The organism is Oerskovia rustica, assembly GCF_014836555.1.
Taxonomy (GTDB): domain Bacteria; phylum Actinomycetota; class Actinomycetes; order Actinomycetales; family Cellulomonadaceae; genus Oerskovia; species Oerskovia rustica.
The window spans coordinates 7,049-54,987 of sequence record NZ_JACSQQ010000026.1; the positions used below are offsets into that span (position 1 = coordinate 7,049).

45 protein-coding genes are annotated in these 47,939 nt (G+C 72.7%); 17 read left to right on the plus strand and 28 right to left on the minus strand.

What is annotated here, in order from left to right; genetic code table 11:
• Positions 1–69: 69 nt before the first annotated feature.
• Positions 70–741: a YigZ family protein gene (locus tag H9652_RS14415; RefSeq protein ID WP_191796866.1), complete on the minus strand. Its 672-nt coding sequence runs from the start codon at positions 739–741 to the stop codon at positions 70–72.
• Positions 742–856: 115 nt separating this feature from the next.
• Between H9652_RS14415 and H9652_RS14420 the strand changes: the two genes are divergently transcribed.
• A complete protein-coding gene (locus H9652_RS14420) occupies positions 857–1,531 on the plus strand; it encodes a site-specific integrase (protein ID WP_225228274.1) in 675 nt (224 codons plus the stop codon).
• Positions 1,532–1,556: 25 nt separating this feature from the next.
• Here the strand turns inward: H9652_RS14420 and H9652_RS14425 are convergent, their stop codons facing one another.
• The 7 genes from H9652_RS14425 to H9652_RS14455 form a co-directional block, all read right to left on the minus strand.
• Complete coding sequence (locus tag H9652_RS14425) at positions 1,557–2,009, minus strand: VOC family protein (protein ID WP_191796867.1); 453 nt, start codon at positions 2,007–2,009, stop codon at positions 1,557–1,559.
• A 228-nt stretch (positions 2,010–2,237) separates the two neighbouring features.
• Complete coding sequence (locus H9652_RS14430) at positions 2,238–2,795, minus strand: hypothetical protein (RefSeq protein ID WP_191796868.1); 558 nt, start codon at positions 2,793–2,795, stop codon at positions 2,238–2,240.
• Positions 2,792–4,129: a DUF58 domain-containing protein gene (locus tag H9652_RS14435; protein WP_191796869.1), complete on the minus strand. Its 1,338-nt coding sequence runs from the start codon at positions 4,127–4,129 to the stop codon at positions 2,792–2,794. The genes H9652_RS14430 and H9652_RS14435 overlap by 4 nt, the downstream gene beginning before the upstream one ends.
• Positions 4,126–5,115: an AAA family ATPase gene (locus H9652_RS14440; RefSeq protein WP_191796870.1), complete on the minus strand. Its 990-nt coding sequence runs from the start codon at positions 5,113–5,115 to the stop codon at positions 4,126–4,128. Before H9652_RS14440 ends, H9652_RS14435 begins: the two co-directional genes overlap by 4 nt.
• 71 nt (positions 5,116–5,186) lie before the next feature.
• Positions 5,187–5,726, minus strand: a complete 540-nt coding sequence (locus H9652_RS14445) for a hypothetical protein (RefSeq protein WP_191796871.1) — start codon at positions 5,724–5,726, stop codon at positions 5,187–5,189.
• Positions 5,723–6,487, minus strand: a complete 765-nt coding sequence (locus H9652_RS20125) for a DUF4129 domain-containing protein (RefSeq protein ID WP_191796872.1) — start codon at positions 6,485–6,487, stop codon at positions 5,723–5,725. The genes H9652_RS14445 and H9652_RS20125 overlap by 4 nt, the downstream gene beginning before the upstream one ends.
• Positions 6,484–7,656 (minus strand): DUF3866 family protein, encoded by a 1,173-nt coding sequence (locus H9652_RS14455; protein WP_191796873.1) that lies wholly within the window; start codon positions 7,654–7,656, stop codon positions 6,484–6,486. Before H9652_RS14455 ends, H9652_RS20125 begins: the two co-directional genes overlap by 4 nt.
• A 119-nt stretch (positions 7,657–7,775) precedes the next feature.
• Here H9652_RS14455 and H9652_RS14460 point away from each other — a divergent pair, with 119 nt between their 5' ends.
• The 9 genes from H9652_RS14460 (at position 7,776) to lnt (ending at position 19,020) form a co-directional block, all read left to right on the plus strand.
• Positions 7,776–8,750, plus strand: coding sequence for a helix-turn-helix transcriptional regulator (locus tag H9652_RS14460; RefSeq protein WP_225228276.1), 975 nt, complete (start codon positions 7,776–7,778; stop codon positions 8,748–8,750).
• Entirely contained in the window at positions 8,743–9,783 is a 1,041-nt protein-coding gene (locus tag H9652_RS14465) for a helix-turn-helix transcriptional regulator (protein WP_191796875.1), read from the plus strand. Before H9652_RS14460 ends, H9652_RS14465 begins: the two co-directional genes overlap by 8 nt.
• Before the next feature lie 10 nt (positions 9,784–9,793).
• Positions 9,794–10,120, plus strand: coding sequence for a hypothetical protein (locus H9652_RS14470; protein WP_191796876.1), 327 nt, complete (start codon positions 9,794–9,796; stop codon positions 10,118–10,120).
• Between the two features lie 46 nt (positions 10,121–10,166).
• Positions 10,167–10,364 carry a Sec-independent protein translocase subunit TatA gene (tatA, locus tag H9652_RS14475; RefSeq protein WP_036571710.1) on the plus strand — a complete coding sequence of 66 codons (198 nt, stop codon included), beginning with the start codon at positions 10,167–10,169 and terminating at the stop codon, positions 10,362–10,364.
• 3 nt (positions 10,365–10,367) lie between these two features.
• Positions 10,368–11,156 carry a twin-arginine translocase subunit TatC gene (gene tatC / locus H9652_RS14480; RefSeq protein ID WP_404822042.1) on the plus strand — a complete coding sequence of 263 codons (789 nt, stop codon included), beginning with the start codon at positions 10,368–10,370 and terminating at the stop codon, positions 11,154–11,156.
• A 79-nt stretch (positions 11,157–11,235) separates the two neighbouring features.
• Positions 11,236–12,225, plus strand: coding sequence for a diacylglycerol/lipid kinase family protein (locus tag H9652_RS14485; RefSeq protein WP_404822043.1), 990 nt, complete (start codon positions 11,236–11,238; stop codon positions 12,223–12,225).
• A 48-nt stretch (positions 12,226–12,273) separates the two neighbouring features.
• Complete coding sequence (locus H9652_RS14490; protein WP_191796878.1) at positions 12,274–15,309, plus strand: DEAD/DEAH box helicase; 3,036 nt, start codon at positions 12,274–12,276, stop codon at positions 15,307–15,309.
• Between the two features lie 75 nt (positions 15,310–15,384).
• Positions 15,385–17,049 (plus strand): amidohydrolase, encoded by a 1,665-nt coding sequence (locus H9652_RS14495; RefSeq protein ID WP_191796879.1) that lies wholly within the window; start codon positions 15,385–15,387, stop codon positions 17,047–17,049.
• 363 nt (positions 17,050–17,412) lie between these two features.
• On the plus strand, positions 17,413–19,020 hold the full coding sequence (lnt, locus tag H9652_RS14500) for an apolipoprotein N-acyltransferase (protein ID WP_191796880.1): 1,608 nt from the start codon (positions 17,413–17,415) through the stop codon (positions 19,018–19,020).
• A gap of 204 nt (positions 19,021–19,224) precedes the next feature.
• Here lnt and H9652_RS14505 read toward each other — a convergent pair whose 3' ends face one another.
• Positions 19,225–19,569 carry an RNA polymerase-binding protein RbpA gene (locus H9652_RS14505; protein WP_138824427.1) on the minus strand — a complete coding sequence of 115 codons (345 nt, stop codon included), beginning with the start codon at positions 19,567–19,569 and terminating at the stop codon, positions 19,225–19,227.
• Positions 19,570–19,997: 428 nt separating this feature from the next.
• Between H9652_RS14505 and H9652_RS14510 the strand changes: the two genes are divergently transcribed.
• Entirely contained in the window at positions 19,998–21,083 is a 1,086-nt protein-coding gene (locus tag H9652_RS14510; RefSeq protein WP_191796881.1) for a site-specific integrase, read from the plus strand.
• A gap of 377 nt (positions 21,084–21,460) precedes the next feature.
• Positions 21,461–21,727: a DUF1905 domain-containing protein gene (locus tag H9652_RS14515; RefSeq protein WP_191796882.1), complete on the plus strand. Its 267-nt coding sequence runs from the start codon at positions 21,461–21,463 to the stop codon at positions 21,725–21,727.
• A gap of 84 nt (positions 21,728–21,811) precedes the next feature.
• Here H9652_RS14515 and H9652_RS14520 read toward each other — a convergent pair whose 3' ends face one another.
• Entirely contained in the window at positions 21,812–22,750 is a 939-nt protein-coding gene (locus tag H9652_RS14520; protein WP_191796883.1) for a patatin-like phospholipase family protein, read from the minus strand.
• A 476-nt stretch (positions 22,751–23,226) separates the two neighbouring features.
• Here H9652_RS14520 and H9652_RS14525 point away from each other — a divergent pair, with 476 nt between their 5' ends.
• The 3 genes from H9652_RS14525 to H9652_RS14535 all read left to right on the plus strand — a co-directional run bounded on the left by H9652_RS14525 (position 23,227) and on the right by H9652_RS14535 (position 27,434).
• On the plus strand, positions 23,227–23,673 hold the full coding sequence (locus tag H9652_RS14525; RefSeq protein ID WP_191796884.1) for an iron chaperone: 447 nt from the start codon (positions 23,227–23,229) through the stop codon (positions 23,671–23,673).
• A gap of 1,280 nt (positions 23,674–24,953) precedes the next feature.
• Positions 24,954–26,099: a tyrosine-type recombinase/integrase gene (locus tag H9652_RS14530; RefSeq protein WP_191796885.1), complete on the plus strand. Its 1,146-nt coding sequence runs from the start codon at positions 24,954–24,956 to the stop codon at positions 26,097–26,099.
• A gap of 81 nt (positions 26,100–26,180) precedes the next feature.
• On the plus strand, positions 26,181–27,434 hold the full coding sequence (locus H9652_RS14535) for a phospholipase D-like domain-containing protein (RefSeq protein ID WP_318244187.1): 1,254 nt from the start codon (positions 26,181–26,183) through the stop codon (positions 27,432–27,434).
• Between the two features lie 17 nt (positions 27,435–27,451).
• Here the strand turns inward: H9652_RS14535 and H9652_RS14540 are convergent, their stop codons facing one another.
• Both H9652_RS14540 and H9652_RS14545 read right to left on the minus strand, forming a co-directional pair.
• Positions 27,452–28,291 carry an MBL fold metallo-hydrolase gene (locus tag H9652_RS14540; RefSeq protein WP_191796886.1) on the minus strand — a complete coding sequence of 280 codons (840 nt, stop codon included), beginning with the start codon at positions 28,289–28,291 and terminating at the stop codon, positions 27,452–27,454.
• A gap of 66 nt (positions 28,292–28,357) precedes the next feature.
• Positions 28,358–28,918, minus strand: coding sequence for a TetR family transcriptional regulator (locus H9652_RS14545; protein ID WP_191796887.1), 561 nt, complete (start codon positions 28,916–28,918; stop codon positions 28,358–28,360).
• A 140-nt stretch (positions 28,919–29,058) separates the two neighbouring features.
• On the opposite strand from H9652_RS14545, the gene H9652_RS14550 reads away from it, so the two are divergent.
• Positions 29,059–29,784 (plus strand): SDR family NAD(P)-dependent oxidoreductase, encoded by a 726-nt coding sequence (locus H9652_RS14550; RefSeq protein WP_191796888.1) that lies wholly within the window; start codon positions 29,059–29,061, stop codon positions 29,782–29,784.
• 100 nt (positions 29,785–29,884) lie between these two features.
• Here H9652_RS14550 and H9652_RS14555 read toward each other — a convergent pair whose 3' ends face one another.
• From H9652_RS14555 to H9652_RS14595, 9 genes are all read right to left on the minus strand, one after another.
• Positions 29,885–33,283, minus strand: a complete 3,399-nt coding sequence (locus H9652_RS14555; protein WP_191796904.1) for a pyruvate carboxylase — start codon at positions 33,281–33,283, stop codon at positions 29,885–29,887.
• 271 nt (positions 33,284–33,554) lie between these two features.
• The gene (locus H9652_RS14560; RefSeq protein ID WP_191796889.1) at positions 33,555–34,145 is read right to left on the minus strand and encodes a MerR family transcriptional regulator; all 591 of its coding nucleotides are present in this window, start codon (positions 34,143–34,145) and stop codon (positions 33,555–33,557) included.
• A 243-nt stretch (positions 34,146–34,388) separates the two neighbouring features.
• Entirely contained in the window at positions 34,389–34,907 is a 519-nt protein-coding gene (locus H9652_RS14565) for a bifunctional nuclease family protein (RefSeq protein ID WP_371415754.1), read from the minus strand.
• 107 nt (positions 34,908–35,014) lie between these two features.
• Positions 35,015–35,824, minus strand: coding sequence for a transcriptional regulator FtsR (gene ftsR, locus H9652_RS14570; protein WP_318244188.1), 810 nt, complete (start codon positions 35,822–35,824; stop codon positions 35,015–35,017).
• Complete coding sequence (locus tag H9652_RS14575) at positions 35,821–36,312, minus strand: FHA domain-containing protein (protein ID WP_191796890.1); 492 nt, start codon at positions 36,310–36,312, stop codon at positions 35,821–35,823. Before H9652_RS14575 ends, ftsR begins: the two co-directional genes overlap by 4 nt.
• A 183-nt stretch (positions 36,313–36,495) precedes the next feature.
• Positions 36,496–37,932 carry a DUF881 domain-containing protein gene (locus H9652_RS14580; RefSeq protein ID WP_191796891.1) on the minus strand — a complete coding sequence of 479 codons (1,437 nt, stop codon included), beginning with the start codon at positions 37,930–37,932 and terminating at the stop codon, positions 36,496–36,498.
• A gap of 8 nt (positions 37,933–37,940) precedes the next feature.
• Positions 37,941–38,273 (minus strand): small basic family protein, encoded by a 333-nt coding sequence (locus H9652_RS14585; RefSeq protein WP_030151349.1) that lies wholly within the window; start codon positions 38,271–38,273, stop codon positions 37,941–37,943.
• Positions 38,270–39,271: a DUF881 domain-containing protein gene (locus H9652_RS14590; protein WP_191796892.1), complete on the minus strand. Its 1,002-nt coding sequence runs from the start codon at positions 39,269–39,271 to the stop codon at positions 38,270–38,272. Before H9652_RS14590 ends, H9652_RS14585 begins: the two co-directional genes overlap by 4 nt.
• Positions 39,268–39,867: a CDP-alcohol phosphatidyltransferase family protein gene (locus tag H9652_RS14595; protein ID WP_318244189.1), complete on the minus strand. Its 600-nt coding sequence runs from the start codon at positions 39,865–39,867 to the stop codon at positions 39,268–39,270. Before H9652_RS14595 ends, H9652_RS14590 begins: the two co-directional genes overlap by 4 nt.
• Positions 39,868–40,344: 477 nt before the next feature.
• Here H9652_RS14595 and H9652_RS14600 point away from each other — a divergent pair, with 477 nt between their 5' ends.
• A complete protein-coding gene (locus H9652_RS14600) occupies positions 40,345–42,267 on the plus strand; it encodes a DEAD/DEAH box helicase (protein ID WP_191796894.1) in 1,923 nt (640 codons plus the stop codon).
• Positions 42,268–42,412: 145 nt separating this feature from the next.
• On the opposite strand, the gene H9652_RS14605 is transcribed toward H9652_RS14600, so the two are convergent.
• The 7 genes from H9652_RS14605 to ribD all read right to left on the minus strand — a co-directional run.
• Positions 42,413–42,889 (minus strand): PH domain-containing protein, encoded by a 477-nt coding sequence (locus tag H9652_RS14605; protein WP_318244190.1) that lies wholly within the window; start codon positions 42,887–42,889, stop codon positions 42,413–42,415.
• A gap of 191 nt (positions 42,890–43,080) precedes the next feature.
• Complete coding sequence (gene hisG, locus H9652_RS14610; RefSeq protein WP_191796895.1) at positions 43,081–43,935, minus strand: ATP phosphoribosyltransferase; 855 nt, start codon at positions 43,933–43,935, stop codon at positions 43,081–43,083.
• A 193-nt stretch (positions 43,936–44,128) separates the two neighbouring features.
• Positions 44,129–44,392: a phosphoribosyl-ATP diphosphatase gene (locus H9652_RS14615; RefSeq protein ID WP_056651951.1), complete on the minus strand. Its 264-nt coding sequence runs from the start codon at positions 44,390–44,392 to the stop codon at positions 44,129–44,131.
• Between the two features lie 133 nt (positions 44,393–44,525).
• Positions 44,526–44,993, minus strand: a complete 468-nt coding sequence (gene ribH, locus H9652_RS14620; RefSeq protein WP_191796896.1) for a 6,7-dimethyl-8-ribityllumazine synthase — start codon at positions 44,991–44,993, stop codon at positions 44,526–44,528.
• Positions 44,990–46,384 carry a 3,4-dihydroxy-2-butanone-4-phosphate synthase gene (gene ribB, locus H9652_RS14625; RefSeq protein ID WP_191796897.1) on the minus strand — a complete coding sequence of 465 codons (1,395 nt, stop codon included), beginning with the start codon at positions 46,382–46,384 and terminating at the stop codon, positions 44,990–44,992. The genes ribH and ribB overlap by 4 nt, the downstream gene beginning before the upstream one ends.
• Positions 46,385–46,392: 8 nt before the next feature.
• Complete coding sequence (locus tag H9652_RS14630; RefSeq protein WP_191796898.1) at positions 46,393–47,103, minus strand: riboflavin synthase; 711 nt, start codon at positions 47,101–47,103, stop codon at positions 46,393–46,395.
• Positions 47,103–47,939 (minus strand): bifunctional diaminohydroxyphosphoribosylaminopyrimidine deaminase/5-amino-6-(5-phosphoribosylamino)uracil reductase RibD (gene ribD, locus H9652_RS14635; RefSeq protein WP_191796899.1); only part of this gene is annotated, 837 nt, incomplete at its 5' end. The genes H9652_RS14630 and ribD, both read right to left, overlap by 1 nt.

A 47,939-nucleotide genomic window follows, 5' to 3' on the forward strand; every position in this document is an offset into this window, starting at 1 on the left:
CCCCCCCCCCCCCCCCCCCCCCCCCCCCCCCCGGCCCAGGAGGGGCCTTTGCCGTGCGCTCGGGGCCGCTCAGGCGGGGACGTCGACGACCCGGCTGTCGCCGAGGGCGGGGGAGATCGTCCCGCTCGACGCCGACGCGAGGTCTGCGTCGAGCTCGACGAGACGTCCCGGCGGGACCAGGAGCCGGAACCTGGCCGCGGCCGCGTAGTCGGCGCCCTCGAGCACTGCGCCGTGGGTCTGGCACCACTCGTGGAGGGTGTTCCCGATCCGGCCGGCCTCCGCGTGCGGGACCTCGACCGTGACCTCGACCATGACCTCGCGGCGCAGCACGGGCGCGAGGTCGAGGGTCTCGCTCACGGCGTTCGAGTAGGCGCGGACGAGCCCGCCCGCCCCGAGCAGCACCCCGCCGAAGTAGCGCGTGACGACCGCGACCAGGTCGGTCACGTGGCGGTGGCGCAGGACCTCGAGCATGGGGATGCCGGCCGTGCCCGAGGGCTCGCCGTCGTCGCTCGAGCGCTGCTGGTCGGCGTGCGTGCCGACGACGAGCGCCGTGCAGTGGTGCCGCGCGTCCCAGTGCTCCTTGCGGGTCCGTGCGATCACGGACTCCGCTTCGGCGACCGACTCGACGGGGTGCAGGAGCGTGAGGAAGCGGGACTTCTTGACCACGAGCTCGTGCTCGACAGGGCGGGCGATCGTCGACGGGAGCGGCACGCTCCGGGGGGAGTGCTGGAGGGAGGCCATCGACGCCCAGCCTAGCCAACGGGCGGGACGTGCTGGTCTCGAGCGGGATGGCGTCGAGGGCGGCACGCCGTTCACGACGATTGAAAATAGTGTGCCAAGCGGATAGGTTTCCGCCATGGCCACCGACCCTTCCGACTCACCGCTCAACGCCTCGACGGACAAGGAACGCCCGGACGCCGACCCCGCCCAGCCGCTCGCGCCGCGCTACCCGCGCCCACCCGTCACGCGCGACGAGGCCGAGTGGGTCTGGCGTGAGCTGTCGGTCGGCGCCATGTACGCGTCGACCAAGCCGGAGATGGTACGCCTGGCGGTCATCGTCGGCCTGACCCGCGCGACGGGGGCCAGGTACTCGGACCTGCTGCGCTGCACCGTCGACTCGCTCGACCTGGGGCCCACCGGCGCCCAGGCGGGGGAGGGGAGCGTCGTCGTGCAGCACGGCAAGCACCGCACCGTGCGCGTGCACCGCCTCGAACCGGGTGCGGTCATGGTCCTGCGTCGCTGGATGGAGGTCCGGGAGGAGCTGTGCTCCGAGCTGGAGGGGTCGGTGCCGCGCGCCCTGCTCCTGACGGTCCACCACACGCACGACAACGGCATCACCGTCGCGAGCGGGCTGCCCATCACGAAGCAGGGCCTGGTGCTGTCCTGGCGGCGGTTCGTGCAGCGCACCAACGCGCGGTACGGCGGGGTGCGGCCGCCGCTGCCGACGCGCTTCGAGCAGGTCCGTCGGGCGTGGCACGCGGAGGCCGCCGACGGTCCGGCCGAGCAGGTCGGGCAGGTCGAGCAGGAGTAGCCTCGGGGCCGCCCGACGGTGGAGGTCACTCCTCGCGTGGATCGTCCGCGGGGGAGGGGGCGGCCTTCCCGTCGAGCTCCTGGAACACCGTGACGTGGAGGCCGGCCGGAGCGTCGAGGCGTGCGTTGAGCGAGTCCCACGGGGTGCGGACGGGCGGCGCCACGAGCGACGCCCCCGCGTCGACCAGGTCGGCCGTGACGGCCGCTGCGTCGGTCACCTCGAACGCGACGCGCAACCGGGGAGCGACCTGCCGGCCCACCTCGACGTCGTCGATCATGCGTTTCTGCGCGGGGTTGGCGATCTCGAGCGTGGCGCGCCCGGCATCGAGGATCGCGACCCGCGAGTCGCCGTCGCCGGTGAACGCCTCGAGTTGGGGGAGGCCCAGGGCGTCACGGTAGAAGGCGAGGGCTGCCTCGTAGTCCTGCGCCTCGACGACCAGGCGCAGCTGTAGGACGGGGCGGGCGGGGGTGTCGGCCATCCGGCCACGGTAGGTCAGAGGCTCGGATGCTGCGCGCCGACCCCCTTCGCCTCCCTTCTGGACAAAATAGTGTGCCAAGCGTCCCGACGACGCGACTCACCCACACATTCGGCTCACCAAAAAAGCCCTGACGAGCCGTGGCGGGCCTCGCGGGCCCTCCGCACGACGACGGCCCCCTTGCTCCAGCCGGGGGAGCAGGGGGCCGTCGCGCCGTGTCGCGAGGTCGTCTCAGCGCCACCAGGTCCGCGGGACGGCGAGGACGACGAGCCCGATCAGCGCGACAGCGGCCACGACGACGAAGAGCCCATTCCTGTCCAGGGTCGAGGCCGCGAAGCCGACGAGCGCCAGCCCTTGGCACGCGAGCTGGATCACGGCTGCGCGGCGCAGCTCCGGGACGAGCACCGCGCGCTCGACGCGGCCCTTCCGCGGTACGCGCGCAGCCCACCAGGAGGAACGCAGCACGAGGTGGGCGAGCGGGAGGAGCAGGAAGACGACCGGGTCGAACGACGTGTCGGCCCCGAGCGTCGCGAGGGCGCCGCCGAACAGCACCGCGTGCGGCACCGGGATGTGCGGGCGCGCCACGACGACGGCGGCCAGGACCAGGGCGACGGCCACGCTCCCCAGCAGCGAGGGGACCAGCTGGACCACGGCGAGGACGCCGAACACGAACGTCGCCCCGATCAGCACCGCACGCAGGACGTCGCCCGAGACGGTCGGGCCGGTGCTCACCTCGGTCGCCGGCGGTCCCGCTGGTTTCTCGGGCGGGGCGGTGGGGTGCACGCTCATCGGGTCGTCCCTCGCTGGCTGTGGCGTTGACGGCGGGCCGCGAGCTCGAGCGCGGCACGGGCTCCACCCCTGTCGTTCGTCGAGGAGGTCCAGGGGACCACCAGGACGCCCTCGCGTCGGATCGCCTCGAGTCGCTGCTCGCGTTCGAGTCGCGTGATGCGCCACGCGAGCACCACTCCCGGTTCGTCCCGGGGGACGTCGACGGTCGGCAGGATGTCGACCGCGACCACGGGGTGTCCCGTCGCTCGCCAGGTCTGGGCGATCATGGCGCTCTCGTCGTCGAGGAAGGTCGAGAACATGTACACCAGCGCCGACGCCGGGATCTGCGGCGGGCGCGTGCGCCGTCGAGGCTCACCGATCGGGTGGGCGAGGGCGAGGGCGTGGACGATCCGCTGGAGCTGACGCTTGCCCGCAGCCGGCGGGAGCGGGCGACGGATCCACCCGAGGTCCTCGAACCCCACCCGGTCCCCGCCGTCTAGCGCGGTCTGGGCGACCGACGCCGCGGCGTGCCGGGCGATGTCCAGGGACGTCGGCCGGTCCATCGGCAGCGGGCCGCGCCCTCGCCACGTCGTGACGTCGGGACCCACCTCGTCCCGCGAGTCCAGGACCAGGACGATCGTCGCCTCGGCCGTCGCCTGGGTACGCCGGACGTACAACGTCTCGAGCCCGGGGGACCGGCGTGCGGTCGCCCGCCAGTCGATGCGGCGCAGGCGGTCCCCGGGGGCGAACGGGTGCACGTCCCGGAGCTCGGTGCCGTCTCCGAGGCGACGGGTCGTGTGCGGACCCGTGAGCCCGGCGAGCTGGCGCGGCAGGGGGAGGAGACCGAGCGGTTGGGCGGTCGGCAGGACCAACGTCCCCGGGGACCGGACCGCGTCCGGGACCGACTCGACGACGCCCTCGGGCCCCGACGCGACGTGGTCGACCCGGAACATCCGGTGCGGTCCGGTCCTCGCCGAGTGCGTCGTGAGGTCGAGGGTCCGGGACCGGTCGACCAGCACCGTGACGTCCGCGTCCTCGTTCCCGGGGCTGGTGACGCGCAGGCGGACCGGTGTGGCGCCGTCGGGCACGTCGAGGCGGAGCCGCGACCTGAGCTCCCCGGGACGCGCGTCGACGTCCACCGCCGGCTCGAACGTCGCGACCACGGCCTCGCCCCGCGGTCTGGCGCTCCACCCCCACACCGCACCGAGCAGCGCAGGAGCGCCCAGGACGGCGATGTCCGCGCGACCCGCGAGGAGACCCGTGCCGAGGAGCGCCAGACCGAGAACCACGCCCGCGGCGAGGCTCGTCGTCTGCTGCCAGCGCGTCGGACGCGAGCCCGTGGCGAGGGAGGTCATCGCGTCGCGGTGGCGACCGCAGCAGGGCCGGGGACGCGGTCGAGGATGGCGCGGACGATGGACTGCGGCTGCGCGTTCGAGGCCCAGGCGGTCGGGGTCAGCGTGAGGCGGTGCGCGAGCACCGGGACCGCGACCCGCTTGACGTCCTCGGGCAGCACGTAGTCCCGGCCGTCGAGGGCGGCCACGGCGCGAGCGAGCAGCACCAGGTTCTGCGACCCACGGGGAGACGCCCCCACCTCGAGCTGGGAGTCGGCGCGCGTGGCCGCGACGAGGTCCACGCAGTACGTGAGGACGTCGGGGTCGACGTCGGTCGCCTCGACCCCCGCCTGCATCGCGAGGACGGTCCGTGCGTCGACGACCTGGCGCACCTCGGCCTGCTCCTGGCGACGGTCGAGACGCCGCCGCAGGACCTCGCGCTCCTCGTCACGGCCGGGGTACCCGACGCCGAGGCGCACCATGAACCGGTCGAGCTGGGCCTCGGGCAGCGGGTAGGTGCCCTCGTACTCGACGGGGTTCGACGTGGCGAGGACGTGGAACGGGCGCTGGAGCGGGTACGTGCTCCCCTCGATCGACACCTGCCGCTCGGCCATGGCCTCGAGGAGCGCCGACTGCGTCTTGGGCGCCGTGCGGTTGATCTCGTCCGCCAGGAAGATGCCCGTGAAGACCGGCCCGGGGCGGAACACGAAGTCGGTCGTGGCCGGGTCGTACACCGCGGACCCCGTGATGTCCGCCGGCAGGAGGTCCGGGGTGCACTGGAGCCTCGCGAAGTCGAGCCCCAGGGCGGTCGCGAGGCTGCGCGCAGCGAGGGTCTTGCCGAGGCCGGGCACGTCCTCGAACAGGACGTGGCCGCCCGCGAGGATCGTGGCGAGCGCGAGCTCGAGCGAGTCCCGCATGCCGACGACGGCCGTACCGACCTCGTCGAGGATGCGGCGGCCGTGCGCGGCCACCTCGGGGATGCTGAGCGCGGGGGCAGGGGAGTCCGTCATCGGGTTCGCCTCTCGGTGCGGGTGTCTACGGGTGCTGGGGATGTGGGCAGCGGTGCCGACGGTCGTGCTGGTCAGGCGTCGCTGCGGGTCTGCTGCCGGCCGGCGCTGCGGCCGCCCTCGCCGACGGGCTGGCCGTCGGCGAGGTGCTCGATCGCGCTGACCCACGAGCGCAGGACCTTCATGGTCGGGGGGCGCGGGTCGGAGGTCATCTGCTGGTGGACCTGCGTGCCGAGCCTCGCCGCGGCCGCGCGCACCTGAGCCGGGTCGGTGCTGTGGAGGTCGATGCCCTCGTCGGCGAGAGCCGTGGCCGCGAGCGCCCGCACGCGTTGGTGTGCGCGTTCGCTGACGCGTCCGTGGCTTCCGTGCATGGCCCAGGTGAGGTCGGAGAGGTCGCGGCGTGCGCCGTCGCGGTTGGTGTCGGGCAGTGCGCGGTGCTGGGGGTCGTGTCCGGCGTCGATGCGTCGGGAGAGGACGAGGGCGATGAGGAGGGCGACGGTGAGGGCGATGGTGTGGGGGAGGTCGAGGCCGAGGTACGCGAGGGCGATGCCGGTGACGACGAGGAGTGCGGCCTGGGTGAGGATCTTCTTGTCGGTGGGGACCCGGAGCTTCATCGCGTCTGCCCTCGGGGGGCCTGTGTGCCGGGGGTTGCTTGGTGCTGGGGTTCGTCGCTGTCGTCCGTGTCGGGTGGTGCGAAGGCGATGGCGAGGCGTTCGAGGCAGTCGCGGGCTGCGTCGACGTCCTGGGGGGTGAGGGGGTGGGTGGTGAAGCGTGCCCGCTGGTAGAGCTTCAGGAGCGTGGTGACGGCGTCGGGGTCGGCGGGGGTGGCGTCGAGGACGGTCCTGGTGAACTCGGTGGGGGTCTGTGCGGGGTGTCGGCGGTGGCCGGTGTCGGCGGTGGCGTCCTCGAGCGCTATCCAGGCGGCGGTGACGGCGTCGCGGGGGGTGGCGGCGGTGTCGAGGAGGTGCCGGGCGTGCCGGACGCCGCGGCGTAGTTCGGGGAGCTGGACCGTGAGGGTGGGGGTGGCGATGCTGGCGCCGACCGTGACGTGGTCGTGGGGGGTGGGGGCCTCGGGGGCGGGTTCGCGGGTGCGACGGCGCAGGCGCACGATCGCGATGACGGTGAGGACGACGGCGACCAGGATGGCCAGGTAGGTCATGTACTCGCCGATGCTGAGGCCGGAGGCGCGTTCGTCGAGGCCTTCGAGGAAGAGCGCGGTCTCTTCGGTGCGTTGCACGGGTGGGGTGGGGGCGACGGTGCTGGGTCTGGTGGTGACGGGCTCGAGCCGGAAGCTCCAGCGGTTTCCGGCGGCGGCGCCGACGAGGACGAGGGCGATCAGGACGACGACACCCCCTAGTCGCGTCCGGTTGCTCATGCGGGTCGGTTCCTCTCGGCGTACAGGCCGGCTGCGGCGGCTGTCAGGAAGGCGGCGGGGTCGTCGTCGAGCCCGCGGCCCATGGTGGAGAGTCCGACGGGTGTGGCGCGCAGGGCTCCGAGGAGCGGGGCGTCGGCGTCGGCGTGGACGAGGTGGTGGCGCCCGTGGGGTGCGGCGAGGTGCGCGGCTTGCTCGGTGATGCGTGCGGTGAGTGCGGCCCCCCACCCGGGGAGGGCTTCGACGTCGGCGCTGGGGCGGGGGACGACGACGTCGCTGGCCGCGAGCGCCACCCGGCCGTAGGCGGTCAGGGAGTGGTGGGAGATGCCGAGGTGGCGGTCGCGGGGGTCTGCGCCGGAGACGCGCAGGGATGCGATGGGGCGTCCGCCGAGGGTTGCGGCGGCGTTGAGGGCTTCGCCGGCGGCGACGCCGGAGAAGCCCCAGCGGGTGCCGGTGCCGAGGTTGCCGGGGCCTTGGGTGACGATGGCGAGGTCGGCGCCGGTGACGTGGCGGGCGGCGAGGAGCCCGGTGTGGACGGTGACGGCTTCGTGGTCTCCGCCGTAGGCCTGGCCGACGGTGAGGCAGGTGTGGAGCCAGTCGGCGTCGCGCAGTGCGGCGATGGTGCGGGAGAACGCGGCGGGCAGGGCGCCGCCGTCGGTCATGACGTAGGCGATGCGGGGGGCGGGGCGTCCGTCCTGGGCGGCGGCGAGGCGGGCGCCGGCGGCGATCGCGGGCAGGGCGGAGTGGAGGTCGGCGACGACGACGGGCATGCCGTGGAGGTCGTCGGCGTCGCGCAGGGTGTCGTGGTGGGGGGACTCCTGCTCGTCGACGCCCAGCACGAGGGCCTGCAGGGGGGTGTAGCGGGCCTTGACGAGGTGCCCTGGCCCGGGGGCCGGGTCGGGGGGCAGTGCGCCGGGCAGGGCGACGACGAGGGCGTATCCGCCGGTGCCGAGGCCGCGGGCGAGCGCGGAGACGTTGAGGAGGGCCTGGTCGCCGACCTGGGGTTCTCCGACGAGCTGCGGGTAGGCGAGGGCGCGCACGGTGCGGGGGCGTTCCTCGGCGCCGGGGGCGGTGCTGGCGGGCAGGGGCTCGTCGAGCTCGACGGTCACTTCTTGCGCGCCTTGCCAGGCCCGGCCGCGGGAGATCACCCTTGCACTACGCCACGTCATCACACGGGTGAGGATAGCGTTCGTTAGCGTGGGTGCCGATGCCTGATCAGACGAGTCAACCAGTCAACCCTGCCACGAGGCTCTTGAACCTCGTGATCGCCCTCGTGAACACGAGCGTGTCGATGACGAAGCAGCAGATCCGTACGAGTGTCGCGGGGTATGCCGACGCGCCGTCTCCGGAGGCGTTCGAGCGGATGTTCGAGCGCGACAAGGACTCGTTGCGCGACCTCGGGATACCGATCGTGACGGTCGACGCCGGGGGACACAGCGACGACGTCGGGTACCGGATCGACCAGGACGCGTACGCGTTGCCTGCGGTCGACCTGACCCCGGCGGAGTTCGGGGTGCTGTCCTTGGCGGCGCAGTTCTGGCAGGACAAGACGTTGCGCACGGACATCTCGCGCGCCTTGACGAAGCTGCGGGCGGCGGGGGCGGGCGAGGTCGCGAACGACGCGGTCGCGGGGCTCGCCCCGCGGGTGCGGGCGGTGGGCGACGCGTACGGTCCCCTCTTGGACGCGATCGAGGCGCTGCGTCCGGTGTCGTTCACGTACCGGGCGGCCTCCACGGGCGAGGTGCGGGACCGCACGGTCGAGCCGTGGCGCATCGCGGCACGCCGCGGCGGGTGGTACCTCCTCGGGTTCGACCGCGAGCGCCAGGCACCGCGGGCCTACCGGTTGAGCCGTATCGAGGGCCGGGTGCGTCTCCTGGGGCGCGCGGGGGCGTTCGCCATCCCGGACGGCGTGGACGTGGACGCGCTCCTGGGGGCGCGGGCCGGGCAGGAGCAGCTGGCGGCCCTGGCGATCGGACCGGAGCGGGCCGAGGCGTTGCGGGCGCGCGGTCGCAGCGACGGCGACGGGCCGGGCTCGGGGCCGCGCGCGGACGGGCGCGACGTGGTGCACGTGTCGTTCACGAACCCGCACGCGTTCGCGGACGAGATCGCGGGGTACGGGGACGCGGTCGTGGTCCTGAGCCCCGCGGGGCTGCGGGACGCGGTGGTGCGCCGGCTGGCGGCCGCGGCGGGCCTGGGGCAGGCACCGGGCACGACGTCGCAGGACCACCCGAACGGCACGACGAGCACGGAGGAGCAGCGTGGCTGAGCGCGCGGACGACCGGTTGGTGCGCCTGCTGGGCATCGTCAGCTACCTGGACGGCGCGGGCGGGGTCCCGGTCGAGGAGCTCGCGACCCGCTTCGGGGTGACGACCCGGCAGATCGTGGAGGACGTCGACGCCCTGTGGGTGTCCGGCACCCCGGGGTACTGGCCCGACGACCTGATCGACTTCGACGCGGACTCCCTCGAGCGGGGCGTGGTGCGGCTCACGGAGGCGCGCGGCATGACGAGGCCCCTGCGCCTGGGCACGCGCGAGGCGGTCGCGCTCATCGCGGCCCTGCGTGCCATGGGGGAGACCCCGGCGGTGCGTTCGGACCGGGCACGGGCCGACGTCGTCGCGTCCGTCCTGGACAAGCTCACCGGGGCGACGGGCGAGGCCGCCGCGGCCCTGGACGTGCGCCTGTCTCCCGACGGCGCCCCCGAGGTCGTCGCCGCGGTGTCCTCGGCGCTGGCGAACCGGCACCGGCTGCGCGTGCGGTACGTGACGAGCTCCGACGTCGTGTCCGAGCGCGAGATCGACCCCGTCGCCCTGCACACCCAGGACGCGTACTCCTACCTCCTCGCGTGGTGCCACCGCGCACAGGGGCAGCGCACGTTCCGCCTCGACCGGCTCCTGGCCGCGACCGAGCTCGACGTCCCCACGAGCGACCACGACCTGCCGACGGAGGTCGACTTCACGCCCACGGGCGACGCACCGCTCGCGACGATCACGTTCGCGAGCCCGGCCCGCTGGGTCGCGGAGCAGGTCCCCGTCGAGAAGGTCCGCAACCTGCCCGACGGCGCGTTCGAGGTCTCCCTGCGCGTCACCAACCCCGTGTGGTTGCGCCGCCTGCTCCTCGAGCACGCCCGCCACGTCCTGGCCGTGGCCCCCCAGGAGGTCGCCGACGACGTGGCGCAGGCCGCGAGCGCCGCCCTGGCCGCGTACGGGGCCGAGGGCGGTGGCCCGTACGAGCCGGGCGACCCGTCAGCGACGGCGGGGACGACCGGGACGACCGGGCCCGCCGGCGGCCCGGCGAACTAGGCTGGGTCGTATGTGGTTCACCATCTGGTCCGTCCTGGTCGTCGGTACGCTCGTCGGCGCCTTCTTCCTGGGGCGCGACCTGTGGCGCAAGGCCAGGGCGCTGTTCGCGCAGATGTCGGAGTCGGCGCTCGTGATGGACCGGTTCGCGCAGCGCACGGACGAGGTCACCGCGGCGCTGGCGACGTCGCAGCCCAGCACGGCGCCCACCCTGTTCGACGACCCGGTCCTCCTGCACGAGCGGGTCGAGGAACTGCGCGCGCAGCGGGCCGAGCGCCGTGTGGAGCGCAGGACCCGCAACAAGGTGACGTGGGACCGGTGGCGTCGATTCAACGCGTAGGATCTGCGACAACAAGACTTGCGTCCGACTCCAAGGGAGCCATCTCATGGGCATGCTGAAGCCCTGGCACATCATCGTTCTTGTCGTCGTCGTCCTGCTCCTGTTCGGGGCGAAGCGACTTCCCGACCTGGCCCGCAGCGTGGGCCAGTCCCTCAAGATCTTCAAGAGCGAGGTCAAGGACCTGCGCGACGACGACAAGCCCGCGGAGCCTGCCGTCAAGGATGACGACGCCCCCAAGGCCTGATCCGTGGCCGGTTCGACGAAGACGGCCAGGTCCTCCGAAGGGCGCATGCCGCTGCGCGAGCACCTGCTCGAGATCCGCAAGCGACTGTTCCTGGTCTCGTGCGGGCTCGTCGTGGGCGCGATCGGCGGCTGGTTCCTCTACGAGCCGCTGCTGGCCGCGCTCCAGGCGCCCCTCGAGGCGGCGGCGGCCGCGCAGAACAAGGTCATCAACCTGAACTACTCGGGCATGGCGACCGCGCTCGACATGAAGATCAAGGTCTCCCTGTTCCTCGGGGTGCTCGTGACCTGCCCGTGGTGGCTGTACCAGCTGTGGGCGTTCATCACCCCGGGCCTGACCCGCAAGGAACGCCGCTACGCCGTGGGCTTCCTCGGGGCGTCGGTGCCCCTGTTCCTCGGCGGCGTCGCCCTGGCCTGGTGGGTCCTGCCGCACGCGGTCGACATCCTCGCGGCGTTCGTCCCCGAGGGCGCGACCAACCTCACGGACGCGCAGGGCTACCTGAGCTTCGTGATGCGCCTCGTCCTGGCGTTCGGGCTCGCGTTCGTCCTGCCCGTCGTCCTGGTCGCCCTGAACTTCGCGGGCCTGGTCCGGTCCACGGCCCTGCTCGCCGGGTGGCGCTGGGCCGTCCTCATCGCGTTCGTCTTCGCGGCCGTCATGACCCCCACACCCGACGCGCTCACGATGATCTTCGTCGCGCTGCCCATCTGCGTCCTGTACTTCGGCGCCGTCGGGATCGCGATCCTGCGCGACCGCAGCACCGACAAGCGCGCCGCCGCCGCGCTCTCCGGTGCCTGACCGGGCACAGCCCCGCCCCGCCCGCCTCGCCGTCGTCGTCAACCCGACGGCAGACCGCGGGCGCGGGCGAGGCGACGGCGTGCGCACCCTCGCGCTCCTGCGCGAGGCCGGGCACCACGTCCTGGACCTGAGCGCCCCCAACGCGCCCCTCGCCCTCGAGAACGCCCGCGACGCCGTCGCCTCGGGCATGCAGGTCGACGCGCTCGTGGTCGTCGGCGGGGACGGCATGGTCCACCTCGGTGTCAACGCGGTCGCCGGGACCGGGATCCCCCTCGGCGTCGTCGCCGCCGGCACGGGCAACGACTTCGCCGCGGCCCTCGACCTGCCCGTGCACGACGTCCCCGCCGCCGTCGGGATCCTCCTCGACGCCCTGTCGGCCCGCCGCGCCGGCACCGGGGGAGTGCGGGTCGTCGCCGCCCCCCCCGCCGCACCCCACGACCCCCCCCACCCCCCCCGCCCCCGCCCCCCGGGGGGGGGCCGCTGGTTCTGCGGCGTCCTGTCCGCAGGCCTCGACGCCGCCGTCAACGCCCACGCCAACGCGTTGACGTGGCCGCGGGGCAGCGCCAAGTACGTGCGCGCCGTCGCGAGCGAGCTCGCCCGGTTCCGCCCCTACGGGTACCGCATCACCGCCGACCTCGCCCCGGGCACGGCGCCTGACATGCCCGACATGCCCAACATGCCCGACGACGTCGCGCACCCCTTCGTGTGGACCTCGCCCGGGACGCTGGTCGCCGTGGCCAACGGGCACCGCTTCGGCGGCGGCGTCCAGATCGCGCCCGACGCCCGGATCGACGACGGCCTCCTCGACCTCGTCACCGCCGGGCCCCTGACCCGGCTCGGTGCCGCTCGCATCTTCCCCGGCATGTACCAGGGCAAGCACGTGCACCACCCCGCCGTCGACCTGCGGAAGGTCACGTCCGTCCTCCTCGAGGCCACCGACGCCGGTCGCCCACCGCCCCCGGCCTTCGCCGACGGGGAACGCATCTCCCACCTGCCCGTGCGCGTCACGGTCGTCCCCGGCGCCCTGCACGTCCTCGACGGCCGCGTCACCGGGTCTCCGCCCGCCTGACGACGAAAAGCCCCCCGGACCGACACACCCGGACCGTAGGGTGGTGGCATGACCGCAGCACCCCGCACCGCCGGCAACGCAGGACACGACGACACAGCCGGCACAGCCGGCCAGGCGAGCCCCGCGGAGCGGTACGCGGCCTCGCGCGCCCTCCAGGCATCCTCCCGCACCCAGCTCGCCGCGTTCCGCGAGGTCGTCGGCTTCCCGTTCGACGACTTCCAGGTCCGCGCCTGCCAGGCCCTCGAAGAAGGGCGCGGCGTCCTCGTCGCCGCGCCCACCGGGGCCGGCAAGACCGTCGTGGGGGAGTTCGCCGTCCACCTCGCGCTCGCCGGCGGCCGCAAGGCCTTCTACACGACGCCCATCAAGGCCCTGTCCAACCAGAAGTACGCCGACCTCGCGCGCCGCCACGGACCCGACCAGGTAGGCCTGCTCACGGGCGACACCTCCATCAACGGCGACGCCCCGATCGTCGTCATGACCACCGAGGTCCTGCGCAACATGCTCTACGCGGGCTCGCGCGCCCTCGACGGCCTCGCGTTCGTCGTCATGGACGAGGTCCACTACCTCGCCGACCGCTTCCGGGGACCCGTCTGGGAAGAGGTCATCATCCACCTCGACGACGACGTCCAGCTCGTGTCCCTGTCCGCGACGGTGTCCAACGCCGAGGAGTTCGGCGACTGGCTCGAGATGGTGCGCGGCGACACCGCCGTCATCGTCAGCGAGCGCCGCCCCGTCCCGCTGTGGCAGCACGTCCTCGTCGGCTCCCGCCATCGCGGCCCCCGCACCCCCGGGGAGGTCGTGCGCCCCGGCACCGGTGCGGACCTGATCGACCTCTACGCGGGGCACGTCGACCCGACCGACCCGGGCGTCAACCCGCCCATCAACCCCGACCTGCTCGCGGCGTTCCGCAGCGGCGCCCGCGACGGCGGCTACCCGGGCCGGGGCGGACGCGGCGGGGACCGCGGCTACCGAGGGCGCGGCGGACGCCAGCCCTCGGGCGGGTTCCGGGGAGGATCGGGCGACGGGGGCGGGCGCCGCACCCCGCCACGCTTCGCCGTGGTCGACGCCCTGGACGCCGACGGGCTGCTGCCCGCGATCTTCTTCATCTTCTCCCGCGCCGGGTGCGAGGCCGCCGTGACCCAGTGCCTGGCCGCCGGGCTGCGCCTGACCACGCCCGCGCAGGAGGCCGAGATCCGTGCGACCGTCGAGGCGCGCAGCGCGACCCTGCCCGCCGAGGACCTCGACGTCCTCGGGTACTGGACGTGGAGCGAGTCCCTCGCGCGCGGCGTCGCCGCCCACCACGCGGGCATGCTGCCCATCTTCAAGGAGATCGTCGAGGACCTGTTCAGCCGGGGCCTGGTCAAGGTCGTGTTCGCGACCGAGACCCTCGCCCTGGGCATCAACATGCCCGCCCGGTCCGTCGTGCTGGAGAAGCTCGTCAAGTGGGACGGGACCTCGCACGTCGACATGACCCCGGGGGAGTACACCCAGCTCACGGGCCGCGCCGGGCGCCGCGGCATCGACGTCGAGGGGCACGCCGTCGTCGTCGACCACCCCGGGCTCGACCCCGTCGCCCTCGCGGGCCTCGCGTCCAAGCGCCTGTACCCGCTCAAGTCCTCGTTCCGTCCCACCTACAACATGGCCGTCAACCTCGTCGCGCAGGTGGGCCGCGAGCGCGCCCGCGACGTCCTGGAGACGTCGTTCGCGCAGTTCCAGGCGGACCGGGGCGTCGTGGGTCTCGCCAAGCAGGCGCAGGCGCACGCGGAGGCCCTCGAGGGGTACGCGCAGGCCATGACGTGCGACCGGGGCGACTTCGGCGAGTACGCCAGGCTCCGGCGGGCGATCGCGACCCGTGAGGCCGACCTGTCGAAGTCGGCGCAGCGGGCCCGGCGCGCCCAGATCGTCGCGGACTTCGAGAACCTGCGCGTCGGCGACGTCGTCGAGCTGCCCACGGGCCGACGCGCCGGGTACGTCGTGGTGCTCGACCCCGGCAAGGACGGCGGCTTCGACGGCCCCCGCCCCACCGTCCTCACCGAGGACAAGCACGTCAAGAAGCTCACGGTCGCCGACGCCCCCTCCGGGATCCGCACGGTCGGCACGGTCCGCATCCCCAAGACCTTCAACCCGCGCGTGCCCGCCGCCCGCCGCGACCTGGCCTCCTCGCTGCGCAACGCGCTCGGCGCCTTCGTCGACACCCCCGGCGCCCCGTCGCGGGGCAAGGCGCCCACCGTGCGGTCGGCTGCGGCCGACGACAAGGAGCTCAGCCGCCTGCGAGCAGCCCTGCGCGCCCACCCCTGCCACGACTGCCCCGAGCGGGAGGACCACGCGCGCTGGTCCGAGCGGTGGGCCAAGCTCAAGAAGGAGCACGACGCCCTCGTGCGGCGCGTCGAAGGACGCACCGGCTCGATCGCGCGCGTCTTCGACCGCATCTGCGACATCCTCACCGGCCTCGGGTACCTGGAGGTCGACCCCCACCCGGCCGGCGGAGGCGAGCTCGTGGACGCCCCGGTGGACGGTGCGCCGCCCGCCACCACGCGCCCCCGGCCCGGGCGTACCCCTGCCCCCGACGTCAGGATCACCGACGCCGGGCAGTGGTTGCGCAGGCTGTACGCAGAGAACGACCTGCTGCTCGCCGAGTGCCTGCGCCGCGGCGTGTGGGACGACCTCGACCCCGCCGGGCTCGCCGCGGTCGTCTCGACGCTCGTCTTCTCGGCCCGCCGCGACGAGGCGGGGGAGCCGTACGTGCCCGGCGGCCCCCAGGGAAAGCTCGCGCGCGCCCTCGACGCGACCGTCGTCGTGTGGTCCGAGGTCGACGACCTCGAGGAGGCCCACCGCATCGACGCGACCGGCACCCTCGACCTCGGCATCGTCGCCGCCGTGCACCGGTGGGCCAGCGGCCGCAGCCTCGACGCCGTCCTGCGCGGCTCCGAGCTCGCCGCCGGGGACTTCGTGCGCTGGTGCAAGCAGATCATCGACGTCCTCGACCAGCTCGCGACCGCAGCCCCCACCCCGGCGATGCGCAAGACCGCGGTCCGGGCCATCGAGGCCGTCCGCCGGGGGGTCGTGGCCTACTCCAGCGTGTGACCTTCGCGTCACGCACGCCCGGCGCACCCCGCGAAAGGGGCGCGCCGGGCACGGCGTGGCATATCGTGTGGTTTCGTGGCCTCCACCCTGTACCGCAACGGTGTCATTCACTCCTCGACCGACCCCTTCGCCGAGGCGATGCTCGTCGACGGCGGGGTGATCACCTGGATCGGCGCCGACGACACAGCCGCCGGGCTCGCCGCCCGAGCCGACCGCGTCGTCGACCTCGACGGCGCCCTCGTCGCCCCCGGGTTCGTCGACTCCCACGTCCACGTCCTCGAGACCGGTCTCGCCCTCGCGGGTGTCGACCTGTCCGCGAGCGCCGGCGTCACGTCCCTGGCCGACGCGCTCGACGCGCTGCACGCCGCGGTCGAGGCCCGCCCGGCCGCCGAGGCGGACGACGTGGTGCTCGCGTTCGGGTGGGACGAGCAGGAGTGGCCCGAGCACCGCGCCCCGACGCGCCACGAGCTCGACGCGGCGTGCGGGGGAGCGCTCGTGTACGCGGCGCGCGTCGACGTGCACTCCGCCGTGGTCTCGACGTCCCTCGCGCAGCGGGCGGGCCTCGAGGGGCGCCCGGGCTGGACGGAGAGCGGCTGGGTCACGCTGGACGCCCACCACGCCGCCCGGGACGCGGCCCGTGCGATGACCCCCGAGCGGCGCACCGCGGTCTACCGTGCGGCGCTGGACGCGGCCGCGCGGCGGGGCATCGTGTCGGTGCACGAGAACAGCGCCCCCTCGATCGACACCCGGGACGGGCTGCGCGAGCTCATGGACCTCACGGGGGACCCGCAGGGCGCCCTGCCGCACCTCGTCGCGTACCGGGGCGAGCTGTGCGCCACCCCCGACGACGCGCGCGCCCTCCTGGCCGACCTGCCCGGCCTGGCCGGCATCGCGGGAGACCTGAACGTCGACGGGTCGCTCGGCTCGCGCACCGCGGCGCTGCGGCACCCGTACTCCGACCTCACGGGCACCCCCGGCGAGGCCGGGCCCGACGGGCGCGGCAACCAGTACCTGTCCGCCGAGCAGATCGCGGCCCACCTGTCCGCCGTCGCCGCGGCGGGCACCCAGGGCGGGTTCCACGTCATCGGGGACCGGGCCATGGACGAGTTCCTCGTGGGGCTGCGCGCCGCCGCCGAGGCGGACGGGGCGGCGGCGCACCGCCGTGCCGCGCACCGCGTCGAGCACGCCCTGTTCGTCGACACCAACGCCCTCTCGACGCTCCTGCTGTTCGGGGTGTCGCTGTCCATCCAGCCGGTGTTCGACGCCGCCTGGGGTGGCCCCGACGGCATGTACGCCTCACGCCTGGGTCCCACGCGCGTGGCCGGGCTCTCGCCCTTCGCCGACCTTGCCGGGGCGGGGGTCCCGCTCGCCTTCGGTTCCGACTCTCCCGTGACCGCGATGGACCCCTGGTCCGCGGTCCGGGCCGCGATGTCGCACGCCGACCCCGACCAGCGCGTCTCCGCGCGGGCCGCGTTCCGGGCGCACACGCGCGGGGGCTGGCGCATCGCCGGGCTCGACCACACGGGCGCGGGCCAGCTGCGCGTCGGCGCGCCCGCCCACCTCGCGGTCTGGCGTGCCGAGCACCTCGCCGTGCAGGGCACGGGGACCTCGGTGTCCTCCTGGAGCACCGACGCCCGCTCCGGCACGCCGCTGCTGCCCGACCTCACCGACGACGCACCCGACCCGACGTGCCTGCAGACGGTGCGCGACGGCGTCGTGCTGTACGACACGTTCGACTGAGCCCCGGTTCGACCCGGCCGGGCCACCGGCGGGTCGTCCGCCGCGCCCTCGCGCGGGTGAGGCCGGTCGCGCCGCCGCAGGTCACCGGGGCGCGACCGGCGGCACCGCCTGCCAGGGCGCGCGTTCGGATTGACACCTCCGTGAGGGGCGGTAAGTTCGATGACGTGTTCCGGCCGTCAGCGCCGCAGGGGTTCGAGCCACCATCTCACCGTCCGTCCTGCGTGCTCTGACGTGCATCGGCTCGACCCGCGCGTTCAGTAGACAACACGGCCTCACCGGTGGCGGTGCGACGTGGTCCGAAGGACGCGCGGGTCGGCCCACATCTCCCGGCCGACCTGCAGGTACGTGGCGTACCCTGCACTGGTGTCGACCCGTGAGCCGAGCCGCTGGCTGCTGATCCTTCTCGCCGCCGGTGGTGGCTTCCTGACGAACACCGCCTTCCCCGACCGTGGGTGGTGGCCCATGGCGTTCGTCGGGGTCGCAGCCCTCTTCCTGGCCCTGCGTCGTGACCGCGTCTGGTGGAACGCCCTCGTCGGGCTCGTGTGGGGCCTCGCGTTCTTCCTCCCGCACATCCAGTGGGCTCAGATCGCGACCGACACCGTGCCCTGGCTCGCCTTGAGCGTCCTCGAAGCGGTCTTCCTCGCGCTGTTCGGCGCGATGTGGACCTGGGCCCGGCGGATCGGGGCCGTCGCCCGCAACCTCGCGTGGCAGGTCGTGACGTTCTCCGTGCTGTGGGTCGCGGTCGAGCAGTGGCGCTCCGAGTTCCCGTTCGGCGGGTTCCCCTGGGGGCGGCTCGCGTTCTCCCAGGTCGACTCCCTGCTGGGGCGCACCGCCTGGCTCGGCGGAGGACTGCTCGTCTCCCTGCTGACCGCCGCGATCGGGGTCCTGCTCGCCGTGTTCGTGCTCGAGGCCCGGAAGGTGCGCGCCCTGCCCGCCCTGTGCGCACTGGGTACGGCCGCCGTGCTCCTCGGCGCGGGCCTCGTCGTCCCGCTCGACACCCGCGCCGAGACCGGGACCCTGAAGATCGGCGCGGTCCAGGGGAACGTCGGGGAACCGGGCCTCGGGTCCTTCGCCAACCGTGGCGAGGTCCTGCAGAACCACGTCGACGGCACGCTCGCCCTGCTCGACGAGGTCGACCCCGGCGAGCTCGACGTCGTCCTGTGGCCCGAGAACGGCTCCGACCTCGACCCGCAGACCACCCCCGACGTCGCCGCCGACATCGACGCGGCCGCGACGACCGTCGGCGCGCCCATCCTCGTCGGGGCGCAGGAGTTCCCCGAGACCGGCGGGCGGTACAACGTGTCGCTGCTGTGGGCCCCCGGGCAGGGTGTCATCGACCGGTACGCCAAGCAGCACCCCGCACCGTTCGGCGAGTACATCCCGATGCGCAGCTTCGTGCGCATCTTCTCCGACCAGGTGGACCGCGTGACCACGGACATGATCGCGGGCGACGAGGTCGCGGTCGTCGACCTGCCCTCCGAACGCCTCGGGCGCACCGTCCCGCTCGGCACCGTCATCTGCTTCGAGGTCGCGTACGAGGAGCTCATCCGCGACGCCGTGAACGCCGGCGCGGAGCTCCTCGTCGTGCCCACCAACAACGCGTCCTTCGGGTACAGCGCCGAGTCCACCCAGCAGCTCGCCATGTCTCGCCTGCGCGCCGTCGAGACCGGGCGCGCGACCGTGCAGATCTCGACCGTCGGCGTCAGCGGCATCATCGCCCCCAACGGCGCGCTCCTGCAGAGCACCGAGCTCTTCACGGCCGACCAGATGGTCGCGACCTTGCCCCTGCGCGACTCCCTGACCCCGGCCGTACGGCTGGGGTACTGGCCCGGGTGGATCGCGGGCGGGCTCACGGTCCTGCTCGTCGTCGCGGGCGTCGTCGCCCACGTCTCCCGTCCGGCCGCGAGCGCCAAGGCCCCTGCGCGCAAGCCCACCGCCAAGCGCCCGACGTCCAAGCCTGCACGCCGCTAGTCGTCCGACCGCGCGGTGCGCACCCCGGGAAGGCCCGTCCTGCCCGACGGCGAGGTTCGCCCGGGTGCGACGGCCCCGGTGGGTGCGCGGCGCCGTCGGGCGGACCGGACACCTGTCGGTGAGCGGGGGAGAGCCCGGCCGAGGCCCCAGGGACGACGAAGGGCCCGGAGCTCCGAGGAGTTCCGGGCCCGACGCGTCAGACGATCAGGCGCTGCGGCGCAGCTTGCCGGCACGCAGGAGACCGAGGCGCTCGTCGAGCAGCTCCTCGAGCTCCTTGATCGTGCGACGCTCGAGCAGCATGTCCCAGTGCGTACGGGCGGGCTTGCCGGCCTTGGGCTCGGGGCGCTCCGCGTCACGCAGGAGGGCCTCCTCACCGCAGCGACACTCCCACACCGCGGGCACCTCGGCCTCGGTCGAGAACGGCAGGATGATGGTGTGACCGTTGGGGCAGTCGTAGTGCGCCTGGAAACGAGGGGCGAAGTCGACGCCCGCGTCGGACTCCATGCTCTTCGCACCGATGCTCATTCCACGTAGGGACCGGTCTGGCATGTCGTCCTCCAAGGGGTAGCGGCAGGGGTTGTCTATGGGGGTCAACGTCCGACCGGATGCGCGTGTTCCGGCGGGGCGTGAAGGTCCGGTGAACGCACGTGGCACGCCGAACCCACCCGTCGAGGCTGCCCAGCAGACCGCACGCATCGGGGAGGACGCGCACACCCGCGAGACCACCGACCAGGTTTCCGGTTTTCGCAGGTCGGCGCAACTCCACACGCACGATCGACGGTGTGATGTTGCCCGGGGCACTGCCTGTACCGCACGTCAGGGGACCGGCCAGAGCCCACCGGTGGGACGCGGACGTGACCGTCGATCCGCCGGTGCCGCCGCTCGACGACCTGTCCGGATCGTCGCTGATGCGACGGATCGCGGTACCGTTCGTGCTGTGAGGAACCAGGCAGACCACGCACAGTGGACGGATCGTCATGGCGACCGTTGAGGCGTACGAGACGACGGCCGGGCGACGGTACATGGTTCGTTACCGCACCCCCGAGCGCAAGCAGACCAAGAAGCGTGGCTTCAAGACCAAGCGCAGCGCCGAGGCCTTCGCGTCCTCGCTCGAGGTGTCCATCCTGCGCGGCGAGTTCATCGACCCGACGGCAGCCCGGTCGACCGTGCACGAGCTCGGGGGAGCGTGGCTCGGGCGCCAGACCCACCTCAAACCGTCGACCGCCCGCGCGATCGAGAGCTCGTGGCGGCTGCACGTCACGCCCCGGTGGGGGAGCGTGCCCGTCGCGGAGATCCGGCGCACCGCGGTGCAGGCCTGGGTCTCCGACCTGAGTGCCACCTACAGCGCGACGACGGTCGCCCGCGCGCACGGCGCCCTCGCGTCGCTGCTCGACGACGCCGTCGACGACCGACGCATCCTCACCAACCCGGCCCGCGGGGTCAACCTGCCCCGCAAGGTCCGGCGCGAGCACACCTACCTCGACCACCAGCAGGTCGCCGCGCTCGCCACCGCGGCCGGCCGGCACGAGACCCTCGTCCTGGTCCTCGCCTACTGCGGGCTGCGCTGGGGCGAGGCCGCGGGCCTCCGTGTCCGGGACCTCGACATGCTCCGCCAGCGCCTGCGCATCAACCAAAACGCGGTCGAGGTCGGCTCCGAGATCGTCGTCGGGACGCCCAAGACCCACGAGCGGCGCTCCGTCCCGTTCCCCGCGTTCCTCTCGCTGCCCCTCGCCGCAGCGTGCGAGGGCAAGGGGCGCGACGACGTCGTCTTCCACGGCGACCGCGGCACCTACCTCAAGCGGTCCAAGTCGGGCACCGGCTGGTTCTCCCGCGCGGCTCGCGTCGCGGGCATCGACGACCACCTCACTCCGCACGACCTCCGCCACAGCGCCGCGAGCCTCGCGGTGTCCGCGGGGGCGAACGTCAAGGCCGTCCAGCGCATGCTGGGACATGCCTCCGCGAGCATGACCCTCGACGTCTACGCGGACCTCTTCGAGAAGGATCTCGACGGTGTCGCGGTCGCGCTGGAGACGGCGCGACTGCGTGCGGTCTCGCCCGGCTAGTGCCCAGGGTGTGCCCACGAGGTTCGATCGAGCCGCGGGCAGACGTGCTCGATCGTTGATGTTGCAACGGTTCATGGGGGAGTGGTGACTCCTGCCCCGTGGGTCTAGAACTCACGGGGCATCGACCTTCCAGGCGCACGACGGACAATCACGACCGGTTCCGTACCTGCGGCGACGTGTCCGAGATGCGCCGAGCGCGACAAGGACGCCGACGCTCTCAGGGCTTCCTGGAGAAGTCTGTCGACATCAAGAGACTTCGCTCCGGCGAGGGCGGGCGCGTGCCCGGCGCCGCTCGATAGAGTCGGACGACGCACGACGGACGCACACGGCGCCGTCGACGACGAGGGGGTCACGTGGTGAGCACGAGTCCAGGTCCGATGGACGTCACATTCTCTGCGCCGATCGGCGTGACGGTGCGCGACGACGTCTGGTCGTGCGTCGAGGTGCCCGACTCGGTGGAGCTCCTGGGCACGGGGAAGGCCGTACGCGTGGTCGCGACCGTGGACGGCCACGACCTCACGGCCGGGCTCATGCCGACCGGGTCCGGTGGCCACATGCTCTCGATCAGCACAAAGCTCCGTAAGAAGCTCGGCAAGGACATCGGAGACACGGTAACGGTCCATCTTTCGGAACGACTGACCTGAATTCCTGACGACTGCTCCGCATTCCCCGGTCGCGTGGCGCGAAAAGCACCACACGACCGGGGAGGTGACATTCTTGTCGCGGGGTCAGCGCCAGAACTCGGTCAGGCGATCGGCCACAGCCAGGCCCTGCTCGTACCCGGTTCGAGCGGCCGTCGGGCGGAGCGAGAGATCCATCGCGTTGGCACCGAACAGGTGCTCGGAGTCGGCGTCCGGGAAGATCGACACGACCTCGCTGCCACGCGCGCGGAGCTCGTCGGCCTGCGTCGCCAGCTGCTGTCCCCATGTCGGCGGGGTGAGGGACCGGCCGCCGAACGGGGACAGCACGAGCACCCGCCCGTACCCCGCGGCGAGGTCGGCGTTCTCGTTGCGCCGGTAGCCCCCGTCGATGTACCGGCGACCGGCGATCGCGTAGGGAAGACCGCTCGAACAGCTCGCGGCGACGGCGTCCACCAGGTCGACCCCGCTGTCGCGGTCGAAGACCGTCGGCTCCCCGGTCTCGGCATCGACAGCCGTGAGGAGGACCCGTCGCAGCAGCGGCCACGTCTGACCCGGAAGCCGTGACGCGACCGTGGACCGCCACCGTTCCTGCCAGGAACCGTCCGACGTCGACTCCCGCTCGAGCGCTGCGGCGCCCACACGTCTGCGCAGGTCAGCCTGGTCGTGGGCCGAGGCGATGAGGGCGCGCATCCGTTCGAGGTGGTCGTCGACAGGCCTGCGGGCAGCTCCCTCCGGAGCGCGTCGCCCCGGAGGGGTCGAGGCAAGGGCCGCCGCCAGCAGGTCGGCCGGGGCCGCACCCGCCAGCTGGGCGGCAGCGGTCGAGCCAGCCGACGTCCCGACGGTCACGTCGGGGGTGGTCACGTCCACACCGGCCTCGAACAGGCCGGCGACGACGCCGATCAGCCAGGCGTTTCCGGTCGAGCCCCCTCCACCGAGGACCACGGCCCGGCCACCGGCAGGTCGTTCCTGCGGGCCGGGGTCGGGCGTCACGGGGGAGTGCGCGGGAGAAGAGGGTGAGGTGTTCATGGGAGTCGCCTTTCGCGAAGTAGCTGGCAAGCGCTCCCGGTGGCGACTAGCGCCGTCGCGTGATCGTGGGCTGCGGGGGAGCGCCCGGTACGGATGCTGCGTTCACGGGTCTCACCTCCTCGACGGGTCGCGATCACCGCGACGCTAGCACGACGCCACCGAGCATGAGCAAGGGAATTTGCCGAACGTCGCTCCGCCGCCGCGTCCTCGGCATGGACGACCCGCTCGGCACGGCGATCCGAAGAATCCGGGAGCGGATGTGTTGCGGCATTCCGAACGGCGCACCGTGGATTCCTCGGCGACCTTCTTCTCCGTTCACCGACGCTCTCGAAAAAGACCGACGGCACGATTCTCCCGCCGCCGGGAACAGGCCGCTGCGTCACCCCGGCAAGATCGAGCAGGTCTGGAGAAGCGCGCACTGTCGCCCCTCAGTAGCGTCGAACCCGACGGCAGACACACCACGAAGGGGAATCGCGATGACCGGCACCACGAAGTCGACGACAACCAGCAAGGCCTACGAAGGCTTCTCGGCCGAGGAACGTGCGGCGATGAAGGAGCGCGCCAAGGAGCTCAAGGCGTCCGCGAACCGGGCCGAGGCGGAGAAGGCCCAGCTCGAGAAGATCGCGGAGCTCTCCGAGCCGGACCGTTCGATGGCCTCGCGGATCCACGAGCTCGTCGCCGAGCACGCGCCCGCGCTCGCGCCGAAGACCTGGTACGGGATGCCCGGCTGGGCCAAGGACGGCAAGATCCTCTGCTTCTTCCAGCCCGCGGAGAAGTTCGGTGCGCGCTATCCGACCTTCGGCTTCAACGACGTGGCACAGCTCGACGACGGCACCCTGTGGCCCGTCGCGTACGCGCTCACGGTGCTGACGCCGGAGAACGAGGCGACGATCACGGACCTCGTCAAGAGGGCGGCGGGCTGAGTCGAACGGTCACGGGCGCCGCGGCGAGGGCATCGGTGCAGGTCAGGAGCCTCAGAAATGGCCTCTGACCTGCAACGATGTCCTCAACGAGCGGTTGGTCCGGGGGAGTGGCAGGCAGGATTCGGGCGACGGGCGCGCACCGTACGGGCCTGCTGCAAAGCCTCCATACCTCTCGATATCGCTCTGGTCGAGGTGTCGCAGCAAGGAACGAGCTCGTGCCACACGACCCGGACGGCCTTGGCCACGGCCTGCGGCGATGGCAGCGGGCCCGTCCGGCGGTGCGTGGCGAGCCGACGACCGATGCAGGCCGAGGTCGACCCGTACGGAGATCTCGTGCTGACGCCGTCGGAGACGGAGCATCTGAGCGACGAGCTGCGTTCGTCGTACGCGGCGCGGCGCCGCATGTCACACCATCGACGAGATCCTCGGGCGCGCTGCCCGCTGAGCGGCAGAACCGACGACGGAGCCGTGCTTCGCGGGTGGCCAGCACGCGGGTGCACCAGCGCGTCCTCAGCCCCTCCGAAGCAACGCCGATAATGTACATTATGTCATTACGACGTTCGGACCACACCCCTCTCGACTGCGCACGGCCCGTCGGAAGCGGCTGATCTCGCGCAGATTCGGAGTCGTCACGCCACCCCAGAGCCGCCCAGGTCTCGCCGGCGCTGCATCACAGGAGCCGGTCGCAGGCTCCCTCCATCGCAAGGGCGTCAGCCAGGAGCGCCCGCCGAGACCTGGAGTCGAGAATGAGCTCAGGACCGTTCGTGGCGACGCGTCCCGTAAATCCTGCAGGAACCTTCGGTTCGCCCAGACGCCCTGTACGCAGCTCGGGCGCCTCGGCCGCTGCCCGTGCGGCATGTGCTGCGCTCGTGGTGACGCTCCTGGCGACCGTCCTCGCAGTCACGGCACTGACGGCCGTCCTCACGGCAGTCGTCGCTGTCGTCACGGCGCCGTGGTGGGCGTATCGCTTGTGGTTGGCCCCGCTTCTCGACCGGTCCCCCTCCAGGGCCGGCGCCCTGCGGCCCGCCATGACAAGGCGAGCCGAGCAGCGGGCCGTCGCGTCGCCGTCGGGCATCTGAGGACACGCGGCACGACCTCTTTCGTGATGCCGCAGCACTGCGGTACGCTCCTTCAATTGGGACATACACGACAAACCATTGTGTTTAGCACAACACCGTGGTGAGACCTCGTGACCTCGACCCTCGACCGCTCGCGGTCCTGTCAGTGGCGCCCCCTATGCTCCGGATGTCCGGTCTCGTCCCGTCCTCAGGAGCTGTTCGGTGGTCGCCCCTCCCCGCCTACGCCGCGTCACCGTCGCCGAGGCGGTCTCCACGTACCTCTCCTCCGTCTCGGCGGAGACGCTCCGTGGCGTCCTCTCCCCCACGACCCAGCGCAACTACGAGCGTGACCTGCGGGAGTTCTCCTCCCTCGCGGGCCCCGAGACCGTCCTCGACGACATCACCGGTGCCGACATCGACGACTTCCTCCTGCGGTACCAGATCACTCCGGACGGGCGATACACCGACCCGCGGACCAAGCCCGACGGCCCGGGACGGTCGGCTGCGACCGTCAACCGGTTCCGCCAGTCGGTCTCCCGGTTCTTCACGCACGCGGCCCGCGACGGGTGGGTCCAGGCCGACCCGATGCAGTGGGCCGCTCCCCCGGCCCGGCTCCGCGGCGGCCTGCGCGTCGCCCGCACCGCGCTGTCGGCGACGGCCGCGCAGGCGCTCCTCGTGACCGCGAGCACCAAGCCGCGACCGGCCGGCGCCTCGGCATCCACCGCGACGGGCAGCGCCGGGCACCCGCGTCCCGACCACGACCTCGCCGTGCGGGACCGCCTCATCATCGCGCTCCTGCTGATCCTTGGCCCACGAGTCTCGGAGGTCGCCCGCGCGGACGTCGACGACTTCGTCCGCGAACCCGACCAGACCCGCTGGCGCATCAAGGGCAAGGGCGGCACGGTGCGCACCGTCAGCCTGTCCGAGCCCCTCGCACGGGCGCTCGACGAGTACCTCGCTGCGCTCCGGCCCTCGCTCCTGGCACGCAGGCCGGGCGACGCCGATGCCGCCCGGGCCCTCCTGCTCACCTGGCGGGGCCGACGCATCGACGCCCAGGCGATCCGCGCGCTGCTCAACCGGTGCGTCGCCCGCATGCCCGAGGAGTACCGCCGGGCAGCGACCCCCCACGCCCTGCGGCACACGACCGCCACGCTCCTCGTCGCGCAGGGCTGGGACGTGAAGGTCATCGCCGAGCTGCTGGGGCACGCGTCGATCGCCACGACGGGCGTCTACCTCGACCGGATCGAGGGTGAGCTCGCGGCCGCGATCCGTTCCCACCCCCTGTCGACCGGGCTGCCCGCGGAGATGGGCAGCGAAGGACTCCTCGAAACGGACATAGACGGAGAAAACGTCGCTCCTAGGGCGTGACGTGACGGCCTGGTGACCGCAACGGGCAAAGTCACCCCATTTCTCCGGGTGCTCTCGGCGACCTGAGGCTACGGTGAGCAGGTGCGCCCCTCGAAGACCTCTCCCGTCCAGCTCGCCCGAACGGTGATGGCCCGCGCAGCAGTGCTCGCGGTCGCGGTCCCCGTGACCGTCGCGACCGGGCTGGTGATCGCCGACGCCATCCGCAAGCGACGCGTCACCGACCCCAGCAAGTTCCCCCGCTCCGCCCCGGCCGAGGCGAGCATCGGCGAGACGACGACGACGATCTTCACCTACGGTGACGACCTCTACCGTGAGATGCTCGCGGCGATCCGCGGGGCCAAGCGGCGCATCATGCTCGAGACGTACATCTGGAAGGGTGACGACCTCGGCAAGGAGTTCAAGGACGCGCTCGTCGAGGCGACCGAGCGCGGCGTCGAGGTCTTCGTGATCTACGACGGCTTCGCGAACCTCGTCGTCCCCCGCGAGTTCCTGACGTTCCCCGAGCCGATCCACGTGATCCGCTACCCGGTCTTCCGCCCCGGGGTCCTGGTGCTCAACGTCCGCAAGTCGGGCCGTGACCACCGCAAGATCCTCGTGGTCGACGACGAGATCGGGTTCGTCGGCGGGTACAACATCGGCGCCATGTACGCGACGCAGTGGCGCGACACCCACATCCGGCTCGCGGGGCCGTCGACCTGGGAGCTGCGCAACGCGTTCGTCGACTTCTGGAACTCGAACCGCAAGCCGGGCCAGCCGCGCCTCGAGGACCCGGGGTCACGGCTGTGGCTGCCCGAGCTCCGCGCGGCCCGCAACGCCCCCGCCCACCTGGTCTTCCCGATCCGTGGCATCTACCTGGACGCGATCGACCGGGCGTCCGACCACATCTACATCACGCAGGCCTACTTCATCCCCGACCGCGAGATCCTCGACGCCCTGCTCATGGCTGCCCAGCGCGGTGTCGACGTCCGCGTCCTGGTCCCCGAGCGCTCCAACCACGTCGTGGCGGACTGGCTCTCCAAGGGCCTCTACACGACCCTGCTGCGCGGCGGTGTGACCATCTGGCTCTACAAGGACGCCATGGTCCACGCGAAGACGGCGACGATCGACGGTCGGTGGACCACGATCGGCACGGCCAACATCGACCGTCTCAGCCTGACCGGGAACTACGAGGTCAACCTCGAGATCGTCGACGCCGGCATCGCGGCGCAGATGGAGAAGGTCTACGACGTCGACCTCAGCAACTGCCGCGAGCTCACGCTCGAGGAGTGGTCCGGACGGTCGCTCGCGGCGAAGCTCGGCGAGGTCGCGCTCGCGCCGCTGCGGCCGCTGCTGTAGGTCGGCTCCCGCAGCACCTACTCCCGCGTGGCGTCCGCGACCTCCTCCTCGGGGCGCGGAGGGACGGTCTCGTCGACCTCGATGGTGGGCACCTCGTCGAACTCGGGGTGCTCGCGCAGGATCGCGTCGGCGACCGCCTCCGGGTCGCGGTGCGGGACGGGCTCGTGGGTCATGGTCTGCTCCTCGCCTCTCGGGGTGACGTCGAGATGCCCGCCCACCTCGAGCGGGCGGTAGTCGTAGGTGCCGCCGGTGCGCCCCTCGCCGAACAACCGGTGGACCAGGGTGAGGCCTGCCGGGGACAGGATCGCGTCGTGGATCGGGATCATGGTCCGAGGGTCGAGCGAGCGGACGAAGTCGATGCCCTCGGCGATCTTCATCCACGGTGCGGCCACCGGTGCGAGGAGGACGTCGAGGCGGTCGTCGGTCAGGGGCGGGCTGAACGAGTCACCCGGGTGGTACGTACGTACCCCGTCGCCGGCCACCAGGTAGGTGACGTTGGTGACCCGTGGCACGTCCGGGTGGATGAGCGCGTGCTGCCCTCCCCCGACCAGCACCGAGAACGGCCCGATCGTCAGGACGTCGCCTGGCTCGACGACCTGGAACCGTTCGCCGTCGGGCGTCTCCCCCAGCCGGTCGAACGCTGCCTCCGGTCCGACGACGCGCAGCTCGGGGTGCATCCCGAGTGCGGCGCGGACGGCGCCGACGTCGAGGTGGTCGGGGTGCGCGTGCGTCACGAGCAGCGTCCCGGGGGTGACGAGCGCCGCGGCGGTGTCCGCGAATGTCCCAGGATCGAAGGTCAGGGTGGTCGCCGCGTGCTCGAGCGCGACGCAGGAGTGGCCGTGGAACGTGATGCGCATCTGTCGCCTTCGGTGGGGTGGCTGAGGGTGGTTCCAGTGTGCCGCGCGGCGGGGCGTCGCGCCGGGTCAGGGGGCGAGCAGGAGGTCGACCAGACGCTGGGCGGCCGCGTCCGTCCGCTCCAGGTCACCCGTGACGAGGCGGTCGAGCAGGAGCCCCTTGAGGCCGGACGTGAGGAGCGTGGCGTCGATGCGGGCGCCGTCGGGCGCTCGCCCGACGGCGACCAGGAGGCGCTCGACGTGCTCGACCCACGTGGTCACGGCGTCCTGGGCGATCGCGTGGTGCGGGCTGCCGTCCTCGAGGGACGTCGTGAGCACCTGGAGCATGAGCGTGAAGTGTCCGGTGTGGGCGGGGTCGGTCATGCCGACCCACGCCGATCGCGCGGTGATGCGCGGGTCGGTGGTCTGGACGGCGTCGAGCGCCGCGATCATGCGTCGACGGTGCTCGACGAGCACGGCCTCGAGCAGGGCGTCCCGGGTCCCGAAGTAGTGCACGAGCATCCGGGCGCTCGTGCCGAGCGACGGAGCGAGGGATCTCAGCGTGAAGCCGCTGAGGCCCGTGGCCTGGAGGTGGTCGAGCGTGCCGGAGACGAGCTGGGCGCGTCGCTCTTCGTCGGGGGTGCGTGACACGGTGACTCCGGCTGGGGGTTGACGACGGGACGGTGCGAGCCTACGTTGACCACATGAGTGTAACGCGTGTTACAGGTAAGGTGGACGCCTCGACCCGCACCAGGCACGGCTCCCCCGCCCCCCGCTGGACCGCAGCCCTCGTGACTGGCGGAAGCTCCGGCGTCGGGCTGGCGCTGGCCCGCCGCCTCGTCGCGGACGGCACGACCGTGCTCGTGTGCGGGCGCGATCCCGGCCGCCTCGCGGACGCTGCGGCCCAGGTCCCCGGCCTGCGCACCCTGGTCGCCGACCTCTCCCACCCCGACGACGTCGCCCGCCTCGCACGCACGGCGGTCGACCTGCCCGGCCTGGACCTCGTCGTGCACAACGCGGCCGTCCAGCTCGACCGCGACTGGGTCGTCACGCAGCGTCCCGGGGCGACGGGCCCCCTCGTGCGGGATGCTGCCGCCGAGCTCGCCGCCGACCTCGGTGCCCCGCTGCACCTGACTGCGTACCTCCTGCCGGTTCTCGCCGAGGCCCCGCGCGCGGCGGTCGTCGCCGTCACGTCGGCGCTCGGGACCGTCCCCAAGCGCTCCGCGCCCGTCTACTGCGCGGCCAAGGCCGGACTGAGCGCCTTCACCACGTCGCTCGGGTACCAGCTCCGTGCCACGGCCCCGCACGTCCGCGCGATCGAGGTCGCGCTCCCCCTCGTCGACACCGCGATGACAGCGGGCCGCGGGGCACGCAAGATCACGCCCGACGCCGCCGCTACCGCCATCCTGTCCGCCCTCGCCGGGCGCAGGGACAGGGTCCACGTCGGGGCCGTGAGGCACCTGCTCGCCATCCATCGCGTGGCACCCCGCCTTGCGGCGCGGATCGTCGCCGACTGACGACTCGCCCACGGACGACGGCGGTCCGGGTGGGAGGCTCAGAGCCTCCCACCCGGCCCGCCGACTGCTGCGCCTCCAGGCCGTCGCCCGGGCACGTTCGTCACACGATGACGAGCACCAGGTCCCCGCCCTCGAGCTGCTGGACCGCGGCGATCGCGACGCGCTGCACGGTCCCGCCCACGGGGGTCGTGATCGCGGCCTCCATCTTCATGGCCTCGACCGTCGCGACAGTCTGCCCCGCCTCGACGACATCCCCCTCGTGCACGACGGGCGTCACGGCGCCCGCGAAGGGAGCGGCGACCTGGCCCGGTGCGGCAGGGTCGGCCTTCTCGGCGAGCGACGCGTCGACCTCGATCGAACGGTCCCGCACCTGGAGCGGACGGAGCTGACCGTTGAGGGTGAACATGACGGTGCGCATGCCCCGCTCGTCAGGGACACCCACGGCCTCGAGGCCCACGAGGAGCTTGACGCCACGCTCGAGCGAGACCTCGACCTCCTGGCCGGGCGTGAGCCCGTAGAGGTAGGCCTGGGTGCCCAGGACGGACACGTCGCCGAACGCCGCGCGCGTCGTCTCGTAGTCCTTGGTCGGGCCGGCGAACAGCAGGTGGTTGAGGCGGTTGCGGCGAGCGGCCGAGTCGCCGTCGAGGTCCGCCTGGTCCTCCTCGCCGAGCGGCGTCACGGGTGTGCGCACGACGCGCCCCGCGAGAGCCTTGCTACGGAACGGCTCGGGCCACCCACCGGGCGGGTCTCCGAGCTCCCCGCCCAGGAACGCGATGACCGAGTCGGGGATGTCGTAGTCCTGGGGGTTCTCGGCGAAGTCCGCCGGGTCTGCGCCACGGGCCACGAGCTGCAGCGCCAGGTCACCCACGACCTTCGACGACGGGGTCACCTTCACGAGGCGACCGAGGATGCGGTCGGCCGCGGCGTACGTGGCCTCGATCTGCTCGAACCGGTCGCCCAGTCCGAGCGCGATGGCCTGCTGGCGCAGGTTGGAGAGCTGCCCGCCGGGGATCTCGTGCTCGTAGACGCGACCCGTCGGGCTCGAGAGCCCCGACTCGAACGGGGCGTAGAGGCGGCGCACGGCCTCCCAGTACGGTTCCAGGTCGCACACGGCGCGCAGCGACAGGCCCGTGTCGCGCTCGGTGTGCTCGAGGCCTGCGACGAGTGCGGACATCGACGGCTGGCTCGTGGTGCCCGCCATCGCGGCGCTCGCGACGTCGACCGCGTCGACACCAGCGGCCACGGCAGCCATGAGCGTGGCCATCTGCCCGCCCGACGTGTCGTGCGTGTGCAGGTGGACGGGCAGGTCGAACCGCTCGCGCAGCGCCGTGACCAGGCGCGCTGCGGCAACAGGGCGCAGCAGACCAGCCATGTCCTTGATCGCCAGCACGTGTGCGCCGGCGTCGACGATGCGGTCGGCGAGCTCGAGGTAGTAGTCGAGCGTGTACAGGGACTCGGCCGGGTCGAGAAGGTTGCCCGTGTAGCACAGCGCGACCTCGGCGACGGCGGTGCCGGTCGCACGGACCGCGTCGATCGCCGGGCGCATCTGCTCGACGTCGTTGAGGGCGTCGAAGATCCGGAAGATGTCGACGCCCGTGGCGGCCGCCTCGCGGACGAACGCCTCGGTGACCTCGGTCGGGTACGGCGTGTAGCCCACCGTGTTGCGACCGCGGAGCAGCATCTGGAGGGCGACGTTGGGCATCGCCTCGCGCAGCGCCGCCAGGCGCGCCCAGGGGTCCTCGCCGAGGAAGCGCAGCGCGACGTCGTACGTGGCTCCGCCCCAGGCCTCGACCGAGAGCAGCTGCGGCGTCAGGCGAGCGACGTACGGGGCGACGGCGAGCAGGTCGTGCGTACGGACCCGGGTGGCCAGCAGGGACTGGTGGGCGTCGCGGAACGTGGTGTCGGTGACCCTGACGGCGGTCTCGGAGCGCAGCGCGCGAGCGAACCCCTCGGGTCCCAGCTCGAGCAGCTGCTGGCGGCTGCCAGGGATCGGCGCCACCGACAGGTCGAGGGCGGGGAGCTTGAGGGCCGGGTCGATCGCCCCCGTACCCGGCCCGTGCGGCCTGTTGACGGTCACGTCGCCCAGGTAGCTCAGGAGCCTGGTGCCACGGTCGGCGCTCTCGCGGGCGGCGAGCAGCTCGGGGCGCTCGTCGATGAACGACGTCGACAGGTTCCCCGCGATGAACTCGGCGTCCGAGAGGACGGCCTGCAGGAACGGGATGTTCGTGCGGATGCCACGGATGCGGAACTCCGCCAGGGCACGCCGGGCACGGCGCACGGCCGTCGGATAGTCGCGCCCACGGCACGTGAGCTTGACGAGCATCGAGTCGAAGTGGCCCGAGATCTCCGACCCGGCGGTCGCGGTCGCGCCGTCGAGCCGGACGCCGGCGCCCCCCGGCGACCGGTAGGCCACGATGCGGCCCGTGTCGGGGCGGAACCCGTTGGAGGGGTCTTCGGTCGTGATGCGGGACTGGAGGGCCGCGCCGTTGACGTGCACGTCCTCCTGGCGGATGCCCAGGTCCTCCAGGGTCTCCCCGGCCGCGATGCGCATCTGCGACGACACGAGGTCGATGTCGGTGACCTCCTCGGTCACGGTGTGCTCGACCTGGATGCGCGGGTTCATCTCGATGAACACGTGCTGGCCGGCCCGCTCCCCCACGGTGTCGAGCAGGAACTCGACCGTGCCCGCGTTCTGGTAGCCGATCGACCGGGCGAACTTCACCGCGTCGGCGCACAGGGCGTCGCGGATCGCCGGATCCAGGTTCGGCGCCGGGGCGATCTCGATGACCTTCTGGTGACGTCGCTGGACCGAGCAGTCGCGCTCGTACAGGTGGACGACGTTGCCCTGGCCGTCGGCGAGGATCTGGACCTCGATGTGGCGCGGGCGCAGCACGGCCTGCTCGAGGAACATGGTCGGGTCGCCGAACGCGCCGTCGGCCTCGCGCATCGCGGCGGCCAGGGCTTCAGGCAGGTCCTCGCGCCGGTCGACGCGGCGCATGCCGCGCCCACCACCCCCGGCGACGGCCTTGGCGAAGATCGGGAAGCCGATCTCGTCCGCGGCGGCGATGAGCTCGTCGATGTCGGCAGAGGGCTCGCTCGACGCCAGGACCGGGATCCCCGCTTCCTTGGCAGCCTTGAGCGCGCGCACCTTGTTGCCTGCGAGCTCGAGCACCTCCGGGGGCGGCCCGACGAACGCGATGCCCGCCTGCTGGCAGGCCCGGGCGAGGTCCGGGTTCTCGGACAGGAAGCCGTAGCCGGGGTAGATCGCGTCGGCGCCCGAGTCCTTGGCGACGCGCACGATCTCCTCGATGTCGAGGTAGGCGCGGACCGGGTGGCCCTCCTCACCGATCCGGTACGCCTCGTCCGCCTTCAGACGATGCTCGGAGTTCCGATCCTCGTAGGGGAAGACGGCCACCGTCCGGGAGCCGAGCTCGTACGCCGCGCGAAACGCTCGAACCGCGATCTCCGCGCGGTTGGCGACCAGAACTTTCGAGAACACCAAGTACCCCATCCGTCATCGTGGGTCGGGCACGGGACACTCGCGAGAAGAGGTCCACGCACCCGCTCGTCACGGGCGCCGCTCCGGCGCGAGCCGGGGACGTCCAGAGGCGATCTTCGCACGGCCACCCGCGCAGGACGTCACCGGAAGGGGGCGAGCGGGAGAAAAGGTGCTCATCGCCACGGGCCGGCCGGCCGCGAGCCCGGACAGGAGAAGACCCCGCTGAGGGCGGGGTCCTGGGGTCTCGGGCGCCTCTGCGGCGCGGGGTGCGTCAGCCTGCGCTTCGTGCCCGACGGCGGAGCTCGAGCTCGTCCTCGGTCGGGACCCCCGGGGTCTCGTCGTCACCCAGGGACTCTGCCGGCATGTCGCTCAGCGTCCCCTCGACCTCGCGCCAGACACGGCCGACCGCGATGCCGAACACTCCCTGGCCACCCTGGACCAGGTCGACGACCTCGTCCGGGGACGTGCACTCGTACACGCTCGCGCCGTCGCTCATGAGCGTGATCTGCGCGAGGTCGTTCACGCCGCGCTCACGCAGGTGCTCGACCGCAGTGCGGATCTGCTGCAGGGAGACCCCGGTGTCGAGCAGTCGCTTGACGATCTTGAGGACGAGGATGTCCCGGAAGCCGTAGAGCCGGTGCGTCCCCGAGCCGGAGGCGGAGCGGACGGTCGGCTCGACGAGGCCGGTGCGGGCCCAGTAGTCCAGCTGCCGGTAGGTGATGCCCGCGACGCGGCACGCCGTGGGGCCACGGTAGCCGGTGGTGGTGTCGTGCTCGGTGATGTCCTCGCCGAACAGCAGTCCCTGGGCCGCGTGGGAAACAGGAGCCCCCGGCTCCGCTCCAGCTCTGCCGCTGCTGTTCACTGTGCCTCCAAGGATGATGTGGACTCCACGCTAGGCCCGGGGCCGGGGAGCGTCAACGACCGGGACCTCGGGAGGGTGAGCGTGTCGCGTGAACCACCCGCCGTCGTCCCCTGCGGCCCCCCTGACAACGGCGCCCGACCACTTGTCCCAGTTTAGTCCGAGATGACCCCTTTGCCATCATGGGCGACGGGCACGCACGACCTGCGTCCGTGACACGGCACTGCTCGGAGCATGGCCGCACGGCTACCGCTCCCCCGGTCCCTCGCCGGGTTCCGGCGGCCCGAAGTCCTCGGGCGAGACATGCTCGAGGAAGTCACGAAACTCTGCCACCTCCCGCTGCTGCTCGGGGTCGACGATCTCCACCCCTGCGAGGGCGATGATCTCCGCCGAGCACATGACGGGACTGTCCGTGCGCACAGCCACGGCGATCGCGTCCGACGCCCTGGCATCGACCCGGACCCCCGTGCTCAGGACCATCTCGGCGAAGAAGATCCCGTCGTCCAGTGCCACGATCTCCACCCGCAGCAGGCCCACGTGCACCGCTTCGAGGACATCTCGGAGCAGGTCGTGCGTCATCGGCCGGGGTGCCGTCAGGTGCGCCTGAGCCATCGCGATCGCGCTCGCCTCACGAGGGCCGATGATGATCGGGACGACCAGCTCGGCCGCGGGATCGAGGAGCAGCACGACGATCTCCTGCCCTGCTCCCTGCTGCTGGCGCACGCCGAGCACCTCGACCGGGACCATCGGCACCTCGTTGCTCACCCGTCCACCGTACGACGGCGGGCGCCGTCCGTCAGGAGGAGGCGCACGGAGGGTCCCGCACCACCTGTCCGCAGGGCCGAGCCGTCCAAGGGACGTGCGGGCGCGACTCAGGTCGTGAGGTCTCCCACGCCCTGGCGGAGCCACACGGTGTGCAGCTTCGCGAAGAGCTCCCCGACCTCACCGGCGAGGGCTCCCGCATGGGCGCGCGCCGACGAGGACTGCTGGCTGCGCCACGGGGCGACGACCTGCTCGACCAGGCCCACGTGGCGGTCCGCCGACGTGCGCAGCAGGCGAAGGTGGCGCGGCTCGATCCCGTACTCGCCGAGCGCTGCCGCGAGCTGGACGACCTCGAGGGACCACGCGTCGAGCTGTCCTCCCGGGGCCTGACGAAGGACGCCGGCCGAGATCAGCCCCTCGACCAGCGAGACGTCCACCCCCGCAGCGCTCGCGAGCGACTCGACGGTGTATCGCTGCCGAACCGTCGTGGTCTCGGTCTCGCCGTCGCTCGCAGCCAGCCGGAGGGCCGGGTTCTCGACCACCTCGCCCGCGTCGAGCGCCGCGAGGTTCTCCTTGATGACCTTGAGCGGGAGGTATCGGTCGCGCTGCTCGAGCAGGACGTACCGCAGCCTCTCGACGTCCGCCGGGCAGTACTGCCGGTACCCGGACGGCGTCCGCTCGGGGTCGATGAGCCCCTGCTCCTCGAGGAACCTGAGCTTCGAGTGGCTCACGCTGGGGAACTCCGTGCGCAAGGCACGCAGGACGTCCGAGATGCGCATCGTCGCGCGCCGCGAGATGCCCTGAGGCCAGGGTTCGGCGGACTGCTCGACGTCGTCCTCGTCGGTCGATCGTGCGGTCAGCGCACCTGTGCCGTCGAACCGGTTCTCGTGCCCCCACGGGGAGCGTGCCGGCTGGTTCACGGGTGCTCTGCCGCGCCTTCCGCCGACCCCACGGTCTGCCCGAGGACCGGGCTCGTGTAGAAGGTGAGGCGGTACTTGCCGATCTGCACCTCGTCGCCGGTGACCAGGGCCACGGCGTCCACGCGGTTGCGGTTGACATAGGTCCCGTTGAGCGAGCCGATGTCACGCACGACGAACTGGTCGTTGTCCCGGACGAACTCCGCGTGCTTGCGCGAGACCGTGACGTCGTCGAGGAAGATGTCCGCGTGCTCGCTCCGGCCGGCGACGGTCCGCTCGGCGTCGAGGAGGAAGCGCGAGCCGACCGAGGGGCCACGCTGCATCACGAGCAGCGCCGAGTGGCGGGGCAGTGCCGAGATCGCTGCCTGTTCCTCGGCGGTCAGACCACCGGGCTGCGCACCCTCTTCGATCGGCAGCTCGATCCGCCCGAACGTGACGGTCGTGTCGCTGCCTCCCCGGCGTGGCTCCGCAGATTCACCTGGAGTGGTCATCTCGCCTCCTCGGGAGTTCTTTGACGCATTCAGAGCAAAATGCGTGGGTACGGAAAGGTGCTGCACGCTCTCCCGCGCCCTCTTGAGGGTGGGGGATGCGGGCAATACCCGTCCAACCCGTCCAACCTACCCCGCCGGGTGGCTCGGAGAAAAGTATCCGCCCACGTCACGAGCCCCGAAGGGTCAGTTTCCGCCCTCCGCGGGCACGGGCGTCGCGAACTCGGGGGCCTCCGGCTCGCGCGTCGACGAGATCGTGATCAGGTCCTCCTGGGTGATCTTCGGATTCGCGCCCTCGTTGCGGACCGACGACATCGCACCGCCGGGAATCTCGAGCGCGGTCTCGAGAGTCGACGGGTCACCGATGGCCTGCCACTGGTAGGGGGACGAGATCTTCTGCCCGTCGACCACCATCCCCCGACTCGTCTCCTCGAAGTAGCTGCTCGTGACCAGGCGGATCCCGTTGACCTCGACGACCTCCACGCCGGCGTTGCGGAGCTCCTCGAGGATGTTGAAGAGCTTGCTCGCGGGGATCCGCTGGTCGGTCTCGGTGATCGTCAGGGTGATCCCCGGCCCCTCGGCGGGCAGTCGACCCGAGAGGATCCCCTGCGTCTGCGACTGACGTTGCGCGAGCTCGAGGGCGGCGCGCTGCTGTCCTGACCCCGAGCTCAGCTCGTCACGAGTGTCCTGGAGCCCCTGCACGCGGGACTCGAGATCGTTCGCGCGCTGGGTGACGTCGTCCAGGAGGCGGACCAGGTCGCTCTGGCGCAGCGACGAGAGCTGCTGCTCCTGCGTCTGGCTCACCTGCACGGCCAGTGCGAACCCGAGCAGGGCGCACAGGAGACCGGCGAGGAGCTGGGAACGGGTGACCGTCGGCCTCATGGCGCGACCGAGCTTCGCCCAGCCGCCCGAGGAGTCGGTGCTCGCCCCCGTGGGGATGGCGGGAGCGCCTCCGGTCGCCTCGTGGCGCCCGTGCGGCCGGTCCGGGTCCGGGAGCGGAGGCGTCGCGGTCGGGGAAGGAGCAGAGGTCTCGGTTCCGGCACCAGCGCCGAGACCGACGTCCGTGGCCGTGGGTGTGCCTTGCGGCTGGCCCTCGGTCGGGGTCGCACCCGCTGCCGACGCGTCCGTCACCGTTGCAGGCTCGCCGCTGTCGCCCGGCTCGTCGGCGACGTCCCACGGCACGTCGGACGCGGTCCGGCTGTCACCGCTGTCGGCCGTGGCGGATGCCGTGTCGGCCGTCTCGCCGGCCTCGGGCGTCTCGACCGTCGCGTCGACGGTCAACGGTCTGCCGTCCAGCGTGCCCTCTGCGCGTCCCGCCTCAGGAGCGGCGTCGTCAGTGTCGTCGTGTGCCTCGGGATCCACCGGAGGGGCGACAGGCGCAGGAGGCGCGTCGGGCCGGGCAGCATCGGGCGCGCCGGGCACCTCGGCCACGGCGTCGACGGCGCCAGGCTCGGCCGGGTCGCCGGGAGAGGTCTCGTCCGCGTCCGCGGTGGGTCCGGTCGGCACCGCGGCGTCCTCGTCGGGACGCTCCGTCTCCCCGGCGGCGACGTCGGCCTCATGGGGTGGAGCGGTTTCAGGGTTCTCGGGGTCCACGGGACCGGTGGGGGTCGAGTCCGTCGTCATCGCTTCACCTAGGCCTTGAACAGGTGCCGACGAATGGCGGCGGCGTTGGAGAAGATGCGGATCCCGAGGACGACGACGACGCCGGTCGAGAGCTGCGTGCCCACTCCGAGCTGGTCTCCGAGGAACACGATAAGGGCCGCGACGACCACGTTCGAGAGGAACGAGACGAGGAAGACCTTGTCGTTGAAGAGCCCGTCGAGCATGGCGCGCAGACCGCCGAAGAGTGCATCGAGCGCCGCGACGACCGCGATGGGCAGGTAGGGCTGCAGGGCGACGGGGACGGTGGGTTGGAGCACGAGCCCCGCCACGACTCCGAGGACCAGTCCGACGACTGCGATCATTCCGTGCTCTCCTGCCCTGCGAGTGAACTGTCGGCTCCGGTGGGACCGGTCGTCGACGCGGGGCTCTCCGTCTCCCCCGTCGACGCGCCGTCCTGACCGGTCGGCGCCTCAGGCTCGTCACCTGTGGCTGCCGTGGAGTCTACGGCGTGCGCGTAGAACAGACGTTGGATCCCGTTGCCCGGCAACGAGAGCTTGCTCTGCGCGATCCGGCTGTACTGGATCCCCCACGTCGAGCTGATGGTGCTCAGGTACCCGGGGGCCGCCGAGCGGGCGAACTCGGTCTCGAGCGTGGCTGGGTCCCCGATCGCCTCGACCCTGTAGGGGGCGATCAAGGGCTGGAGGTCCACGAGGATCGCCTCGCCCGCGCTCCGGACGGCGCTGAGCGGCGTGAGGCGCTGCCCGTTGATCGCGATGGCCTCCGCGCCGGAGGCCCAGAGCGAGTTCACCACGCGCTGCAGGTCACCGTCCTGCACCTTCTTGTTGTGGGACTGGTCGTCCGCGCCCACCCCCTCCGCGGCGTCGTTGAGCGTGATCACGAGCCCCGGACCGGTGACCGCGATCGACCCGTTGGAGACGCCGTCGGTCTGGAGCGTCTCGAGCAGGAGGGGGTCGACGTCGGCGAGGGCGTCCGTCTGCAGGGTCTCGATCTCCTCGCTCAGGGCCGTGGCCTGCGCGGACAGCGCGTCGACGTCGTCCCGCCGGCTCACGATCTCCTTCTCGAGCACCTTGCGCGCCTCGATCGCGGCACCCTGAGGCGCGCGCAGGTCGATCGTCGCGGCGGCCGTCACGAACCCCAGCAGGATCGCGAGCGCGGCGACGAGGATCCAGGTGCGGGTCTTGCGGGGTGGTTCGTCCCCGGCCGCGCGCCGTGCGGCGGCCTCGGCGTATCCGGCGTCGAGCGGGCGGTCCATGACCTCGGTGAGGAGGGTCATGGAGGCGTCGAGGGCCGGCTTCCCGTGTCGGGAGCCGTGCGCGTCGTTGCGGGGGGCGGAGGTCATCCTGCGGCCGTCTCCTGGGGGTCGGTGCGGGGTGCGACGAGCTGACGGGTCTGGCGGATGTACTGGACGCCCGCGAGCCAGTAGAGGCCGACGCCCCATCCGGTGAAGGCCCAGCCGATGATGGAGGCGGTCGCGCCCAGGGCGCCGGGGGCCTCGGCCAGCAGGAGGAGCGGGAAGGCGTAGAGGAGTGCGAAGGTCGCCGCCTTGCCGACGAAGCTCACGGGGAGCGGGCCGTACCCGTGACGGGTGAGGACGGGCAGGAGGCACAGGAGGGTGACGTCGCGGAGGAGGATCACGACGAGGACCCAGAGGGGGACGACGTCCCTCCAGGCGAGGCCGACGAGGGTGACCAGGATGAAGAGCCGGTCGGCCGCCGGGTCGAGCATCTGGCCGAGCTTGGTGACCTGGTCCAGGCGTCGGGCGAGGATGCCGTCGAGCCAGTCGGAGGCTCCGGAGATCGCGAGGACAGCAAGCGCCCATTCGTCGTTGCCGCGGACGATGAGGACCGCGAAGACGGGGACGAGGGCGAGCCGGAGCAGGCTGATGACGTTGGGGATCGTGAGGATGCGTGAGCTGACCTCTTGATCTGCTGCCACGCCCACCGTCCGTTGCTCCGTGCGTCTCGCGCGTCCTGTTGCCGTCTTCATCCTACGGTGGGCCATCCTAGGGCCGGGCGGGTGCGGGGCGCTGGCATTTCGCGGTCCCGGCGGGGCGTTGTGGCCGGTTCTTCCGGTTCGTGCGGTATGGCCGGTGGGTGGCGTGCGCGACAGGTGCCATGGGGAACCTGGTGGGGAGCCGGAGCGTTCGGTTCTGCGCTCCCCCGTCAGGCAGGGGCGCGAGGCCTCTGTGCTCGACGTCACCGGGTGCCCGTTCCCCCTCGGGGGCGGGCGTCGCGTAGACTGGCGGCACAATCTGGAGTTCGTCGCTGTTCCCGCGTGTTCGTGTGAGTGTGGCCCGCCGCTGTTTTTGCGCGGGCGAGTCACCGGTGTGTGTTCGGGAGTGCGGCCAGTGGAGAGCCGACTTGGCGACCACGCGTAACTCCCACCCTCAGCGAAACGGTTGAACACATCTCCATGTCTCTTGACACCTCTGCGCCCTCGCACGCCCTCGACCAGGTCGAGGCCGCCCAGACGCCGGCTCCCGCCGAGCAGTCGGGTCCCACGTTCGCAGACCTGGGTCTGCCCTCGAACATCCTGAAGGCCGTGACGGACCTCGGCTTCACGATCCCCTCCGCGATCCAGGAGCGCGCGATCCCCGCGCTGCTCTCCGGGCGCGACATCACGGGCGTCGCCCAGACCGGTACGGGCAAGACCGCCGCGTTCGGTCTGCCGATGCTCGCCGCGATCGACCCGAACCTGGGTCGCGTCCAGGGCCTGGTCCTCGCTCCGACCCGTGAGCTCGCGATGCAGGTGGCCGAGGCCATCGAGTCGTTCGCCAAGCACGTGCCGGGCATCGAGGTCGTCGCGGTCTACGGCGGTTCCCCGTACCAGCCCCAGCAGCGCGCGCTGCAGCGCGGCGCCCAGATCGTCGTCGGTACCCCCGGTCGCGTGATGGACCACCTGGAGCGTCGCAGCCTCGTGCTCGACGACATCCGCTACCTGGTCCTGGACGAGGCGGACGAGATGCTGCGCATGGGCTTCGCCGAGGACGTCGAGAAGATCTTCGGCCAGGCACCCAAGGAGCGTCAGGTCGCGCTGTTCTCCGCGACGATGCCGGCCCCGATCCGTCGGGTCGCCGCCCAGCACCTGAACGACCCGGTCGAGATCGCGGTGACGCGCCAGTCCTCGACGGTCACCTCGGTGCGCCAGACGTACTCCGTCGTGCCGTTCCGTCACAAGACCGGCGCGCTGGTGCGTGTTCTCGCGACCTCGGACGCCGATGCGGCGATCGTGTTCACCCGTACCCGTGGTGCGGCCGAGGAGGTCGGGTCGGCTCTCGTCGAGCGCGGCATCTCGGCGGCCACGATCTCTGGTGACGTGGCGCAGAAGGACCGCGAGAAGATCGTCGAGCGTCTGCGCTCGGGCGCTCTGGACGTCCTGGTCGCGACCGACGTCGCGGCGCGTGGCCTGGACGTGGACCGCATCGGCCTGGTCGTGAACTTCGACCTGCCGGGCGAGCCGGAGGCGTACGTTCACCGCATCGGCCGCACGGGTCGTGCCGGTCGTACGGGCGAGGCCCTGAGCTTCGTGACCCCGGGCGAGCGCAACCGTCTGAAGTTCATCGAGAAGACCATCCGCGCGAGCCTCGAGGAGGTCGACGTGCCCTCCCCCGCGGACGTCTCCGCGCACAAGGCTCGTCGCATCCTCGGGCAGGTCGCCGAGCGCCAGGCCGCCGGTCGCCTGTCGATGTACCGCGACCTGGTCGCGGCGCACGTCGCGGAGTCGGGCATCGACCCGATCGACCTCGCGGCCGTCCTGGTCGCCCTGTCGGTCGGTGACGACGGCCCCAAGGCGCGCGAGGAGCAGGAGCTCTTCGAGGCTCAGCGTGCCGAGGCGAAGAACGCGCGCCGTGAGCGCGAGTCCCGCCCCTACGGCGACCGCGACTCGCGTGGCCCTCGTGAGGGTGGTCGTGGCGGTGAGCGCGGCATCCGTCGTGACGCCGTCGGGACCCGCTACCGTCTCGCCGTCGGGCACACGCACGGCGCCCAGCCGTCGGGCATCGTCGGCGCGCTGACGAACGAGGGTGGCCTGAACGGCAAGGACCTGGGCAAGATCGACATCTTCCCGAGCTTCTCGCTGGTCGACATCGCCACGCCGCTCGATGCCGCCACGATCGACCGCATCTCGCGCGCCCGGGTCGCGGGCAAGTCCTTGCGGATCCAGGTGGACCAGGGTGCGCCCCAGGGTGCCCGTGGCCCCCGTGCGGGTGGTTCGGCGCCTCGTTCGGGCGGCTACTCCGGTGGTCACTCGGGCCACGGCCCGGCCGGTCGCTACGACGAGCGTGGCGAGCGCGGCGGCGAGCGCAAGGCTCCCCGGTTCCGCGCCGGCGAGCGCTGAGCGCACCGACGGGTCCTGAGCAGGACCGCTGAGCACGACGTGAGGGCCCCCGGAACCCCCAGGTTCCGGGGGCCCTCCCTCGTTGCGGGGTCGGGCCCCTGGTGGGCGCTGGCCCGAGCAGGGCCCGGTGCCCGACGGCGCCGCGTCAGTCCTCGTGCGCCTCGCCGTGGGCCGCGACGAGTGCCGCCAGGCGCGCCGCCTCGCTCTCGCTGCGACGGGCCCCGTCCGCACGCTGGATGCCCATGACCGCGAGCGCCTTGCCGTCCGACAGGTCGAGGCGTACCCAGGGGTCGCCGGGGCCGAAGCGCACGGAGACGACCTGGGGCCAGTCGAGGCGGCGGGTGAAGACGATGTTGTGCACGGTGAGGTGTTCGGGGGTGACGGTGGCTCGTACCTGGCCGAGGCGCCACAGGATGAGGGCGCAGAAGGCGCCGACGCCGATCGTGGCTGCCTTGTTCCAGCCGGAGTCGGTGCCGGGTCCGGTGGCGACGAGGGCGACGAAGGTGCATCCGGTGAGGATCACGAGGGCGGCGGTGTAGGCGACGGCGGTGCCCCAGCGGGGGCGGAAGGGCGCGTAGGGGTCGCCGGGCAGGTGTTCGGGGGGTGCGACGTTGCTGCTCACGTTCCTATCCTCCCCCTGTCTGTCCTGCGGACGGCGTCGGCCGGTGCCGGGAGACGGCGCTGCCCGGGTGCCGGCGCGGTGGTGCGCGGCACCCGGGCAGCGTGGTGCTGTGTCCGGCTCCAGGGGCGTGCGGGGCTGCTCGGGTGGGTCTCCCCGGGCCTCCGGGCCTTCGGGTGCCCCTGGAGGGGGGCTCAGAGGCGGCAGGCGTGGATCGAGGTGACGAGGATGGCGCGCGCCCCGACCTCGTAGAGGGCGTCCATGAGCTTGTTGGTCTGGTCGCGGCGCACCATGGCGCGCACGGCTGCCCAGTCCCGGTCGTGCAGCGGCGAGACGGTCGGGGACTCGAGGCCGGGCGTGAGGGCCACTGCGGCCTCGACGAGGTGCGCGGGCACGTCGTAGTCCATGAGGACGTACTGGCGGGCTGTGAGGACGCCCAGCAGGCGGCGGGTGAGCGTCTCCAGGCCGGCTGAGACCTCGTCGTCGGTCACGGAGGCCGGGCGGATCAGGACGGCCTCGGACTTGAGGATGGGGTCGCCGAAGACCTCGAGGCCTGCGCCGCGCAGGGTCGTGCCGGTGGACACGACGTCCGCGACGACGTCGGCGATGCCGAGCTGGACCGCGGACTCGACCGCGCCGTCCAGGTGCACCACGGAGGCCGTGACGCCGTGGGTGCGCAGGTGGTTCTCCACCAGCACCTCGTAGGACGTGGCCACGCGCAGTCCTTCGACCTGGTCGAGGGATGTGATGGTGCCCACGGGGGCGGCGTAGCGGAACGTGGAGCCGGCGAAGCCGAGCTGCATGTGCTCGACGGCCTCGGCCCCCGAGTCGAGCAGGAGGTCGCGGCCCGTGATGCCGGCGTCGACCGTGCCGGTGCCGACGTACACGGCGATGTCGCGGGGGCGCAGGAAGAAGAACTCGACGTCGTTGTCCGGGTCCGCGAGCACGAGCTCACGGGTGTCGCGGCGCTGGCGGTAGCCGGCCTCGCGGAGCATGTCGACGGCGGGCTCGGACAGGGAGCCCTTGTTGGGAACGGCGATACGGAGCACGGGGTCCTCGCGTTTCTTGGGGGAGTTCGGGGACGGGGCGGTCAGGGTGACCGATCACCCGGTCGGCGCGCCGGCGACGGCGGGCGCGCAGGGACGGACGGTGGACGACTGCGGACGACGGACATGCGTGAGGGAAGCGACCCGGTGGCCTGAGCCTCCGTGCGCCTCCCCCTGGACCCGGACCTGGCCGGGTTCACAGATGCTTGTACACGTCCTGCAGGGTCAGGCCCTTGGCCAGGAGCAGCACCTGCACGTGGTAGAGGAGCTGGGAGACCTCCTCGGCCGTCTTGTCGTCACCCTCGTACTCGGCCGCCATCCATACCTCGGCGGCCTCCTCGACGATCTTCTTCCCGATCGCATGGACACCGGCATCCAGCTCCGCGACCGTGCCGGAACCGGCGGGTCGGGTGGTGGCCTTCTCGGTGAGCTCGGCGAACAGCCCTTCGAACGTCTTCACCCGACCAGGGTAGTCGCCCGGCGGTGGGTGGGCGGACCTGTCCCGCCCACCGGTCACCGCGCGACCGCGGCCCCCCCCCCGGGGGGGGGGGGGGGGGGGGGGGCCCCCGCGCCGTCGGGCCGTCAGCGGGTGCTCACAGGTCGCGCAGCGCCACGACCGTCGCGATGGCCGCCTCGGCGGCCTCCGCGCCCTTGTCCTCCCGGGAGCCGGGCAGCCCGGCCCGGTCGAGGGCCTGCTGCTCGTCGTCGCACGTGAGCACCCCGAAGCCGACCGGGACCCCGGTGCGCACCGAGACGTCCGTCAGGCCGGTCGTGGCGGCCGAGCACACGTACTCGAAGTGCGGGGTCCCGCCGCGGATCACGACGCCCAGCGCGACGACGGCGTCCGCGCCGTGCTCGGCGGCGCGTGCGGCCGCGACGGGCAGCTCGAACGAGCCCGGCACGCGGATCTCGGTGACGTGCGAGACGTGCGCGGCCGCGAGCGCCCGACGGGCGCCCGCGAGGAGGCCGTCCATGACCTCGGTGTGCCAGCTGGCGGCCACGACGGTGATCCGCAGCCCGGTGCCGTCGACGGTGATCTGGGGTGCTCCTGCGCCGCTCATCGGTCGCTCTCCTTCGTGGTGGGGGTGGTGTCGGGGGTGATCTCGAGGCTGTCGAGGAGGTGGCCCATGGCGACCTTCTTCGTCATGAGGTAGCCGTGGTTGTGCTGGCCGTGCCCGACCTCGAGCCGGTGGGCGTCGGCGACGTCGATGCCGTGCGCGGCGAGCCCGGTGACCTTGGCGGGGTTGTTCGTGAGGAGCGTGACGCGGTGGAGGCCGAGGTCGTGCAGGATCGCGGCCGCGGCCCCGTACTCGCGCCGGTCGACGGGCCAGCCGAGCTCGAGGTTGGCCTGGACGGTGTCGAACCCGGCGTCCTGGAGCTCGTACGCGCCGATCTTGGCGAGCAGGCCGATGCCGCGTCCTTCGTGCCCGCGCAGGTACACCACGGCGCCGCCCTGGGCGGCGACGCGTTCCATGGACGCCTGGAGCTGGGGGCCGCAGTCGCAGCGCAGCGACCCGAACGCGTCCCCGGTCAGGCACTCGGAGTGCACGCGCACGAGGGGCGCGACGGGGGCGCCGTCCGGCCCGGTGCCGGCGGGGGCGCCTCCTCCCGCCGGGACGGCGACGGGCACGAGGGCCACGTGCTCCGCCCCGGTGCGCAGGTCGCGGTACCCGTGGACGCGGAAGTGGCCGTGCGCGGTGGGCAGGTCGGCCACGCTCGTGGCCTGCACACGGGGCACGAGCGTGGGCTGCGTGTCCTGCTCGGGGACGGCGGGGTCGTGCTCGCGGCGCCACGCGATGAGGTCGGCGATCGTGATGAGCACCAGCCCGGCGTCCTCGGCCGCACGGGCCGCGTCGTCGAGCCGCATCATGGTGCCGTCGTCGTTGACGAGCTCGGCGATGCCCCCGACCTCCCCCGCCCCGGCCAGGCGCACCAGGTCGACCGCCGCCTCGGTGTGCCCGGCACGGTGCAGCACCCCTCCCGGGACGGCACGCAGGGGCAGGACGTGCCCGGGGCGGATGAGGTCGACCGCGCCCGAGGCCGGGTCGGCCAGGACGTGCAGGGTCCTGGCGCGGTCCGCGGCGGAAATCCCCGTCGTGACGCCCGTGGCGGCGTCGACCGTGACCGTGTACGCCGTGCGCCGGGGGTCCTGGCTGTGGGGGACCATGAGCGGCAGGTCCAGGGCGTCGGCCCGCGCTGCCGGCATGGGTGCGCACAGGTAGCCCGAGGAGTGCCGGATGGTCCACGCGACCCACTCGGGGGTCACGGTCCCGGCCGCGAAGACCACGTCGGCCTCGTTCTCGCGGTCCGGGGAGTCGGCGACCAGGACGGGACGCCCGGCACGGATCGCGTCGAGGGCCTCCTCGATGGTGCCGGTCCGCACGCGCCCGGGGTGCTCGGGAGGGTGGGGGGTGGCGTCGCCGGGACGGTCGGCGTCGGGCTGGGAGGTCATGGCGGTGCTCATTCCTTCGCTGCGCTGGTCCGGAGGGCGTCCGCCGGGCCGGCGGCGACCGCGGGCGCGTCGGTGCCCGCGAGCGCCCGACCGTCCGGGTCTGCCAGGTGGGTGGCGGCACCGGTCGTGAGGAGTCGCTCGACGTACTTCGCGAGGACGTCGACCTCGAGGTTGACCCGGTCACCAGGGGCCAGGGAGCCGAGGATCGTGGCCTCGAGCGTCGTGGGGATCAGGGACACGCCGAACGAGGCGTCGTCCACGTGGGTCACCGTGAGGGACACGCCGCTGACGGTGATCGAGCCCTTCTCCGCGACGTAGCGCGTCAGGCCCGGGGGCGCGGACACGACGAGGTCGTCCCACCGCTCCCCCGGGGCCCTGCTCACGAGGGACCCGACGCCGTCGACGTGGCCCTGCACGATGTGCCCACCCAGGCGCGTGTCGGCGCGCACCGCCCGTTCGAGGTTCACGGGCGACCCGGGGCGCAGGTCGCCCAGGGCGGTGCGGCGCAGCGACTCGGGCATGACGTCGGCCGTGAAGGTGCCGTCCTGCCCCACGCCCGTGACTGTCAGGCACACCCCGTCGACCGCGATCGAGTCGCCCAGGTGAGCGTCCGAGGTGGCGAGGGGGCCGTGCACGGTCAGGACGGCGTCGGAGGTCTCACCCCCGGGGAACGCGATCTCGCGGACCGTGCCGATCTCTTCGACGATTCCGGTGAACATCAGCTCTCCTGTTCGGGGGTGGTGCGGTGGGTGGTGCCGTGGGTGCGGGTCGGGCCGTCGGGCGTCGGCGGCCCCGGCGCGGGGACGTCCGGGGCGCGGGGGCCGGGTGCGGGAGGCGTCGACGACACGGCGGGAACGGTCCGGGCCACGACCAGGACGTCCTCCCCCAGTCGACGCACGTCGTGCGTGGCGAAGCGGGGGGCGCCCGCGAGCGTCGTCACGCCCAGGTCGCCCACGGCCCCCAGGCCCGCCCCCAGGAGAACGGGCGCGAGGTACGCGTGGACCTCGTCGACCGCGCCTGCCGCGAGGAACGCCGTCGCCAGCCCCGGGCCGCCCTCGACCAGGACGTGGCGCACCTCGCGCGCGGCCAGCTCCGCCAGGACCGCGCGGACGTCGTGCGTGCGCACCTGCAGCACCGGCCCGCCCCCGTCGGTCGTCCAGGTGCCCCCCGGCGCGAGCCGCACGTGCGGGGGAAGGTCGCGGAGCCCGACGACGACACGCAGGGGCTGGTGCTCGGCAAGCCCGGGCTCCCGCCCGACCACCCCACCAGCGACACGCAGGGGCTGGTGCTCGGCAAGCCCGGGCTCCCGCTCCTCTGCGGCGTTCGCAGGAGACGTCGTGCGCGCCGTGAGCGACGGGTCGTCCGCGACGACGGTCCCGGTGCCCACGAGGATCGCGTCGACCTGCGCCCGCACCCGGTGGGCGTGCTCGCGCGCAGCGGGCCCCGTGATCCACTGCGAGGTGCCGTCGGCGGCCGCCACGCGCCCGTCGAGGGTCGAGGCGAGCTTGAGGGTCACGTAGGGCCTCCCGCGCCGCACCGCGACCAGCCACGGCCC

Excerpts from the sequence above, each read along its gene's own strand:
- H9652_RS14415 (WP_191796866.1), bottom strand. The coding sequence starts at position 741 with ATGGCCTCCCTCCAGCACTCCCCCCGGAGCGTGCCGCTCCCGTCGACG.
- H9652_RS14420 (WP_225228274.1), top strand. The coding sequence starts at position 857 with ATGGCCACCGACCCTTCCGACTCACCGCTCAACGCCTCGACGGACAAG.
- H9652_RS14425 (WP_191796867.1), bottom strand. The coding sequence starts at position 2,009 with ATGGCCGACACCCCCGCCCGCCCCGTCCTACAGCTGCGCCTGGTCGTC.
- H9652_RS14430 (WP_191796868.1), bottom strand. The coding sequence starts at position 2,795 with ATGAGCGTGCACCCCACCGCCCCGCCCGAGAAACCAGCGGGACCGCCG.
- H9652_RS14435 (WP_191796869.1), bottom strand. The coding sequence starts at position 4,129 with ATGACCTCCCTCGCCACGGGCTCGCGTCCGACGCGCTGGCAGCAGACG.
- H9652_RS14440 (WP_191796870.1), bottom strand. The coding sequence starts at position 5,115 with ATGACGGACTCCCCTGCCCCCGCGCTCAGCATCCCCGAGGTGGCCGCG.
- H9652_RS14445 (WP_191796871.1), bottom strand. The coding sequence starts at position 5,726 with ATGAAGCTCCGGGTCCCCACCGACAAGAAGATCCTCACCCAGGCCGCA.
- H9652_RS20125 (WP_191796872.1), bottom strand. The coding sequence starts at position 6,487 with ATGAGCAACCGGACGCGACTAGGGGGTGTCGTCGTCCTGATCGCCCTC.
- H9652_RS14460 (WP_225228276.1), top strand. The coding sequence starts at position 7,776 with ATGACGAAGCAGCAGATCCGTACGAGTGTCGCGGGGTATGCCGACGCG.
- H9652_RS14470 (WP_191796876.1), top strand. The coding sequence starts at position 9,794 with ATGTGGTTCACCATCTGGTCCGTCCTGGTCGTCGGTACGCTCGTCGGC.
- tatA (WP_036571710.1), top strand. The coding sequence starts at position 10,167 with ATGGGCATGCTGAAGCCCTGGCACATCATCGTTCTTGTCGTCGTCGTC.
- H9652_RS14490 (WP_191796878.1), top strand. The coding sequence starts at position 12,274 with ATGACCGCAGCACCCCGCACCGCCGGCAACGCAGGACACGACGACACA.
- H9652_RS14505 (WP_138824427.1), bottom strand. The coding sequence starts at position 19,569 with ATGCCAGACCGGTCCCTACGTGGAATGAGCATCGGTGCGAAGAGCATG.
- H9652_RS14510 (WP_191796881.1), top strand. The coding sequence starts at position 19,998 with ATGGCGACCGTTGAGGCGTACGAGACGACGGCCGGGCGACGGTACATG.
- H9652_RS14515 (WP_191796882.1), top strand. The coding sequence starts at position 21,461 with ATGGACGTCACATTCTCTGCGCCGATCGGCGTGACGGTGCGCGACGAC.
- H9652_RS14520 (WP_191796883.1), bottom strand. The coding sequence starts at position 22,750 with ATGAACACCTCACCCTCTTCTCCCGCGCACTCCCCCGTGACGCCCGAC.
- H9652_RS14525 (WP_191796884.1), top strand. The coding sequence starts at position 23,227 with ATGACCGGCACCACGAAGTCGACGACAACCAGCAAGGCCTACGAAGGC.
- H9652_RS14540 (WP_191796886.1), bottom strand. The coding sequence starts at position 28,291 with ATGCGCATCACGTTCCACGGCCACTCCTGCGTCGCGCTCGAGCACGCG.
- H9652_RS14575 (WP_191796890.1), bottom strand. The coding sequence starts at position 36,312 with ATGACCACTCCAGGTGAATCTGCGGAGCCACGCCGGGGAGGCAGCGAC.
- H9652_RS14580 (WP_191796891.1), bottom strand. The coding sequence starts at position 37,932 with ATGACGACGGACTCGACCCCCACCGGTCCCGTGGACCCCGAGAACCCT.
- H9652_RS14585 (WP_030151349.1), bottom strand. The coding sequence starts at position 38,273 with ATGATCGCAGTCGTCGGACTGGTCCTCGGAGTCGTGGCGGGGCTCGTG.
- H9652_RS14590 (WP_191796892.1), bottom strand. The coding sequence starts at position 39,271 with ATGACCTCCGCCCCCCGCAACGACGCGCACGGCTCCCGACACGGGAAG.
- H9652_RS14600 (WP_191796894.1), top strand. The coding sequence starts at position 40,345 with ATGTCTCTTGACACCTCTGCGCCCTCGCACGCCCTCGACCAGGTCGAG.
- ribH (WP_191796896.1), bottom strand. The coding sequence starts at position 44,993 with ATGAGCGGCGCAGGAGCACCCCAGATCACCGTCGACGGCACCGGGCTG.
- ribB (WP_191796897.1), bottom strand. The coding sequence starts at position 46,384 with ATGACCTCCCAGCCCGACGCCGACCGTCCCGGCGACGCCACCCCCCAC.
- H9652_RS14630 (WP_191796898.1), bottom strand. The coding sequence starts at position 47,103 with ATGTTCACCGGAATCGTCGAAGAGATCGGCACGGTCCGCGAGATCGCG.